Origin of the sequence: Aquiflexum sp. (genome assembly GCF_041749095.1) — a bacterium.
In the GTDB taxonomy this organism is placed as follows: domain Bacteria; phylum Bacteroidota; class Bacteroidia; order Cytophagales; family Cyclobacteriaceae; genus Aquiflexum.
The window spans coordinates 1-56,869 of sequence record NZ_JBGTCA010000036.1; the positions used below are offsets into that span (position 1 = coordinate 1).

At 39.0% G+C, this 56,869-nt stretch carries 46 protein-coding genes and 1 pseudogene; 25 read left to right on the forward strand and 22 right to left on the reverse strand.

Annotated elements, in window-relative coordinates; all coding sequences use genetic code 11:
• Together ACEW8O_RS02765 and ACEW8O_RS02770 are read left to right on the forward strand one after the other, a co-directional pair.
• The coding region (locus tag ACEW8O_RS02765; RefSeq protein WP_373493095.1) for a sulfatase-like hydrolase/transferase at positions 1-1,632 on the forward strand (1,632 nt) is incomplete at its 5' end.
• A 15-nt stretch (positions 1,633-1,647) separates the two neighbouring features.
• A complete protein-coding gene (locus ACEW8O_RS02770) occupies positions 1,648-4,752 on the forward strand; it encodes a glycoside hydrolase family 9 protein (RefSeq protein WP_373493096.1) in 3,105 nt (1,034 codons plus the stop codon).
• Between the two features lie 3 nt (positions 4,753-4,755).
• Here the strand turns inward: ACEW8O_RS02770 and ACEW8O_RS02775 are convergent, their stop codons facing one another.
• Positions 4,756-9,498, reverse strand: a complete 4,743-nt coding sequence (locus tag ACEW8O_RS02775) for an ATP-binding protein (RefSeq protein ID WP_373493097.1) — start codon at positions 9,496-9,498, stop codon at positions 4,756-4,758.
• 425 nt (positions 9,499-9,923) lie between these two features.
• Here ACEW8O_RS02775 and ACEW8O_RS02780 point away from each other — a divergent pair, with 425 nt between their 5' ends.
• From ACEW8O_RS02780 to ACEW8O_RS02815, 8 genes are all read left to right on the forward strand, one after another.
• Positions 9,924-10,898, forward strand: a complete 975-nt coding sequence (locus ACEW8O_RS02780) for a hypothetical protein (protein WP_373493098.1) — start codon at positions 9,924-9,926, stop codon at positions 10,896-10,898.
• A 75-nt stretch (positions 10,899-10,973) separates the two neighbouring features.
• The gene (locus tag ACEW8O_RS02785) at positions 10,974-11,099 is read left to right on the forward strand and encodes a hypothetical protein (RefSeq protein WP_373493099.1); all 126 of its coding nucleotides are present in this window, start codon (positions 10,974-10,976) and stop codon (positions 11,097-11,099) included.
• A gap of 11 nt (positions 11,100-11,110) precedes the next feature.
• Positions 11,111-11,479, forward strand: coding sequence for a carboxypeptidase-like regulatory domain-containing protein (locus ACEW8O_RS02790; protein WP_373493100.1), 369 nt, complete (start codon positions 11,111-11,113; stop codon positions 11,477-11,479).
• Positions 11,412-13,913 carry a SusC/RagA family TonB-linked outer membrane protein gene (locus ACEW8O_RS02795; protein ID WP_373493101.1) on the forward strand — a complete coding sequence of 834 codons (2,502 nt, stop codon included), beginning with the start codon at positions 11,412-11,414 and terminating at the stop codon, positions 13,911-13,913. Before ACEW8O_RS02790 ends, ACEW8O_RS02795 begins: the two co-directional genes overlap by 68 nt.
• 12 nt (positions 13,914-13,925) lie before the next feature.
• Positions 13,926-15,452, forward strand: a complete 1,527-nt coding sequence (locus ACEW8O_RS02800) for a RagB/SusD family nutrient uptake outer membrane protein (RefSeq protein WP_373493102.1) — start codon at positions 13,926-13,928, stop codon at positions 15,450-15,452.
• A gap of 217 nt (positions 15,453-15,669) precedes the next feature.
• Complete coding sequence (locus ACEW8O_RS02805; RefSeq protein ID WP_373493103.1) at positions 15,670-16,443, forward strand: MlaE family ABC transporter permease; 774 nt, start codon at positions 15,670-15,672, stop codon at positions 16,441-16,443.
• 7 nt (positions 16,444-16,450) lie between these two features.
• Complete coding sequence (locus ACEW8O_RS02810; protein WP_373493104.1) at positions 16,451-17,197, forward strand: ABC transporter ATP-binding protein; 747 nt, start codon at positions 16,451-16,453, stop codon at positions 17,195-17,197.
• Positions 17,198-17,199: 2 nt separating this feature from the next.
• Complete coding sequence (locus ACEW8O_RS02815; RefSeq protein WP_373493105.1) at positions 17,200-18,198, forward strand: MlaD family protein; 999 nt, start codon at positions 17,200-17,202, stop codon at positions 18,196-18,198.
• A 7-nt stretch (positions 18,199-18,205) separates the two neighbouring features.
• Here the strand turns inward: ACEW8O_RS02815 and ACEW8O_RS02820 are convergent, their stop codons facing one another.
• The 7 genes from ACEW8O_RS02820 to ACEW8O_RS02850 form a co-directional block, all read right to left on the reverse strand.
• The gene (locus tag ACEW8O_RS02820; RefSeq protein WP_373493106.1) at positions 18,206-18,868 is read right to left on the reverse strand and encodes an ROK family protein; all 663 of its coding nucleotides are present in this window, start codon (positions 18,866-18,868) and stop codon (positions 18,206-18,208) included.
• 135 nt (positions 18,869-19,003) lie between these two features.
• Positions 19,004-19,438 carry a hypothetical protein gene (locus tag ACEW8O_RS02825; protein ID WP_373493107.1) on the reverse strand — a complete coding sequence of 145 codons (435 nt, stop codon included), beginning with the start codon at positions 19,436-19,438 and terminating at the stop codon, positions 19,004-19,006.
• Between the two features lie 215 nt (positions 19,439-19,653).
• On the reverse strand, positions 19,654-20,169 hold the full coding sequence (locus tag ACEW8O_RS02830; RefSeq protein ID WP_373493108.1) for a DUF6557 family protein: 516 nt from the start codon (positions 20,167-20,169) through the stop codon (positions 19,654-19,656).
• A gap of 236 nt (positions 20,170-20,405) precedes the next feature.
• Positions 20,406-20,906, reverse strand: coding sequence for a hypothetical protein (locus ACEW8O_RS02835; RefSeq protein ID WP_373493109.1), 501 nt, complete (start codon positions 20,904-20,906; stop codon positions 20,406-20,408).
• Positions 20,907-20,941: 35 nt separating this feature from the next.
• Entirely contained in the window at positions 20,942-22,822 is a 1,881-nt protein-coding gene (locus ACEW8O_RS02840) for a CocE/NonD family hydrolase (RefSeq protein ID WP_373493110.1), read from the reverse strand.
• 134 nt (positions 22,823-22,956) lie between these two features.
• On the reverse strand, positions 22,957-23,568 hold the full coding sequence (locus tag ACEW8O_RS02845) for a hypothetical protein (RefSeq protein ID WP_373493111.1): 612 nt from the start codon (positions 23,566-23,568) through the stop codon (positions 22,957-22,959).
• Between the two features lie 67 nt (positions 23,569-23,635).
• Positions 23,636-24,193, reverse strand: a complete 558-nt coding sequence (locus ACEW8O_RS02850; RefSeq protein WP_373493112.1) for a hypothetical protein — start codon at positions 24,191-24,193, stop codon at positions 23,636-23,638.
• Between the two features lie 456 nt (positions 24,194-24,649).
• On the opposite strand from ACEW8O_RS02850, the gene ACEW8O_RS02855 reads away from it, so the two are divergent.
• Positions 24,650-25,267 carry a hypothetical protein gene (locus tag ACEW8O_RS02855; protein ID WP_373493113.1) on the forward strand — a complete coding sequence of 206 codons (618 nt, stop codon included), beginning with the start codon at positions 24,650-24,652 and terminating at the stop codon, positions 25,265-25,267.
• 15 nt (positions 25,268-25,282) lie between these two features.
• Here ACEW8O_RS02855 and ACEW8O_RS02860 read toward each other — a convergent pair whose 3' ends face one another.
• The 6 genes from ACEW8O_RS02860 to ACEW8O_RS02885 form a co-directional block, all read right to left on the reverse strand.
• Positions 25,283-26,089, reverse strand: coding sequence for an SDR family NAD(P)-dependent oxidoreductase (locus ACEW8O_RS02860; RefSeq protein WP_373493114.1), 807 nt, complete (start codon positions 26,087-26,089; stop codon positions 25,283-25,285).
• A gap of 5 nt (positions 26,090-26,094) precedes the next feature.
• Positions 26,095-27,075 (reverse strand): NAD-dependent epimerase/dehydratase family protein, encoded by a 981-nt coding sequence (locus ACEW8O_RS02865; protein WP_373493115.1) that lies wholly within the window; start codon positions 27,073-27,075, stop codon positions 26,095-26,097.
• A 230-nt stretch (positions 27,076-27,305) separates the two neighbouring features.
• On the reverse strand, positions 27,306-29,786 hold the full coding sequence (gene hrpB / locus ACEW8O_RS02870; protein WP_373493116.1) for an ATP-dependent helicase HrpB: 2,481 nt from the start codon (positions 29,784-29,786) through the stop codon (positions 27,306-27,308).
• 82 nt (positions 29,787-29,868) lie between these two features.
• Positions 29,869-30,384, reverse strand: a complete 516-nt coding sequence (locus ACEW8O_RS02875) for a DUF2911 domain-containing protein (protein WP_373493117.1) — start codon at positions 30,382-30,384, stop codon at positions 29,869-29,871.
• A 65-nt stretch (positions 30,385-30,449) separates the two neighbouring features.
• The gene (locus tag ACEW8O_RS02880) at positions 30,450-31,598 is read right to left on the reverse strand and encodes a Gfo/Idh/MocA family protein (protein WP_373493118.1); all 1,149 of its coding nucleotides are present in this window, start codon (positions 31,596-31,598) and stop codon (positions 30,450-30,452) included.
• Positions 31,599-31,801: 203 nt separating this feature from the next.
• On the reverse strand, positions 31,802-32,305 hold the full coding sequence (locus ACEW8O_RS02885) for a hypothetical protein (RefSeq protein ID WP_373493119.1): 504 nt from the start codon (positions 32,303-32,305) through the stop codon (positions 31,802-31,804).
• Positions 32,306-32,671: 366 nt separating this feature from the next.
• Between ACEW8O_RS02885 and ACEW8O_RS02890 the strand changes: the two genes are divergently transcribed.
• The 8 genes from ACEW8O_RS02890 to ACEW8O_RS02925 all read left to right on the forward strand — a co-directional run bounded on the left by ACEW8O_RS02890 (position 32,672) and on the right by ACEW8O_RS02925 (position 41,601).
• On the forward strand, positions 32,672-33,691 hold the full coding sequence (locus tag ACEW8O_RS02890; protein WP_373493120.1) for an alpha/beta hydrolase: 1,020 nt from the start codon (positions 32,672-32,674) through the stop codon (positions 33,689-33,691).
• Positions 33,692-33,703: 12 nt separating this feature from the next.
• Positions 33,704-34,591, forward strand: coding sequence for an acetoacetate decarboxylase family protein (locus tag ACEW8O_RS02895; RefSeq protein ID WP_373493121.1), 888 nt, complete (start codon positions 33,704-33,706; stop codon positions 34,589-34,591).
• 27 nt (positions 34,592-34,618) lie between these two features.
• The gene (locus ACEW8O_RS02900; RefSeq protein ID WP_373493122.1) at positions 34,619-35,113 is read left to right on the forward strand and encodes a hypothetical protein; all 495 of its coding nucleotides are present in this window, start codon (positions 34,619-34,621) and stop codon (positions 35,111-35,113) included.
• A gap of 172 nt (positions 35,114-35,285) precedes the next feature.
• Positions 35,286-35,663, forward strand: coding sequence for a patatin (locus ACEW8O_RS02905; protein ID WP_373493123.1), 378 nt, complete (start codon positions 35,286-35,288; stop codon positions 35,661-35,663).
• Positions 35,660-36,070, forward strand: coding sequence for a DUF4345 family protein (locus tag ACEW8O_RS02910; protein ID WP_373493124.1), 411 nt, complete (start codon positions 35,660-35,662; stop codon positions 36,068-36,070). Before ACEW8O_RS02905 ends, ACEW8O_RS02910 begins: the two co-directional genes overlap by 4 nt.
• Positions 36,067-37,494, forward strand: a complete 1,428-nt coding sequence (locus ACEW8O_RS02915; protein WP_373493125.1) for a patatin-like phospholipase family protein — start codon at positions 36,067-36,069, stop codon at positions 37,492-37,494. Before ACEW8O_RS02910 ends, ACEW8O_RS02915 begins: the two co-directional genes overlap by 4 nt.
• A complete protein-coding gene (locus tag ACEW8O_RS02920; RefSeq protein ID WP_373493126.1) occupies positions 37,484-39,250 on the forward strand; it encodes a metallophosphoesterase in 1,767 nt (588 codons plus the stop codon). The genes ACEW8O_RS02915 and ACEW8O_RS02920 overlap by 11 nt, the downstream gene beginning before the upstream one ends.
• Complete coding sequence (locus tag ACEW8O_RS02925; protein WP_373493127.1) at positions 39,247-41,601, forward strand: GMC family oxidoreductase N-terminal domain-containing protein; 2,355 nt, start codon at positions 39,247-39,249, stop codon at positions 41,599-41,601. Before ACEW8O_RS02920 ends, ACEW8O_RS02925 begins: the two co-directional genes overlap by 4 nt.
• Here ACEW8O_RS02925 and ACEW8O_RS02930 read toward each other — a convergent pair whose 3' ends face one another.
• Genes ACEW8O_RS02930 through ACEW8O_RS02945 form a run of 4 tightly spaced genes read right to left on the reverse strand, consistent with a single transcriptional unit; the run spans position 41,602 to position 46,977 of the window.
• A complete protein-coding gene (locus tag ACEW8O_RS02930; RefSeq protein WP_373493128.1) occupies positions 41,602-43,743 on the reverse strand; it encodes a DUF4230 domain-containing protein in 2,142 nt (713 codons plus the stop codon).
• Positions 43,740-44,381 (reverse strand): DUF4230 domain-containing protein, encoded by a 642-nt coding sequence (locus ACEW8O_RS02935; RefSeq protein ID WP_373493129.1) that lies wholly within the window; start codon positions 44,379-44,381, stop codon positions 43,740-43,742. The genes ACEW8O_RS02930 and ACEW8O_RS02935 overlap by 4 nt, the downstream gene beginning before the upstream one ends.
• Positions 44,381-46,144 (reverse strand): N-acetylmuramidase family protein, encoded by a 1,764-nt coding sequence (locus ACEW8O_RS02940; RefSeq protein ID WP_373493130.1) that lies wholly within the window; start codon positions 46,142-46,144, stop codon positions 44,381-44,383. The genes ACEW8O_RS02935 and ACEW8O_RS02940 overlap by 1 nt, the downstream gene beginning before the upstream one ends.
• On the reverse strand, positions 46,141-46,977 hold the full coding sequence (locus ACEW8O_RS02945; protein ID WP_373493131.1) for a DUF5675 family protein: 837 nt from the start codon (positions 46,975-46,977) through the stop codon (positions 46,141-46,143). Before ACEW8O_RS02945 ends, ACEW8O_RS02940 begins: the two co-directional genes overlap by 4 nt.
• A 313-nt stretch (positions 46,978-47,290) precedes the next feature.
• On the opposite strand from ACEW8O_RS02945, the gene ACEW8O_RS02950 reads away from it, so the two are divergent.
• Entirely contained in the window at positions 47,291-47,749 is a 459-nt protein-coding gene (locus ACEW8O_RS02950; RefSeq protein ID WP_373493132.1) for a (2Fe-2S)-binding protein, read from the forward strand.
• Between the two features lie 2 nt (positions 47,750-47,751).
• Positions 47,752-49,911, forward strand: coding sequence for a molybdopterin cofactor-binding domain-containing protein (locus tag ACEW8O_RS02955; protein ID WP_373493133.1), 2,160 nt, complete (start codon positions 47,752-47,754; stop codon positions 49,909-49,911).
• Between the two features lie 492 nt (positions 49,912-50,403).
• Here ACEW8O_RS02955 and ACEW8O_RS02960 read toward each other — a convergent pair whose 3' ends face one another.
• Together ACEW8O_RS02960 and ACEW8O_RS02965 are read right to left on the reverse strand one after the other, a co-directional pair.
• Positions 50,404-51,201: an alpha/beta fold hydrolase gene (locus ACEW8O_RS02960; protein ID WP_373493134.1), complete on the reverse strand. Its 798-nt coding sequence runs from the start codon at positions 51,199-51,201 to the stop codon at positions 50,404-50,406.
• A 60-nt stretch (positions 51,202-51,261) separates the two neighbouring features.
• Positions 51,262-51,618, reverse strand: a complete 357-nt coding sequence (locus ACEW8O_RS02965; protein WP_373493135.1) for a hypothetical protein — start codon at positions 51,616-51,618, stop codon at positions 51,262-51,264.
• 77 nt (positions 51,619-51,695) lie between these two features.
• Between ACEW8O_RS02965 and ACEW8O_RS02970 the strand changes: the two genes are divergently transcribed.
• Complete coding sequence (locus tag ACEW8O_RS02970; protein WP_373493136.1) at positions 51,696-52,841, forward strand: cysteine desulfurase family protein; 1,146 nt, start codon at positions 51,696-51,698, stop codon at positions 52,839-52,841.
• Here ACEW8O_RS02970 and ACEW8O_RS02975 read toward each other — a convergent pair.
• A complete protein-coding gene (locus ACEW8O_RS02975; protein ID WP_373493137.1) occupies positions 52,838-53,446 on the reverse strand; it encodes an NTP transferase domain-containing protein in 609 nt (202 codons plus the stop codon). The genes ACEW8O_RS02970 and ACEW8O_RS02975 overlap by 4 nt on opposite strands.
• The gene (locus ACEW8O_RS02980) at positions 53,421-54,551 is read right to left on the reverse strand and encodes an XdhC family protein (RefSeq protein ID WP_373493138.1); all 1,131 of its coding nucleotides are present in this window, start codon (positions 54,549-54,551) and stop codon (positions 53,421-53,423) included. The genes ACEW8O_RS02975 and ACEW8O_RS02980 overlap by 26 nt, the downstream gene beginning before the upstream one ends.
• Before the next feature lie 267 nt (positions 54,552-54,818).
• Between ACEW8O_RS02980 and ACEW8O_RS02985 the strand changes: the two genes are divergently transcribed.
• The 3 genes and pseudogenes from ACEW8O_RS02985 to ACEW8O_RS02995 form a co-directional block, all read left to right on the forward strand.
• Complete coding sequence (locus ACEW8O_RS02985) at positions 54,819-55,268, forward strand: cold-shock protein (protein WP_373493139.1); 450 nt, start codon at positions 54,819-54,821, stop codon at positions 55,266-55,268.
• Positions 55,269-55,354: 86 nt separating this feature from the next.
• On the forward strand, positions 55,355-55,840 hold the full coding sequence (locus ACEW8O_RS02990; RefSeq protein WP_373493140.1) for a hypothetical protein: 486 nt from the start codon (positions 55,355-55,357) through the stop codon (positions 55,838-55,840).
• Positions 55,841-56,008: 168 nt separating this feature from the next.
• Positions 56,009-56,869: pseudogene (locus ACEW8O_RS02995) on the forward strand (hypothetical protein); the annotation flags it as partial.

A 56,869-nucleotide genomic window follows, 5' to 3' on the forward strand; every position in this document is an offset into this window, starting at 1 on the left:
CTATATGCCACATCTACCGGAACACAACATTTGAGATCGGAAACTCCCTATCCTAAGGAACTTAAAACCCTACCTACACTTTTTTCAGAGGCAGGTTATTTTACGAGTCTTTATGGAAAAACCGATTATAATTTTGATCCCAAAGGACTTTGGGAGTATTGGTCAACCGATAAGGCACCTTGGAGAAAAATTCAAGATGGCCGACCATTTTTGAGCGTATTTACCTTGAAGAGCACTCATGAGGGGAAAGGTAATTCCAAAGAAAAGTATGAGGAGGAAATGCAATTGTTTCCCCATTCTGCCAGACACGAAAGCCGATCAGTCCCTGTACCACCATATCATCCAAACAATGAGGAATTCAAAGATCTATGGACAAGGTATTATGACCTGATTACTGCCTTTGATTATGAGGTAGGGGAGATACTTCAAAACCTCGAAGATGATGGGCTATTGGATAATACCATCGTTTTCATTTTTTCTGATCATGGCTTTGGTATGCCCAGGTACAAAAGATGGCTCTATGAAACAGGTATAAAAGTCCCTTTGATTATCCACATACCTGATAAGTACAGAAGCCTCAGGCCAATGGAAGCAGGTGAAAAAACCAAAGACTTGGTCAGCTTTGTGGATTTTGTGCCCACTGCGCTTTCTTTAGCGGATATTCAGGTTCCTGATTATATGGAAGGGTTTCCATTTTTGGGCAAACAGCGAAAAAGTCAACCTCGAAAGGACATCTATGCTTTCAGAAGCAGGGCTGACAACGTGTATGAAATGTCAAGGGCTGTAAGGGATGACAGGTTTATTTATATCAGACACTTTATGCCTCATTTACCCTATATCCAATCTTCTGTGATTTTCTCTGATGAAAAGGAAAGTTATAGAAACCTTTTAGAATTAAATCAGGCCGGTAAACTTCCCCATGAAAGTTTGAAAATGTTCAGTTCCAAACCTATTGAAGAACTCTATGACCTCAAAAGTGATCCTTATGAACTGAATAATCTGGCTGGCAAGGATGAATATCAAGGGCAATTGGAATGGATGAGGAAAAGATTACAGGACTATGTCATGGAAACCAAAGATTTGGGTTTTCTTTATGAAAGTGAAATGGTGAGGCGGGCAGATGGAAAATCCCCTTATTTTCTGAGAAATGAATTTGAAAAGTTTGATTTAAAAAGACTTTATAGTGCAGCAAATATGGTGGGCAAAGCCGCTCCAAATGAGATCAACGCCTTACTCGAAGACTCCGATTCAGGGGTAATTTTTTGGGGTCTGATGGCAATCAGGCAATTACCTCTTACAGACCAAAAGAATTTCATTCCGCAATTGAATTTACTGCTGAAATCAGCATCAGTAACTGTTCAGATTGTGGCCGCAGAGCATCTATACCTATTAACCCAAAATGATTCATATCTCAACTTAATGGTTGAAAATCTGAATCATCCAATCGATGAAGTAAAACTTCAGGCAGCTAGAGCCTTGGAACTTTCCAATCCAAATAATCCTGAAATATTGGCTGAAATATCCAAAGTTCTGGTAAGGTATAAATCGCCTAGCGGTGCCTCCCATCCTTATACGGATTATAATTTTGCTTCCTTTATTTCCTGGTCATTGGAAAGTATTTTGGAGAATTAAAAAGAGGGATTATTGATGAAAAATTACTTAACAACTTTCAATTACAAAATATCATTTCTTGGGCTCTTGTTTTCCATGCTTTCCGGTAATCTTTTGGCTTCAGATTGGGTGCGGTTATCCGTGTTGAATGACCGGATTTTGGTTTTGCAATTTGATGATGGTTATATTGAGCATAGCGGATATAGGCAGGGTCAAAATACTTCTGTTACATATAACTTCCCTTTGGATATTGCCAAAGCATCACTTTTGGAATCTTACAAAATTTTCAGCCCTGATGACCCGGAATTTGCAGAGGGAATATCACCCATTAAAATCAGCAGAAAGACCAAGGGAAAGGATTTTTCCAATGACTGCAACTGGGTGAACAGTATTTGCGACAATGACTACATCAATGAACATTTTATTTATCTCCATTTACCTTCCCAACTCAAACAGGGATTTACCTACACTATCGAATTGGACCAATTGGCAGACAATTACAATAAGGATTCCTTTGTTTTCGATTTTACCAAAATCCGGTCAGAGGCTGTACATGCCAATCAGATTGGCTTCAAGCCCACAGCTCCCGTAAAATATGCTTACCTGTCTCATTGGATGGGTGATGGGGGACCACTTGATTTGGATTCTTATTCAGGAGCAGACTTTTATTTGATTGACCAACAGTCAGGAGAAAGGGTTTTTCAGGGAAATATTCAAAAACGACTGGATCTGGACAATGCCGGTTATATAGACCTCCAAAGAACTCCCCAACAGGGTTTTCTTTCCATGTCGGATGTATGGGAATGTGATTTTTCTGACTTTAAAGTTTCAGGTGAGTATGTACTTGCTGTCGAGGGTATAGGAAGCAGTTTCCCTTTCAGATTGGATGAGGATATTTACAGAGAGCCCTTTTACCATGCCATCAGACAACTGTATCATCAAAGAAGCGGAATACCGCTTGAAAGGGCACATACAGATTGGACAAGACCAAGAAATCTGCATCCGGATGATAGACAGGTGAGATTCCAATATACTACTTCACGATGGATGGACTGGTTGAGCACTTCTCCCGAAAACGGTAGAAAAGAAGATGTCTATGCAAAGGTACTTCCCAATTATAAGCTGGAAACCTGGGGCTGGTATATGGATGCAGGTGACTGGGACGGGTATTACAATCATTTGAAAATCCCCAGGTTTTTGATGACCGCTTTCGAACTGGCGCAGGAAAACTTTTCCGATGGGGAATTGAATATTCCCGAAAGCGGAAATGGCATCCCCGATATTCTGGATGAAGCAAGATTTTTAATTGATTACCTGGATAGGACCCGAGGTCCAAATGGGGGGATAGCAGGAGCAAGGATTCATCCTGATTTTGAAACCAAGACAGTTAACAACATTCCTTCGTGGGAAGATGTGAGGGTATGGACAATTTCCGGGGAAGACCATGTGACCACATTTACTTTTTCCGGTCTCGTCGCACAGTTGGCATTTTGCTATGGACTGTTTGGTATGGAAGAGATGAGCAGTGAAATGTTGGAAAAGGCACTGGATGCCTATGGTTGGGCAGCGGAAAATTTTGACCCTGCCACTGACAATCACCACAATGCAAGAATGTATGCGGCAGCGTGGCTATATAAACTCACGGGTGAAAAAGCCTATCAGGATACTTATATTGCAGATTTCAATACGCCATCAACCTTAAGGTATGCAGATGATAATAGGGATTTTGCAATTTGGGCTTATTTGACAAATACCAATGAAGATATTGATCCTTCAGCCAGGCAAAGCAGTTTAAATTTTGCCGCACAAAGAACAATTAATGAATATGTTTTGACTGCCGAAAACCGAAGTTTCCGGGTTGGGTTTGGCCCTAACTTCAGGACTTTTCTTGGTCAGGCAACCACCCCTTTGGTATTTCCGGCTTTGGTACTTTACTATATCACAGGAGAGGAAAGATATTACAGAGCGGCATTGACAAGTGCAGACTATGTCCTTGGCGGCAATCCTTTGGATATGACATGGATGGTTGGTTTTGGCCATCAGTCGCCGCAGCAGATTTTGCATTTGGATACGTGGCTTCATCCCGATGGGAGACAGGAGTTTATTCCCGGAACTATCCCTTATGGTCCCACCTCTTATGGTGACGGGTGGCCACCAAATAACGGGCCATGGAGCAGTGATTTTGCATGGGATAGAATTTATCCCAACAGGACTCAATGGCCATTGCATGAAGGCTTTTTCAACAACCGCTATGATGTGCCGACCAATGAATATACAGTTCATCAGACTTCTGCACCTGCTGCCGCTGTTTTTGCGCTGCTTTCCGGCAAGTCAACAGGTGATTTCCGGCCAAATCAGGCTCCGATAGTAAGTTTGAAATTACCTGAAAATATGGAAGGCGGTGGTTCAGCGCTCCTGGAAGTTGATGCCCTGGATCCTGATGGATACGTCATCAGGGTAGAATACTTTTACGGGAAACAAAAAATCGGGCAATCCACAGAGGTTCCATTTTCATTTTTGTGGGAAAATATACCTGAAATTGAAAATGAAATCATAGCAATAGCAATTGATAATCAAGGTAAAAGATTCGGGACCGGGCATTTTCCAAATGTACGGCTTGAAGGATTTATTCTAAGTGATGACTATGTGGAAATTGATTATGATGGGGTCAAAAGGGTCAATGTTTTGGAATATATTCCGGAAAATGCAATGATCAAAAGATTGGTTTGGGAATCTGAAAACAGGGAAATAGCCACCGTTGATCAGGAAGGTTTGATCAGGGCACAAGATGAGGGGATGACAAGGATTAGGGTCAGGTCACTGGAAAACCCTGAATTGAACGCCATCATTGAAGTAAAAGTGAATTCATTGATTTTGGGTAATAATGAAAGTAAAGAAGGGCCGGTGGTTTACTTTCCCAACCCTGTGAAGGATGGGAAATTGAATCTCCGGCTACCTCTTTTTTCCAAAACCATCGATTATGAAATCGTCGATGTCAAAGGAAGATCATTGATGAAAGGAAAGATCAATCCCAATGAACGTCAACCTCAAATTGATCTGAGTTCCTTTTTGCAGGGTATTTATATTCTAGTGTTGCAGACCGAATTTCGTGTCCAACATTTAAAAGTGCTGGTAAACTGATTTTTAGATTTTACTGGCCTCAATTTTAGATTTCAAAAATTCCTTTGGACTTTTCCCAAAGTGATTTCTAAAACATTTGCTGAAATATTTGGGATCGTTGAACCCTACAGCATAAGCAAGTTGAGAGGTATTGTAATGATTCTCCAGAAGGACTTTTGCAGAATAATTCAGACGGCTGGTTTTAATAAATACCCCCAAGGATTCTCCGGTAGCATTTTTGATTTTTTCATACAATAAGGTCCGGCTGACCCCAAGTCTTTGGGCAAAAAAATCAATATTGAGATCCTGATTGGTGATGTTTTCCTCCAGGATTTTCACCACGGACCGGACAAATTCTTTATGATTATCGCTGACTTCCAGCTTGTCTATATCTCCGATCAGATTATTTTCATATTTGGTTTTGACCGAATCCAGTGTTTTTACGAGGTTTTTGATACGGAGTTCTAACACGCCAATGTTTACCGGTTTGGAAAGATATTCATCAGCACCATACTCCAATCCTTTATATTGGTCATTTTTGCTGCTTTTTGCCGTCAAAAGAATGACAGGGATGTGTCCCGTTCCAGGATTTTCTTTGATCCGTCTGCAAAGTTCAAAACCATTCATTTTGGGCATCATCACATCTGACACTATCAGATCAGGTTTTTCGGTTTCCAAAATGTCAATGGCTACTTTACCATCTGTTGCGGGGATGATTTCAAAGTTGTTGGACAGTGTATTTTCAAAAAACTGCAAAAGTTCCTCATTATCCTCCACAATCATTATTTTTCGTTTTACCTCACTTGATTGAAGTTCAGGAATGGGCTTATCTACGATTGATTCCTTATCAGCCAGATTAAGTTCAGCGTCGGGATTATTGATAAAACCATCCACAACTTCATTGTATTTGTAGGCATTTTTTTCAAGTGGTATCGTGACGGTAAAAGTTGTTCCAATGCCTTCTTCACTTTCCACTTCCAGATGTCCATGGTGCAGTTCCACTAGTTTTTTTACCAGAGAAAGGCCTATGCCTGTTCCGATTATATTTTGGGTATAGTTGTTCTGAATCCTGTAGTACTGTTGGAAGATATTGTCGATTTCCGAAGAAGAGATTCCTATGCCTGTGTCCTTTATCGATATTTGGATGGCCTGCTTTTGTTTGAGATCCCGGATTAATTTGATATCGACTTCCACATCTTTTCCGGGGTCTGTGTATTTGAAAGCGTTGTTCAATAAGTTATAGGCAATTTTTTCTATTTTATCTTTATCAAAATATCCCGTAAAGCTCTTGAGTTCAGAATTCACCCTCAGGCTGATGTATTTTTTTTCGGCCACAAAATAAAACGAATCTATAATGGAATGAAGCGTTTCACAGATATCACCTTCGGATACTTCCAATCTCAATACTCCATCTTCCAATTTGGAGAGGTCCATGATTTGAGTCACCAGCCTTAACAGCCTTGTACCGTTCTGATGGATGATATTCACGTATTTCCTTTCCTTAAAAGTCAGATTTTTACCTTTTTGTATTTCCTCAATGGGACCAAGAATCAACGAAAGTGGTGTTCTGAATTCATGGGAGATATTGGTATAAAACCGGGTTTTTATCCTGTCCAATTCAGAAAGTTGTTCTGATTGCTGTTGTATTTTTTTGTACTTGTTGGAATTGTCCAGCGCAATGGAAATATAGACAGCGATATTCTTGAGCAGATTCACATTCTTCTGCTCAAAGGCATTTTTCTTTTTGCTTTTGACCACCAGTATGCCGATTACTTTATTGGAAGGTGACTGAAGTGGAATATAGATAGCGCTGTTTATATGGTCTTTTTTATATTGGTCATCATGTTTGTCCAAATACATCTTGATATCCTCCTTGATATTATTTGAAAAGACAGATTGGTTTTTCCTGTATGAATAAATGGAGAGTCTTTTTTTATCGTCCAGGTCAATGGATTGCTTGTCTATTTTACCATTAATTATTTCCCAATAATCCATGGAGTTATTGCTTTTATTTACTTCTCCGATGGCGAGATGGCTGGCATCAATCACTTCATTAAGCAGTTCATATATCTTTTGATAAATATCCTTAAGATTAATGGAAGCTGTAATCTTTTTCCCCATTTCACTGAACAGGACAGTATTGCTGTTCTGTATTTTCAGTTCTTCGGATTGGCTGAGCAGTTTTTCATTTTGAAGGGTGATCTCTTGTTGTTTTTCCTGAATTACCTGAGTCCTCTGTCTTACCTGATCTTCCAATTTTCTTCTTTGCCTCTTTAGCTGATTGACTCTGACAAAATAGATTCCTAAAATAAGGCTGACCAATACAAACAATGCAAGCACTTTGAACCAAATGGTATTCCAGATTGGCGGGGTGACAAATATCCTTAAAGAAGCTTCATTTCTGCTCCAAATGCCGTTGTTATTTGAGGCCTTTACTTTGAAGGTCAGCCATTTCCCTTCCGGAAGATTTGAATAGGAGACAAATCGCCTGTTCTGTACAAAGTTCCAGTCATTATCCACCCCCTCAATCATGTAGGCATATTGGTTTTCTTCCGGATATAGGAAGTTCAAAGCTGCAAATTCAATCGAGAGTAGATTTTGATCGTATCTCAGCATGATTTCATCCTGATAGGAGGGGGATTTGATTAAATAGTTCTCATCTATATTTTTTCCCTCTTCCATTTCCAGATAAGCCGGCTTTGTTTTAGAATCCTTATTCAATACACTGAAATTCACGATTTTGACAGGAGGTAAATGATCATTGAGAGTAATTTGGCTTGGCTCTATGATGTTGAATCCATTGTTGCCACCTGCATAGATCTGCCCGTTTTTACTTTTGAGAATGGCATATTGATTGAATCCATTAGCCTGAACACCATCATTTTCATAAAAATTGGTCAACTCATTGGTTTTGATGTTCAGGTACATGATTCCATTATTGGTTGTAACCCAAAGACCCGATTGATTATCCAATTCAATTCCCCTTATCTCTTTGTCCATCAAATCGGTTTTGGATATAATTTCCCTTGTAGTCTGGGTGATAGGATCAAAAGCAGAGATATTGTTGTTTACTATGATAAATTCAGAACCTGTGTAAATGGTGTACTTGAAACTTGGATTGGAAAAACCATATTTGAAGGCATACAGTGTAGAATCCTTCACCAGGCCACTGTGTCCCCCTGTTTGAAAAATTGCTGGATCAAGATGTCCGAATTTTATCTGGGAATTGCTTGAAAATATCCAAAGATCACCGTTTTTATCAAAAATCAATTTTTGTACCGTATTGGTTTTCAGACCTTTTTCATAATGATGGGAGCTGTTGAAATGCAGGAACTTTTGGTCTTTGAAACGGTAATAACTGAGACCATTATTACCTGCAATCCAAAGATTGCCCAAACTGTCCTCGGCCATATCGAAAAGCACACTGCTGATCAATGTTTCGGACAGATTCCCTTCCCTGGTCTTGTAATTTTTGCTTTTATTTATTTGGGGGTCATGGACAGTAAAACCTTCTCTTGTACTTATTGCGGCGATTTTTCCATTCTGGAGTTTCAGCATTTTATGTGAAATCCCGGGAATGGTATTTGACATTTCGGTTGATTCCCCGGTTTTGGGGTTGAAAGAGAAAATCCCGCTGGACTTGGAAATCCAAATCTCATTTTCATTTAATTCCAAAAAGCCATGGATTTCCCTGTCTTTTGGATTTTTACTCTCGTTTGCCACTAAGGTGAATTTGTCCGCACCATAATTGTAATAGTTTAATCCTCCTGCCAATACCCAAATGCCCTTATGATTATCCTCAAAAATAAATTCAACATTTCTACTGATCAGACTGTGTCTTTTTTGACCATTGTCCTTAATGATTTGATATTCTTTGGATGCCTTGTTCAATAGTATCAACCCTTCTTCTGATCCGATCCAAAGCTCTGATTCAGATTTGGGAAAGATGGTCAGCAATCTTTTATAACCCTTTGAAAGACTACTTGGATTGAATTGGATCTGCTCTGATTTTTTTGTCAGTATATCAAAAATGATCAGACCATCTCCTATACTTGCAATCCAGAGCTTATTGTCCTCAATGTAAATGTCCTTGACCCATTGATTACTGCCCCCTTTACCCAAAACATTTTCAAAATGTTCAAATGTATTTGAATCAGGGTCAAACTTATGTAGACCACCTCCCCAGGTGCCAACCCAAAGGTTTCCTGTTTGATCTGATACAATTTTTTCGATTTTACTGTAATTGTAGATTTCCCTGCTTCCGGGTGTGTCAAAAGGGAAGTTTTCTGCTTTGCCTGTACTCGGATCGAATTTGGTCAACCCGAACCAGGTTCCAAGCCAAATATTACCCTGATTGTCCTTAAAAATTTCATTGATCTGATCATTGGAAATACTATTGGGATCGTCTATTATGTGTACAAACTTTTCCAGTTGGTTTTTTGAAGGGCTGTATTTAATTAAGCCCTGATTTTCTGTTCCGATCCATAAGAATTCCCCATCAGACAATAAGCTAAGTATTCTGTAATTTTCCGAATCAAATATGGTTTCATTGAAATTGACAAAATTATACCCGTCAAACCTTACAATTCCTCTTGTTCCGCCTATCCAAAGAAATCCTTCTTTGTCCTGTACCATGGTAATGGAACCGGGAAGCAAGCCTTTATTATTGTTGTAATGGACAAAATTGACAGTTCCCTGCTGCCCAAATCCCCAGATAGAAATCAGTAAGAAAATGGATATAAAAGCAACTGAAGTTTTCCTAATCATCTTCTTTTTATTATAACAGTAATATACTCAGCTTTGATTTTCTGATCAATATTGACCCTTTTTAATTTTTTGGATCAGTCCTGGCAATCATTCCCATTTCGATTTACAAATCTACAGAGGAGCTAAAGGAGAAAATTAGGCATAAAAAGAGGAATTTTGATCTGAATTTTTTCCGACTTGTCGTCAATATGTCTATTCCATTCCCAATCACGCCGAAAAAATACCTACCTGAGCATCCACTTTATTATTAGAAAGACCAGGTTTTCGTAATCGGGTGATAAAATGGATGGAAGTGATGGTTTTTTGGACTTGTTAAAATTCCTCCTTATCAGATAAAATCTACCTCTACTTTTTTTCTTCATGTGCCAAATTGCCAAGGTCAATTTATCATAAAACTGATTGCAAAACCTTAAATACATCATGTTATGAAATCAACCAGAAAACTATTATCTCTCTTTATTTTGCTATTGATCGGTTCGTTCCTGTTTACAGCCTGTGGTGACGGTGAAGATGAAGTGCCCACATGCACCACGCCAAATTTAAACAGCATTTTTATTGGCTCCGGCAGTCAGTTTGTAGAAATGGAATCTACAGGAACAAATACCTGGGAATTTTCAGTCACAAACTTTGAGTTGGATGCTTTTTCTTTTGTTTTCGCCAATAATGCCAGCGGTAGCAATGCCACTTTCGGTTCAGCACCTGGTACTGCGACTGCCCCCAATTCAGGAACAGCAGTTCAAAAAGTAGTGGACGGAACAGTGACCTGTGGAGAGAACGCTCCCATCAACCTTACAGGTCTCCAAGGTCAGAATATCACCATCACTTTCAATTCATCCACTCTGGCTTACAATGTCGAAACGGTGGCTTTTGATCCCTGTACAGATTTTAGTAGAGAAGAATTTTTTATCAGATGGAGAAATTCTTCCAATGCTGCTGATTTTACCTGGGCACAGATGGACGCAGTGGACGGTGAAGATGGAGTTTTTACCATCTCTCAGCCAGCAGCCAATTTTTATCTGGAAAACGCCAGTTCGCCAAACTTTGGTGTCCAATTACTGGAATTCAGCAACCAGCCTGATTACGGAGGATTGAACAACGGTGAGCTCTTTGCTTTATACAGAAATCAATTTGATGGAAGTAATTCCGGACCTGGTTTCTGGAATTTTCCCCATCCTGTAAATGGTGTGACTTCGCAAACTGCAAGGTACATATCAGTCAGTACCCGAAATGCACAAGGGGAAGAAACTGTCATCTGTCCGAGGCCGGCAGATATAGATTCCAATAGAGGATTTAGATTGAGATTTACGAATGCAGATGGTGAACTTATCGTACAACCCTCAAATACCCTAAGGTATGTCATAGACACCTTTTCGGCTGAAGTGGCGGTATTTATCGAATAATGCTTAATCATCAATAGAATTGGCTGTCCCGGCTTTTTTGGGACAGCCATTTCTTTTAATCCAAAAATGTACAGTATGTTGAAAAACCTGGTAATCTTTGTTTTTCTTTTGGCCACTCACCTAAGCTATGGTCAGGATTTTATTAAGGGAAAAGTCCTTGATGAAAATGCCCTAGCGCTTCCTTTGCCAGTGTTCTTTTGAAAGGTACTTCCATGGGAACAATCACCGATGAGGAAGGCAATTTTTCGATTGAAGCAAAACCGGGGGATACACTTACTATTTCTTTTATAGGCTATGTCTCAAAATCTGTTGAGATCATTGATCAAAGTCCGCTTACAGTACGGCTCGACTTTGAGGCTTCCAATCTTGATGAGGTTGTGGTAATGGGGTATGGCACTACCAAAAAGAAAGACCTGACAGGTTCAGTGACTGTGATGGATACCGAGGAGCTTAAAAAGTTTCCTGTTTCCAATATCGGTATGGCCATGCAGGGAAGACTCGTGTGTTCAGATCGTGAATTCCAGTCAACCCGGCACCAATCCACAGATTCTGGTCAGGGGCTTTGGGACTATTTTTGGTGATCCCAATCCTTTGGTGGTCATTGATGGACTTCAGACAGGTGTAGGCACGCTTTCCAATATCGATCCCAGCAGTATTGAAACCTTACAGGTACTCAAAGATGCCTCAGCAGCTGCCATTTATGGATCAAGGGCGGCTAATGGCGTTATTATTATAACAACTAAAAAAGGTAAGGAGGAAAGCTTTCAGGTCAATTATAATTCTGAGTTTGGGATTCAGACAGTGGCCAACAGGTTTAACCTGATGAATACAGCGGAATATGCTGAATATACCTCATTGCTATACAGAAATTCTTCCACGGGATTGGTTCCCCGAAATCCACCTTCATGGACCAGTAACCCCGATGTTTTGGCCATCAACACAGATTGGCAGGATGTGATTTTTCAAAGTGCGCTGATGCAAAATCACAACATCAACTTTTCGGGAGGTGGAAAAAACAATACCTATTATTTTGGATTGGGATATTTAAATCAGGAAGGTGTCATTGCCGATTCGGGATTTGAGCGGTACAATATGCAGGTCAATACACAGTTCAAGAAGTCCAGATTTACTTTTGGGGAAACCCTGAATATTTTTGCCAGATTCAAACCCGAAACAGACCTTGCGAATACACCGGCCAACTTATACGGTGCTGCACCACAGATAAGTCAGTTTGATGCCAATAATCCCAATGGTCTGGGAGCACCATTTCCTGAGATTACCGGGGGAAACAACATAGCAAACCCGCTCGCTTATCAATTCAGATCTATTCAGACCAATGCATTTGGTCTACTTGGAAACCTATACGGTGAAGTGGACTTGGGAAAGGGATTTAGTTTCCGGACTGATCTGAATGCCAATTTTACCAATACTAATTTTGAAAGGTACAGAGAGCCGGTATTTCAGTCCCAAGCTGCCATCAGCCGGACTGACTATGAAATTTTACTCAGGAATTCCTCGTCCTTTGGTCTTAACACTGAATCCTTGATCAGGTACAATCAGAATTTTGATAAGCATACTGTTTCTGCCATAGCAGGCTACACCGTACTCGTAAACATCAATAGAAGTGTTACCGTGTCAGCAAATAATGTGGAACCCGGCACAAAAGTCCCCCAAACAGGTCTCAATCCCCAAGCAAGCGCTGGGTACTTTGAGGACAGGTTGGTGTCCCAATTGGCCAGGGTCAATTATTCCTATGACTCAAAATACCTTTTGACCGCAAGTATAAGAAGAGACGGTTCTTCCAATTTCGGACAAAACAACCGTCATGGGGTATTTCCATCTTTTTCCCTTGGTTGGCAAATGAAAGAAGAAGACTTTATGAAAAACATCCAATGGGTGGACAATCTCAAAGTACGGGGAGGATATGGTGAATTGGGCAGGACTTTGGGCAGTTTTTTGGCCACATTAAACAGTGAAATTAGGTATCCTTGGGAAACCGGAATCATAGATGGGGTAGGGCCCCTGACCATTCCAAATGAAAACCTGAAATGGGAAACTGTAAAGCAGGCAAATATTGGAATCGATGCTGCATTTTTCAATAACATGTTGGTTGCCACATTGGATGTATATAACAGAAGATCAGAGGATATGATTATCAGGTCACCTCTGCCACAGTACACAGGAATTGTGCAACAGCCTTGGATCAACTTTGGCAGTATGGTCAACAGGGGGGTTGAGGTGGAATTGGCCTATAATAAAGTAGTGTCCAAGGATTTTGATTACAGGGTTAAGTTCAATATCACCTTCAATAAAAACGAACTGCTATCCCTCAACAGTGCTCAGGATACACTTTTGGAAGCGGGAACTTTGACAACTATAGGGCAGCCCGTTGCAGTTCACTATGGATGGGTTACAGATGGGATCAATCCCCAAAACGGAGCAATGAGATTCAAGGATTTGAATGACGATGGAATAGTGGATGGCAGGGACAGGATGGTGTTGGGAAGCCCACATCCCGATGCCTTTTTTGGGATCACATACGATGCCGTGTACCTCAATTTTGACATGTCGCTTTTCTTTCAGGGTGTAATGGGCAATCAGATCATGAATGAATCATTTCAACTGTTGGGTTCTACCCATAGGGACAGAAACAGGCTAAGTTCAGTATTACAAGATGCTTACAGGCCGGATTCGAATCCGGATGGACCCTCGCCGATTATCTCCTTAAGGGATGCCAATAACAACGATAGAATATCGGAGCGGTATATCGAAAACGGAGACTATATCAGGTTAAGAAATATTCAGGTGGGGTATTCACTTCCCGCAAGTTTGTTGGGGAAAAACTTTTCAAAAGTCCGTGGATATGTGAGTGTGGTCAATGCATTTGTCATTACCGGATACTCAGGGTTGGATCCTGACCTGAACAACAATGGGTCGGTGTTTTTGCTGGGAAGAGATTCATTCAGGTATCCTCCGGTCAGAAGTTTCAATGCAGGAGTTCAGGTGTCATTTTAATAATGTAAGAATATGAAAAACAGGATATTCTTTTCAATAATGCTAATCAGTTTATTGGCAGCAGCTTTGTTCAGTTGTTCGGATGAGTTTCTGAATGTCAGGCCAATAGATGCCATTACTTCGGATAATTTTTATCAAAATGAATCCCAAATGAACAGGGCATTGAACGCGGCATACTCACCGATCGGAAACAGAGGGATGTTTGGTTGGTGGCTCGGATTGATCAGAAATGTAAGAGGAGATAATACCGAGACTGTTGAGGCCAATGTCATTGCCCACAATAACTTTACTGTAAATGATACCGATATCAGGTTGTTCAATAGAAACAACGGTGATGGATTGTGGAACAGTATTTTTGTTGGAATATTAAGGTGCAATCTGATTATCGTCAATTTGCCAGATGCCAACATTCCGGAATCGGCAGTAAAAAACAGAATTTTGGGTCAGGCGCTTTTTCTGCGCGCACTTTACAATTTTTATTTGGTAGATTATTGGAATCAGGGGCCTTTGATTTTGGAAGACAACTATAATCTGACAGACATTCCATTGTCAAACAGGGAACAGATTTATCAGGCCATTGAAAATGATCTCAAAAAAATCATAGAAGGGAATATGCTTCCATGGGAATATAATGGATCTCCGGGATTTGAACGAGGCAGGGCTTCAATGGGAAGTGTTCATTCACTTTTGGGCAAAGTGTATTTATTTCAGGATAACTTCACAGAAGCTCAGGAACATTTAGAAACGGTAATCAATAGCGGTGTTTATAATCTTTTGCCTTTGGATGATGTTTGGACCATAAGGGGAGACAATGGACCCGAAAGTGTTTTTGAGGTACAGTTCAACAATGCCAATGCAGGTCCCAATGCATTCTTTGATGATGGTGTCAATGCGGCTGAGATCACACTAAGAAATCAAACGATAGCCCCAAACCAATACAATGGCTGGGAAAATGCCTTCCCATCACAAAGCTTGGTAAATGAATTCGAGCAGGGTGATCTCAGGAGAACCCATTCAATTGTAATCCCTGGAGAACTTTTCCCAAATCAGTCAGAACCGTTTTTGGGATTGGCGAGGAATAGGGGAGCATTTGCCATTAAAAAAGGGATGAACAGTGGATTTTCCGCCGGAACCCCAAATGGAACGGGAGAGGAGAATTTTCCGATTATCCGTTATGCTGATATTTTGCTGATGGCTGCCGAAGCTATCTTAAGAGGTGGTGGTGATCAAAATGTGGCTTCGGACTATATCGATAGGGTTCGGGTAAGGGCTTTTGGGCTAGAGTCTATACAGGAATTAAGATCTTCAGGACTAGGTATACAACAATATGCTTCGGGTAGGGGGATCAGTCTATTCGAGGCCATCAAACATGAAAGAAGGGTCGAATTGTGTTTTGAAGGGCACCGTTATTCAGACTTGACAAGGTGGGGAGACCTATCAACGAATGCTATTCTGATTGACAGAGGTTGGGCTCCTGATAAAACCTATTATCCACTGTCAAGAGAGGATATTGATCTGTCCTCGCTTTTTGGGAATTAGCCATAATACCTGATTATAGGAAAGGGTTACTGAAAAAAACAAGAACCCGACACTTCCTTTTTCACCACTTCCCCTGTACTTTGTACATTATACATGGTTCATGGTACAGTAGCACTACTTTTTACCAAAAAATGACAAACATCATAAAATCACTTGATTATGATTATTATTTTTTAAGTTAGAAAGGCCCAATTTTGATGTACCAAACAATAATCAAGTGAGATATCTAAAATTTCCGGACAACGAATTTTTCAAAGAGGCAGGAGAGTTGTCCCGCTTTACTGCACGCTTTTTTAGGGAATTATCCAAGCCCAAACAGGAATATGAAGAATTTATCCATCAATGTTTTTGGATTGGATATAAGACATTGATGCTTGTAGGTGTCACTGCATTCATCATGGGACTGGTAATGACCATCCAATCCAGGCCAACATTGGTGGAGTTTGGGGCAGAGTCACTTCTGCCTTCCATGGTTTCGATTTCTTTGATCAGGGAGATCTCTCCAGTCATTACTGCCCTGATATGTGCAGGAAAAATCGGGTCCGGATTAGGGGCGGAATTGGGTTCTATGAAAGTCACCGAACAAATCGATGCCATGGAAGTATCAGGGACAAATCCCTTCAAATATCTGGTAGTTTCAAGGGTGATGGCTGCTACATTGATGGTGCCCATATTATCCAGTCTAGCAAATGCCATTTCTTTATATGGAGCTTATTTAGGGGTCAATATCAGAGGACATGTGAGTTGGCATCTGTATTGGTTTCAGGTATTTGATGCATTGTCATTCGGAGATATCATTCCCTCTTTGATCAAGACTTTCTTCTTTGGATTTGCAATAGGTATAGTGGGATGTTACAAGGGATTTAGTTCCCAAAAAGGTACAGAAGGAGTTGGCAGATCGGCAACCACGGCTGTTATAGTGGCTTCATTGATGGTGTTTATCCTTGACCTTATCGCGGTTCAGGTGACGGATATTTTGGGATTGACTTAGATAAAAGATGGAAATATTGTCCAAACACCCGGTAATTGAAGTGAAAAATGTCAATAAATCATTTGGGGACAATCATGTGCTCAAAGATTTTAGCATGTCAGTTTATTCCGGAGAAAATCTGGTGATCCTTGGAAAATCCGGATCGGGAAAATCTGTCCTGATCAAATGCATTATCAGTTTGATTCAGGCAGATAAAGGAAAAATATTGGTTTTGGACAGCCCTATTCAAGATTTGGAACAGGACGAACTCGATCATTTAAGGGCGGACATTGGATTTCTATTTCAGAGTAATGCCCTTTATGATTCGATGATGGTTCGTGAAAATCTCGAGTTTCCACTTCGTATCCATTGGACTAAAGAAGAGCGTGCCTTAGGTGCGGAAGATGCGGTAAAGGAGGCTTTGGAAGATGTCGGTCTATTACATACAATAAACATGATGCCCTCAGAACTGTCAGGTGGTATGAAAAAAAGGGTTGCGCTGGCAAGATCGTTGATTTTAAGACCAAAAGTCATCCTTTATGACGAACCGACAACCGGTTTGGATCCGATTACTTCGAGAGAAATCAGTGAGTTAATGGTGAGTGTGCAGAAGAAATATAATGCCACTTCGGTGATCATTTCACATGATCTTAATTGCATCAGAATCGCTTCAACTCGTGTCATTATGCTGATAAATGGCACTTGTTACGCCGAGGGCACCTATGAAGAGCTTAGTAAATCGACAGACCCTAACATCAAAAAGTTTTTTGAATAATTATGAAAAAGAAAAGAACAATAGAGAATTCAAAACTTGGAGGTCTAGTGATCGCAGGAATATTGTTTCTGGTATTTACCCTGTATATGATTGGAAAGAATCAGAATATGTTTGGAGCATCCATCACCATTACGGCAGAAGTGGAAAATGTCAGTGGACTCGTACCTGGGAACAATGTACGTTTTAAGGGTTTGAATGTAGGCACTGTTAAGTCTGTTGAAATGGCCAATGACTCTTCAATACATGTCGTAATGTATATTCAAAAAAATATGGTTCCATTCATCAAGAAAAATGCACTTACTGCTATTGGCACAGATGGATTGATGGGTAGCAAACTCATTCAGATCATACCACAAGCTGGATTTGCCGAAAATGTTGAAGAAGGAGATGTGATTTATTCCACGACTCCCGTAAGCACAGATGCGATGATGGAAAGACTTGGTTCAAGCAGCGAATATTTTGAAAAAACAACTGAGAATCTTTATGAAATCACCTCAAAGTTGAATAAAAGCGAAAGTCTGTGGGTATTGCTTTCGGACTCATTGTTGACCGGAGATATCAAGGGTGCAGTTGGTGAATTGAAGCTTGCAGCAAGAAGAGCCTCAGAAATGGCCACGGCGGGAAATCAGTTGATGGTCAATTTGAAAGATGGAGAGGGTTTGGTGCAAAAACTTTTTACGGATTCGGTAATGGCTGATGATTTCACGATGTCTCTTGAAAAAATAAAAGAATCAAGCAATCAGGCCACCAAGATCATCGGAGATGTTGAAACCCTGATCGGAAATCTGAAAGCAGGTGAGGGCACGGCGGGATTGATTCTTAAGGACAGTATTTTTAGAGAAGCACTCATGAACAGTATGTTGAACCTGGAAATGAGTACTGAGAGGTTTAATGAGAATATGGAAGCTATGAGGAGCAATTTTTTGTTCAGAAGACACTTCAGAAGACAGGAAAGACAAAACCAGAAACAAATGGAAGAGGCGGAAAAAGGGGATAAATGAACTGTTTTTATCCTAAGTGATAACTTTTATCCCATAATCTGAACCCACCCAAATACGCATTGTTGTTGGTACCTAACCTGCAGCCTTCAGGAATCTCTGTCAGTAATTTCGATTTTCCGCCACCCAATACGATATCGTCCGGTAAAAATGCATTCTTAAATCTTCCCACCACTGAAAGTACATGCAGTTGCCATTTCTCTGGGCCCAACCTTTCCAGTCCCCTCAGGCCCAGATAATCTTCAAAAGTTCCTTTGCGATAAGACAAGTGGGCAAGCTCCATGGGAACTACGGTGCCCTCAGCTACTAGTGCTGAACCCAAGCCTGTACCCAATCCCAAAAACAACATGGTATCTCCCTGATAAGAACCCAAGGCCTGCATGGCAGCGTCATTGATCAATTTGACGGGTTTACCAAAAGCCTTTTCAAAATCAAAACCCGACCAGCCATCTCCCAGGTTTTTTGGTTCAACAACAACTTTGTATTTTTTGATGACTCCCGGAAAACCAATTGAAATCACTTCATATTCCCAATCTTTCGTGGCCTCAATTGCTAAAGAAACCATCATTTCCGGAGTCATATAGTTGCCTGATGGGATTTTTCTTCTTTCTGCGTCGTTATTAACTTTTACTTTGATGTTGGTGCCTCCGATGTCTATGGTAAGTATTTTCAAGATTTCTGTTGGTTTGAGTATTCGGTATTGATATTATTGACCATGCAAAAAAACGAAATTTAATTGAGGTTGGATAGAAAAATTATCAAAAGATGGCAGAAGGGATATTTTTGGAACGATTGAATCATTGGAAGATCACTCCAGTAGACGAAAGGGTTCTAGGACCAAAAGGTCTGAGTATGGATGGAGGGGAGGATGAAAAATTATTGAGGAGAGAGCGAAAAGTTGATTTTGCAGGAGAGGACCTTGATATCCCCGGCCGTGGGTTGGATAATGCGCAGGAGCGAAGAGGACCCTGTAACCAACCGATATAATTACATCTAGATTGTAAAAATTGGTTGGTTTGGTAGAAAAATCGGAAATCCCGATTTTTCTCATGGAGGATTCCTGCACCAGTTCACCTTCTATATAGATATTCTGGATATGCTCATTGATGGTTGACTTTCCTTTTTGGAAAAGCTCGGCCATTTGTTCGATGGTTAGCCATACCGTTTCATTTTCCAAACGGGTTTGGATTTTGGTTTTGCCATCTTCTGTTTGATATATAAGCATATGAGAATTACTTTCCATTATGCTCCCTTTTTGTATAATTCCTGTCCCAATTCCTTAACTGCTTCCAAGTATTTGGCTTTGCTGCCAAATTGCTTGATGATTTCCAACGGGGAACCGTAATCCGTCAAGGGTTTCACTTTTTATCAGAGAGATTATCTTTTTCAGATTTGCTGTAGACGTAAGCTTAAATGTTTATCATATATGATTTTATACATAAGATATCAATCTAATTTTCAATCATCTTTATCAAGATCTTTTAAAAAATCTTCCAATGAAATTGTTTTTTGACTGATTTCTTCAGGTGATAAACTTTTAATTTCTTCAACCATATTTTTGATTTTTGAAAACTCTTCTTGAATTTCTTTTTCGTCAAAGGCAATAAATGTCATTTCATACAAACAATGTGAAATAATCTCCAACTCATTAAACTCTTTCAGTGTCAACTCACTGATTTTCATACCAATCCATTTATCCCAAGATGTGAACTCCAAAGCAACTGAGTTTGTATTTTCGTCTTTTAACTCATGGTCAATTCCATAAACATTCCCAAGGCCTAGCTCTTGGGTTTCTTCATCTATTTCTTGTTCAATTACGATTTCGATGGCTGATTTTTGGGGCGCCATTTCTTGAAGCAAGGAAAACACTTTCCTGTATTCATCAATGCTTTCTGCTTGGTCAGGATATAAATCCAATAGAGTAAGTTCAATACTCAACCAATTATTTGTCTTGATTATTTCTCCCAATTTCATTGTATTATGAATATATGTCAAAAATTTTTAATGATCTAATAATGGGGCAAATTAAGAAAATGCCCAATTTATTAGACACACCTCGCTCATGCCTTCCGGTGATATTTTCGGTACAGCTAACGACCTACAGCCCATAAGAAGCAAGTTGTTTAGGTTAGGTTTAACCCCCCATTTATTTAAAAATCCTTGAAATAAAAAAACCACATTTTAGCATTATTTGGCAAAAAAGTATTCTTTCATTTATAAGAAATCAACTTCCTAGTCCCTTTGGCATACAGAATTCCAAACCCCATGCTTATCAGGGAACTTACAAACATAAAAACCATTTTTTCCCTCAATTCATTTAAATATGGATCGTCAATAAGCATGACAAGGGGTATTCCAAGCAAACCTCTCAGCAAAAATATGGACGATATGATGATCAGAATAGGCTCCATTAAAGGAAGCTTTGCAACCTCGCCTGCACCGGAGAAGGCATATAGTGCCCAGATTCCTAAAATCAATGCTATCATTAATGTGATCATAACAGGCAATGCCAAGCCCGCCTCGGCCTGCTGGGCCATTCCTTCTCCTGCACCGAAGAACCTGTACCATTCAGGTCCTCCAATCACAATTCCAATATGAATAATTGCTATCAGGGCAGTCAATATTCCTGCCCAATAAAGTTGCCTGTTGTTCATATAAGATGAAATATGCTTAGTCATGCCATGACTTTGGGTAAGCTTAGGATTAGTCATGCCATGACTCGAAGTCATGGCATGACTTCAACCAACTACTTTTTAACAATCGGCAAACTAACACTACTCGGATACCTTCTCGAATGATGGATAGAATTGGTTGCTACTACTCCTTCCGATTCGTCATAATTGTTGCCTCCTGTATTCAGATTTCTATCAAATCGGGGGAAGTTGGAGGAGGATATTTCAATCCTGATTTTATGGCCTTTTTCGAAGTAATTGGAGGTTGACATGGGCGTCATGTTGACTTCATAGACTTTTCCGCTTTCCATAAATACCTCTTTTTCATACCCTTCCCTATACCTTACCCTTTGGATGGTTTCATCCAAGTTGTAGGCTGTACCGTTAGGATATACATCAATCAACTTGATGGTAAGGTCGGTGTCCTTGACATCAGAGGATAGATACAGCATGGCCTCAATAAATCCACTTACCTCAACCCCTTCTGTCAATGTCTCTGTAGTATATACAAGGATATCCTCTCTCAGTTCCATCTCCTGTTGGTCAAATGCACCTCCCTGAACAGCATTGCCTGTACAGCAAACATTGCCACCATAAGAAGTCACAGGATCCATAGGGTCGTATTGGAAAGTATCGGGATTATCCCTGTTTGGTCTTGTAGTGCCCAGTTTACCATCACCCAATCTGGAATTGGCATTGCCCTTACTGTCCAGGAAGTAAGTGACCATTTGGGCTTCCTTTGGTGGCCATGTATCTGAATATTGCCATTTATTGGCACCCATGGTAAAATAAGTGACCTTTGGCATTTCCTCTGTCACATTGTTGGCTTCACCCTTGAGCCAATAGTCAAACCAAGCATAGGTCATGTCATTATAAGGCAATCTTGCATCCCCCATGCTTCGTTCACCAACGATGGTATTTTCCGTAGCCCGGGTAAATGAACAGTGTAGGGTAGGGGCGATGACCAAAAACTGATTGTCCCTGATTTTGGGATCTTTGGCATTAGCTCTGATATGATTGTACATAGCCAAATTGGGACTGGAAGCCACATCATACCAAGACACAAACCAAAAAGCAGGTTTCTCAAAATCCATATCATCATGGAAAAGTCCTCCTTCATACCATTTTGGATCATTTGGCTTGCGGGTAATCATTTCCTCATAGATTCCCTTTGGGCCATCAACATTCCGGATAATATCCTGAACCGGTAAATGGCTCAGGGCCTCCTTCCAATCTACTCTTGGATATCTTGGGGCCATATCATAAAATTTCTGTAATCTCAATAAATCTTCCTGTACAATTCCTTCAGGAAGTTTTGGAGCCATGGGATCATGTTGGGTCCCATAAAGCCATGCCGTAAACAGCATCTGTCCGGCACCGCCCCTGTAGAAATTACCCTGTTCATAATAATTACCGATTCTTCCGACCCCTGCGCCATATCCCTGCGGAATCAAAGCTATATGAGCCGGGTGGTTTAGGGCGGCTACGGCCATTTGCCATTCAGCGGTTGATGAACAGCCGATTGTCCCGATTTTACCATTGCTCCAAGGACGGTCGGCCATCCATGAAAATGCATCATAGCCGTCAGTCAATGGTGTGCCCAAAATATCCCATTCTCCTTCTGAAAAGAACCTTCCCCGCTCGTTTTGCACGACATAGGCATAACCTTTTTGGACGGCTTCCAATGCGCTTTGCATGGTCCTGGTCACCAATTCTCCATCACGATAGGAATTAAAGTTGTATGGCGTCCTTGAAAATATAACGGGAACGGGACCGTCAATTTTTGGTCTATAGATATCAGTGGCCAATCTGACCCCATCTCTCATGGGTATCATGACCTTTTGATCGACAATGGCTATTTCCTTGAGTTGTTCAAGAATATTCTTTTCCTGTGCCAAACTATGGCCTGAAATAATCAGGAAAAATAGAAATCCAATGGTTTTTAAAGCTTTCATGAAGGGTAAAATTTATTGAACCCTAGTTTAGTTATTATTCTTCAAAAAAGCTTAAAATTTTTATTCAGATGGGTAAAAAGTGTTATCTGTAACCTAGCTTATTCAATTTTTTATTTAAACAAAAAGTGTCAATTCTATTTAGAATTGAAGTTGAAGGTGTTCTTGAGTTTTTGACCAATAGGTTCCCTTTTTTGTCTTTTTTTGGCCCTGGCCTTTTTCCTGCGTTTCCTATCCTGCTCTTTACTTTTGACCAAAACCATTCTTGCTGAAATCCCCACCTGCCCTCTGACAAATTCCTCTCTACCTGACAGATTAAAGTTCGGTTTATAATCCAAAGAAATGACCGTATTGGCAACTGTGAGCTCTATGCCGGCGATAAAATCGACTCCTGATGTGGAATTTCCATAAGTATGGAGAATTTGCTTGGTCTCTTTATCTTTTACAAAACTTTCTTCCCAACCTGTGGACACTCCTGCACCATAGTAGTAATTGAATCTTTTGGAAATAATCGGCCTGTGGACCTCAACCAACAAATGGGCTGTGCTATTTTTATTAAAATCAGATTGTAATATCCCTTCAAGTGTAATGTGCTTAAACACCCTTTGCTGAGCAGAAAGTCCAAAAGTTCTACTGAAGTCATTGTTTCCCATTCTGATACCTACAGCAGATCCGTAACGTTGAGCCTCAACTTTGTAGGACAGAGAAATAAGAAAAAGCAGGAAAATTAGGGTGTATTTTTTTTTCATTGTAGAATTGAAAACAAATGAAAGTCTTTTCTACCAAAAATTGTTCCAAAATGAGTTTTTTCAAAGATTACCAATCCTCTTCTAGGTTTTCATTATCAACGACTTCATTGGACGAGAGGATAGTTGCAAATATATCCTGACTTATGTAAGGGACAAAAACAGCATTGGAAAACAACTGTTCATTGACTTCTAACAAATTCTCATGGGTAGCAGTGGCAATGTGTTTGGGAATCTTGTAAAGTCTATTGTCTTTCTTTTCAAAAGGCGTTTTGGATTTGCTTTCAAATAAAAATGGCAACAATATTTTGGAGCTGTTGATGGCAATCAAATCAATCCTGGATTCTTCAAAATAGGTTATAAGCCTCGAATTGATTTTTTCAAAAAAGTCCAAAGTCTCCTGAAGGCGAACCCTGGAACCTGCCCTGGATTTTCCTTTAGTTTTGAGGTATTTGACCTGACTTTTGCCTTGTTTCTTTCTTACCATATAGGCCCGGAAAACTTTGTGGTCCACCAATTCTGTGTTTTCAAAGAATGCCACAGAAGCAATTCCTGATTTGATCAATAAAATAATGTGATTGATGAATTCCAATTTTATCAAGCTATTTTCATCTGGTAAATAATTCAAATCTATTGATAATCTTATGATCAAAATCTTGTTATGATTTGAATCATAGAAGGTTATTGTCTTTTTTTTATGGTCATAACTGGTGATAAATTGATTTTTTCCACAGAAAATCATAAGATATTTCAATTGATCAAAATTTAATTTTCTCCAACCCATAAATAAATTTTACTTATTTGATTAAAATGGCTTAATTTTTGTAATTTACATACAGAAAAATACCAATAAGGAATTCTCCTCTATATTTAATATAATTTTAAATTTTATCCTATCAAAAAAATTCAAAGAGAAAACGTAAATAATACTTATTAAGTCAACATAATAAGTATGCAATTTCTGAATAACAATTGGTTTAGTTAGTACTGTTAATCAGATAATAAAAAAAAATAATATTTATTGAAAGGTTGAAAATAATTATAAAAAATGTTCGTAATATCAAAACATAAATTGGAATAGTGCATGAAAATCAAGGAAATGATATTGCTCCATCAAAATTTTTTAACTGATTTTGGCTTCAATTTAGAACCCAAAAAACTACTATATTCCAAATCATTCATTCAAGGAAAGCAGATAATATTTTTTCACCATACCCATTTCAATGATTCAACTTATTTTGAATATCATTTAGGAGTAAGGTTTGATCAGGTAGAATCCATCATTCATAAATTTCTTCCTACATTGGGAGATTACAAAGATCGAAGTATAACATTGGTAAATACCATGGATAGCATTGATACCAACATGCCAAGAAGGTACTTTCTGGAGAATGATCTTGAAGCCAATCCTGTCATCCAAAAGGTGGAAGACTTTATGGTCAAATCAGGTTTCCCTTGGATGGACAATTTTTCCAATGGGAAAAAACTTGAAAAATTCTTTAATGAAGACCCGGATAAAAACATTTTGACTCAAAATTTCACTTACAGATCTTCCAGAGGTATTACTTTGGCCAAATTGTACAATCCATCAACTTACAAGGAAGTGCGAGATACTTACCTTGCCAAGATGGAAGAGATGCAGGTAACACCTTTTACAGTGGCTTGCTTTCTTAATTTGTTGGATTATTTGGATAATCTTTAATCTTTATTAAAAAGTTTATTGGCTGATTGCCTGCTGTGATTTCATTAGCTTATTGTTATTATATTTTATCAACCAGTTTTTGAATTGGTTAGGAATGAGTTTTGAGAAGATAAAATAAATATTTACGATTTTTCCAGGAATAATCACATCTTTTCCCTTGAGTGTTTTTTCTATGGTATAAGCCGCCACCTCTTCAGGGTACAAAACCGAAATTAACTGAAGTAGATTACACCTGTTGTTGATCATGGACATTTTTATATTGGTATTGATGCCACCTGGACAAAGAACTGTTACCTGTATGTTTTTTTCCTTCAATTCAATGGAGAGACTTTTGGAAAAATAAAATATAAATGATTTTGTGGCTCCATAAACCTGCTTGTATGGCCCTTCAAAATGGATTATCAAACTGCTAACATTAAGGATATAAGATTGGGGGTGATTTGACAAAATATTTACCATTCCGTGGGTTATCAGTGTCAAAGCCTTGATATTCAACTGTATCATCCTGTTGAATACAGAAAAATCCTCATTTCCAAATTGGTAATTTCCACCCACCCCGGCGTTATTGATCAGAAAGGAAATCGGATATTCTTTTAACTTCACATATTCTATCAGGTAATGACAACTTTCATCATCTGTGAGATCTATTTCCATATAATCGACAAAAACATCAAAATTCTGATCGAGGAATATTTTCAATTCCGGGAGTCCTGTAGATGGCAGAGCTACCAATAATATGTCCATGCCTTTATTGGCACACTCAAAAGCCAAGGATTTCCCAAGTCCTTCACTCGCCCCGGTAATCAATGCAAAATGTTTCATAATGATTATTTTTTCATCAAAAATTGAATAGTAGTTTGTATGGCTTCTTCAAATGGTGTAATCCTATATCCTAAGTTATCGATTGCTTTTCCAGAGCTAAATGCTGCATTCTGATTGATTCTCTTTACAAAATCAGGAGTGATTTTAGGGCTCCTACCAAAATTATTGCCCATATATAATTCCAGCCAAGACCAGTATTTTAAAGGCCAAATAGGGAATTTCAACATGATACCTCGCTGTGGGGTAAGGTCCTGAATCGTTTGGAAAAGCTCTCCAAGGGATTTGTTTTCCCCACCTAAGATATATTTCTGTCCAATTTGACCTTTCTCCATCGCTTTGTTATGTCCTTCAACTATGTCATCAATAAAACCGTAATTCCCCATTGCATGGTGAGTCGTAGGCATAATGGCAACCCTTTTTTTGAGATATCCTGCAATTAAGCGGTTGATTCCCGAGCTGGGAGAGTCTATGCCAGGGCCAAAAATACGTGATGGATTCACTATCAAACCTGGAAACCCAGCCAAAACTTCTTTGAGTAGTTCCTGCTCTGCCAGATACTTGGATATTTCATAATCATTGTTGAAACTCGCCCATCTTGGTGTGTTTTCATCATTAGGGCTTTTAAGAGAGGGTCCGATTGTCCCGGTACTACTTGTCAAAATAAATTTTTGGACCTTAGCTTCTTTAGAAGCCCGAATTAGATTTTTGGTACCATCCACATTGACTGTATAGAAATCTTCCCGATTTTTTGTCCATACTCTTGCCAAAGCTGCCATGTGAAAAACATAACAACAATCTCCCAAAGCTTCTTTGATGCTTTCCAATTCAAGAATATCTCCATAGAAAATCTGGATATTGGGATGTTTTAGGTGTACTGCAGCCTTTTTATTTCGGATCAAAACATGAACATGTTCGCCGGATTCTGCCAGCCTCCATGCCAGTCTTTGTCCCAAATAGCCCGATGCACCCGTAATAAATGTTTTCATGAAATGTCAAATTGGATTGAAAAGTCTCAAAGTCTCATCTAATTTATATTATTCTCTTATTAACCAAAAATCAATGTAACATGATTTAAACCTTTTTTGAATGAAATTAACCTTATTTATGGGTAAAAAGAAAGATTTTTGCGGGATGTACTTAAATATTCTAAGCTAATTTTAAAAATAGTATTATTCGATAAAATTCTTTCCTTGATTTGTATTAATCACAAAAGGAATCATACCTTCCTTTTCACTCCTTTTACAGCCTCGGCTTTTAATGGATCTTCCGGCCAAAAGTGTTTTGGATATCTTCTTTTCAGATCTTTTTTTACTTCATAATAAGTATTGTTCCAAAAACTTCTCAAATCGGAAGTGACCTGAACAGGTTTGTAACCTGGAGATAACAATTGTAATAATAGAGGAGTTCGATTATTGTTGATTTTTGGAGTTTCGAGCCAACCAAAAACTTCCTGAAGTCTAACTGCCAATATGGGAACCTCTCCATCAGTTCGGTATTCCAATTGAACCATACTACCACTTGGCACTGGTATTTTTTGAGGAGCAAGCTCATTGACTTTCTCTTGCTGTTCAAAATCCAAAAAATGAAAGAGTATTTCCTTTAGGCCGAGTTTCCATAAATCTTCTTCTCTCTTGACTTCATCGAGGTAAGGGGATAGCCAAAGCCCCACTTTATTGATCAAGAATTCCTTACTGAAATCCGGCCAATTTTCTTCTGGATTCCAGGCTTTCAATGAAATTATTCTATTCATCAGCTGTATTACTTCTTGATTGAAATTCAGTAAACCTGCATCTTCATTTACGGCAGACAGGATGGCTTCTTTTTTTTCCACCAAAGAGACATCCTTTAAAGGAACGGACTTGAGGACGATGGAGCCTATACAGATGTTTTTCACTGCCTTTAATTCCCCATCTTTTTTGTCCCATTTCACAACTTTTCTTTCTTTGATCATCGGGAGGAGGTCTTTGGGGTCCAAAGGAGATGCCATGAAAATTTTACCCATTCCATCTCTGGCATCAACATGCGAAATAGCAATCCATGATTCGTTTGCAAGGTCATCCCTGTGGCCCATCATGGCTATTTTTCCATTGGCCAATTGAAACTGGGCATTGTTCCCTGGTCTAGCACTTGCTATTCGCTCAGGATAGGCATAAGCTATTAAAAGGCCGGTTTCAAAAGAATCCACAGTAGTATTTTCTTCATTTACATTCAGCATCTTGCGGTATTGTTTGCCGACTTTTTCTATTTTATTAAATCCCTTGAAAAAGAGATTCTCCTTCCTTGCCCTTCTTAATCCTTCAATCCTCAAATTGATGTCAACACCTGACTCAGGATCCATTGGGTCTCTTTCTTCCAATAATGCAGCGATATCGGTAGCCAAAGCAGATTTTCCCAATTCTTCAGCGATGATCAGCATGTGTGCAATCCTTGGATGGGCAGGAATCTGATGTACTTTTTTTCCGTGAGCTGTAATCTTCCCCGCTTCCAATACATTGATTTCCTCTAACAATTCAGTTGCTTGGGCAACAGTCCCCTGCGGGGGAGGGGTGAGCCAGGTAAGTTCTTGAATATTTTCGATACCCCATTTTGCCATATCCAAAACCAAAAATGCCAAATCAGCTTCCAGAATTTCAGGAGTTCGGTACTCCTGCAATTGGGAATGGGTAAAGGAAGACCACATTCGGTAACAGTGTCCTGGTCCCAATCTCCCAGCTCTTCCAGCACGCTGATCTGCAGAATCTTTAGAGATCCGGATAGTCTCCAATCTTGACAAGCCCGATCGGGGATTGAATTTGGAAGTCCTTCCAAATCCCGAATCCACTACTACAGAGACCCCTTCTATGGTAAGGCTTGTTTCGGCGATGGAGGTAGCCAAGACAACCTTTCTTTTTCCTTTTTTATTGGGGAAAATAGCCTGATGCTGGGCTTGGGGATTGAGTTGCCCGTATAGTGGATGGATAGCAAATTCGGGTAAATTTTTTCTTAAAATAGCTTCTGTTCTTTTTATTTCCCCCTGACCGGGAAGGAAGACCAAAATATCCCCGGAATTTTCTTTAGAAGCATTGATGACAGTATTCGATACCATTTCGTGCATTAGGGATGGATCAAAATCACCTGAATAATGAAATTCAACAGGAAACATTTTCCCATCACTTCTCAAGGCCGGGGCTTTTAATAGGGCTTGCAGTTGGGGCATATCCAAGGTTGCTGACATTACCAAAATCCGAAGGTCAGGTCTTAGAATCTGCTGAACTTCCCTGCAAAGTGCCATAGCCACATCCGCATGTATATTCCTTTCATGGAATTCATCAAAAATCACCAATCCCACATCCTCGAGGGCATTGTCATTGAGGAGCATCCTTGTAAGAATTCCTTCCGTCAGAACTTCCAGTTTGGTAAGTTCGGAAACCTGGCTTTCAAACCTGATTCTATACCCGATAGTTTCTCCGGTTTTTTCACCCAAAAGATCGGCCATTCGCCAGGCAATGGTTTTTGCAGCCAATCTTCTTGGCTCGAGCATCAAGATTTTTTTACCCTGCAAATACGGCTCATTTAGTAATGTGAGCGGCAAAAGTGTGCTTTTTCCCGCCCCGGGCGGAGCATTTACAATGAGTGTATTGGAAGTGTTCAGTTTTTCCTTGACATCACTGATAATGTCAAGAATGGGGAGTTTGATGGAGAATGGATTGAAATTCAAGTGCCGGTAAGTTAAAATAAAAAACCACTGATTCTTTTTACATTTATAAGAATCAGTGGTCAGATGTTATTCAGTTAATAAGTTATTCGATTTTCGCAAAACCTTTATAGTATTCCCACCTCATTTCAATCCGGTCATTTTTCACCTCATAGACCAGCCTTTCCTCCATTTTGTCACCAAAGTTGGATGGAACGTTGACCCTGAGCGCATCCTGACTTTCGTCATAGGAATAAGCACCCCATTGTTTGGAAACTTTATTGAAAATCAAAGTGGACTCACCTTCATTTGGAATGATGAAAAGGGAATATTTACCGGCGGGTAAGGTTTTACCCTGTACTTTGATGTCCTTTGAAGTTTCAAAAGTGGTTGCATCATTAGCACCTGCTCTCCAAACCTGACCAACAGGTACCAAATCACCCCAAATAACCCGGCCCTTTACAGCAGGGCTGCTGTAGTTGATGGTGATTTTGGCACCGCTGATGGTACCTTCGGCAGTTCTGGCAGGACTTGGTTTTTCATCCTGGGCAATAGCCAAAGCAGCTATCAAAGCAAAGGTCATTGTCATGATACTGAACTTTGCAAAAATTGATTTTTTCATGGTTTATTGATTTTTTGTTTGATTTGATAAACTCAAAATAAAAGGATTGGTTGTCAAATAAAATGTTAAATCTTCACCCAGGCCTGTTTTCTGTGACTTTCGATGATCCTTTCACAGATAAGCAATTCTCTCAATCCATCTTCAAATGTAGGAAATGATGGTTTTTCAGGTTGTTTACCTTCTCTGACCGCAGCATACACTTCTTTGAACATCTGTTTGGAAGTATCAGGAAAACCCTCGTTGTGGCCTCCTGGAAAACTGATCAAACGAGCAGCTTCTAAAGAAAAAAGAGAGGGATCTTTCATCAGATGTTGATTGGCCGTTTCTCTTTTTCCGACCCACATTTCATTTGGCCTTTCAGAACACCATTCAAAATTTGCCTTAGACCCTGCGATTTCAATATTCAGCCGGTTTTTCCTACCGGCATTGACTTGACTTACTGTTACCGAACCTTTATTGCCATTGTCAAAACGCAACATCACTGTAGCATGATCTTCGGTATTGATGGGCACTTCGGCATAATCAGATTCCTGAAGCATTTTACCTGAGTAGGTTTCAATTGCTTTTAGAGGCTTCAACCTTGTTTTGTGAACGGTTGAAAAATCTGCCATTACCTCAGTTACTTTTAATCCTGTGACATATTCGGTCAAATCCAACAAATGGGAACCGATATCAGCAATTGCTCTGGAATCGCCGGATTTATCAGGTTCCAATCTCCAATTATAATCTGTTTTCAGAAAAAGCCAATCCTGAAGGTATGAACCCATGATACTGTATATCTCTCCCAATTCTCCTGATTCCCGCATGGTTTTCATTTGTCGTACCATTGGATAATAGCGAAGGTTGAAGTGAACAGCATTTACCAGTCCTTTTTCTTTGGCCAAAGTGACGAGTTCTTCCGCCTCTTCAATTTTTGTTGCCAGTGGTTTTTCGCAAACTACATGTTTCCCGGCCAACAAGACTGCTTTAGATTGCGAAAAGTGTAGAAAATTTGGAGTACAGATATGCACGATATCAATTTCTGATTTCTGAAGCATTTCCTCAAAAGTGTAGGCATTAGGGATACCCAAAAGGTCGGCCTTTTCTCTGGCCAAATCGATATTTACTTCACATAGGGCGGTGACCTCAATATTTGGAAGTCTTCTTAATGCTTCAAGATGTGCAGGTCCTATAAAGCCGGTTCCTACTATGGCTGCATTGATTTTTTGGTTCATTGGTTTTTTGGATTGAAATGTTGATTAAATATAATTGCAAGATTCGGAATATAAAAAATACCACAATCAAAAACGACTATTGTAACTAATAAAAAGAAAAAAGGCCACTGTATTGCTACAGTAGGCCCTTCCACCAATTATGATTAAAAAATTGGTTTCTTTAAAGACTCATTAAAGTCTTAAAATATATTATTTAAACTATCTTAAAATACTAGGATTAAAAAAGCGATTAAACCGGAAAACACACCTAAAATTTTTAAACTTACAGCCATATAGCTCTTGAGCTCATGTGTTTTGGCAATTTTTTCGCTTTCAAATAATACTTCTCCGGTTGGAGTTCTGTGATAGAATTCATAGATGTCAGTTTCAAACTGTGTCTTGTGAGAAAGTACAAGAAAAAAAGCAGAAAGACAGATGCAGATCATCAAAATGTGATTTTTGCCAAGTCCAATAGTTTGTAATGAACTGGATATACCATCAAAAGGAATCGGAAGGAAATGCGCTAAGGCATATTCATTTTTTTCTGAGGGTATAATTACCTCGTTAACACTGGCATTCCTTTTCTTAAAAACTCCTATTTCGGATCCATTAACGAATGAATATTTGGCTGGAAATGGGGCCAATGTTTGGGCAGTTAAATTTTGAATCTGAAATAGTACAAATACAACTAATGCTAAAGCGAATATCCTTTTGATTAAATTTTTCATGCTTTTATTGATCTTAGGGGTGACTAAATTCAATGTATTTGGGTGAATAACTGATTGAAAATAAGGCATAAATAATATTAATTCAAAATTTTTTATAAAAAAAAACTTATACTACAAAATATAATGTATGAAACATTTTTTACTGCCTGCAAAATTCATTTCTAATAATGTCCTTAGGTGGATATCAATGAATATATGACTATAACATTTAGGTAATATATAATATTTGATAATACATTTCTTCCATTATATAATATACAATTTCGCAAGACTACGGGTAATCAGTCAGTTCATCATATAAAAAATAACTGCATTTAATGTATTAACAATTTTTTATATTAAATTATAGCTGATTTCTGAAATTATATGATCGATAAATTTGAAATTATAGATTTTAAAGCGAAGGATGGGTTTCCTCTAAATCTTTGGCATTACAAACCCGAAACACCTCCTACCAAAGGACCTGTATTATTGGTACATGGTGCCGGGGTTCGGGCTAATATTTTTAATGCACCCACAGAGAAAAATATTATCCAAGTCCTGGCAGAAGATGGTTATGATGTCTGGCTGGAAAACTGGAGAGCCAGCATTGATCTGGAACCCAATGAATGGGACTTGGATATTGTTGCCAGAAATGACCATCCTGCTGCAGTTCAAAAGATCGTAGAAGTGACCGGATATAATGAATTCAAAGCCATCATCCATTGTCAGGGCAGTACCAGTTTTATGATTTCTGTTCAATTGGGATTGGTTCCTGAAGTAAAGACCATTATCAGCAATGCTGTTTCTTTTCATCCGGTTGTTCCAAAGTTTTCGATTTTTAAGTTAAAGTTTTTGGTTCCCATTGTCAATGCAATGTTTGACTACCTCAATCCTCAATGGGGTTTGGAAGCGCCCAATTTCAAAACCAAAATGCTCAGAAAACTGGTTAAGGTTACCCATCCTGAAAAAGATACTATGGTAGGTAAGTTTGTGAGTTTTACCTATGGTTCAGGATTTCCTGCCCTTTGGCTGCTCAAAAACCTTAATAAGGAAACCATGGAGTGGATCCAACATGAATTTGCAGATGTTCCTTTATCCTTTTTCAGACATATTAGGACCTGTATCAGTAAAGGTGTCTTGGTTCCAAAAAATAGTAGCAATGGCCAATCATATGCTCCTGATGATTTTAAACCCAATGCAAGAATTGTACTGTTCAGTGGGGTAAAAAACCTATGTTTTCTACCGGATAGTCAAAAAAATACTTTCGAGTACCTAGAGAGGCTGGACCCTGGCGTCCACCGGTTGTATCTATTGGAAGAGTATAGCCATTTGGATGTGTTTTTTGGCAAAAATTCCCATATAGATGTATTTCCCCTAATGGTTGATGAATTAAACAAGCCCTAAGATGAACAAATTATGCCTCCTAAAAGGATCAAACAATACGAGGGAAGATATGCCCTTGTAGATGGGATACCCTACCAAATGCCTGTGAGTGCCCGTAATTCCCCTGCGATAATGGCCGGCTTCACCTGTAACTGGGAAAAAGCCAACGCTTTGTTGCCAGGAAATGAAATCCATGCCATGAAGTTGCCAAATGGAAAAGCGGCCCTATTGATTACAGTAATCGACTATGTAGATACAAGTATCGGTAAATACATAGAATACAGTATTGCTATAGGTTGTACAAAAGGCCCAAAACCAGCTCCTCGTATCCTCAACTCCATGATGCTCAAAAAGTATGGCACAGGACAATATATACTTGACTTGCCCGTAAGCTCGGAAGTATCGGTAAAAGGGGGCAAAGGGATTTGGGGTATGCCCAAGCATATCGCAAACCTGGATTTCAAGATTACTGATAATTCTGTTAGCAGCCAATATGAAAAAGATGGCCGGTTTGTTTTTAGAATTGAAATTGACAGACCAAAAAGTCCTTCCATCAGATTGAAGGTCGGTGCAACCAATTATTGCAGGTTCAGAAACATGCTGATGGCTTCTTATATCTATTTTGACACCAAAGCAGGCATAAATCTATTCGGCAAGGCAAAAGCTAACCTTTATATAGGTGATCATCCCAATGTTTCTTTCCTAAGAGAAATTGAAATCAATCCAGATCCATTTTTCACAGTATTTATGCCCAAAACAATGGGAATCCTGGATGACCATTTTGAAAGTTGGTTTATGACCTATGATGAACCTCCAAAGGAAATGCCTGAAGGTCTGGAAAGTATCATAGACCTTGGGCATGGAGAAGAATGGCTACCCAACCCCTCCATAACTGATTACGAAAAATACAAAATCAGATAAACCCTACATCTTAAACCCACCTCCTCTATGAATCCTCTAAAACAAACAATTGTAGATCTTAGTAATGCCTATATTTTCTTCTGTGCATCCATCTATCTTGGGATGTTTTGGTCGCTGCATTTTTTCTGGTTTCCTAATTATCCTTCTACGCTAAACCTGGATAATTACTATGATGCGATCATTCCACAAACAACACTGGCCACCAAATTCTTCTTTATCACCATTCCAATCATGGCAGTTTGTCTGGTCATTATGTTGATCAGTGAATGGAAAACCTCCCTCATGTGGGTCCCAATTGCCTGGATTCCCGGATTATTGGCACCGGTTATCATTCAACAGGCTTATATTGAAAGAATAAACAACCATTTTATTGATGGCGTTAGCGACGAAGCCACACTTCAGGAATTACTGAATGAATGGATGTATCTCAATGATCTGAGGTGGATCATCCTGACCATCATGTGGGGAATAACCATGTATTTTTTTATAGCAAAGGCGAAAAAAAACAGAATACCAAATTAGATCAGTTGACGATATTTGGCTAAAGAACAATTCTCAAACTTAATAGATATTTATTGAAATTATCTGAAAAGTGAATGGGTATTTGAATAGTAAACACAAATAGAAATGAGGTTGATTTTAAGAACCTGTTTGTATTTAAATACTCGACCTTTTTGGCCCTAAAAACAGTCCTATGAAAAAGAATCTAACACTCATCGTTATAGCCATATCTGTCATTACGATCATTTCAGGGCTATCACAGGTATTTATGCCAAGTATGGTACTCAAGCTGATCGGTGCAGAAGTTTCGCCGATTTCCGGCCATTTATTTGGCATAGTGGGGATGTTTATGGCATTGTTTGGCAGTTTGATGTTGCATACTGTTTACAGCGTGCATACGAGTACTGTTGCTGTTTTCTGGTGTGCCATGCAGAAACTGGGAGCATTTGTGGCTGTAGGTATTGGTGTTCTTAGCGGTTTGTTTTCATGGATAGCTTCAGGTGTGGCAATTTTTGATCTTTTCTCAGGCTTGTTATTTCTCTATTATATCAAAACACTTAACCCAAAATGAAAATATCCAGTTATTTTTTCTTTTATACCTATATCGGACTCGTAGTCCTTGCAGGGTTTTGGGGAGCATTTATCTATCCCTCTTTGGATTTTGAATTAATGTTTGGCTTGAATTTAAGTCAACTCCAAGATTTTGAAAGGATCAATCTACTTTCACAGTATAGATTTTTAAGGGCTTTGGAATTGGGATTTGGACTTTTTGCCCTGATATTCGTGAGAGAAGTTTTTTCTGATTTCAAATTCAACAGGCTTTTCCTGACCATAATGGGGCTTGGCATTCTGGCAAGAATGTTTTCTTGGATTTTTGATGGCAAACCAAGTTACCTGACCATGTTTTTTATGTTTTATGAGTTGATTGGCTGGATTGTCATTTTCACATTTTCCATTGCTAAAATTAAAAGGCAATGAAAATCAACGAGCCCAAATCGCAGAAAAACAGGTCATTAATTTTGGCAGGAGGGGGGCTAAGGGTTGCCTATCAGGCAGGTGTATTGTTGGCTTTGGAAGAAGAGGGGATAGAATTTAAGCATATTGACGGGACTTCGGGAGGAATATTTAATGCCGCCATGCTGGCAAGTGGTTTGGAGCCAAAGGAAATTGCCAAAAGATGGAGATCACTGAAATTGACCGACTTCATTTCTGGTAAAAAAGCAAAGAGTTACCTCAGACCTTTTAGAATGAAGGGATTTTCAGATGCGGATAATATCAGGAAAAAGGTTTTTCCCCATCTGGGAATTAACCTAGATAAGATCAATCAAAATAAAACTTTCAAAGCAACATTCAATGTCTGTAATTTTTCCACCAAATCAATAGAAGCCATTCCCAATGAATCCGTGAAAGAAGACCATTTAATAGCAGGGGTTTCTCTTCCCATTTTTATGCCTGCTATCCAAATAGATGGATCATGGTATACAGATGCAGTTTGGATCAAAGATGCCAACCTGATGGAGGGGGTTCAACAGGGTGCAGATGAGTTTTGGTTGGTTTGGGCAATAGGCAACAGTCCAAGCTATCTTCAAGGTGCATTTCATCAATACGTTCACATGATCGAGATAAGTGCCAGTGGGGGACTTTTGGAGGAGTACAAACAAATTGAACTGATCCATAGAAATGCTACCCTCGAACATGCGAATGATATACCTATTTCCCCTAAGCTATTTGTTTTCAAATCCCAAATTGCATTACCCTTGGATCCGGATTTTTTTCTGAATAAAATCAATGCCAGGGAATTGATCAATATGGGTTACGCCCAGGCAAAGGAATATCTTTCAAATATGCCTTTGGAAGGGGAAACGATGGATGCTAAAGCGACCGCAAATTTAGAACCTAAATACATCTATAGTTTCAGGGCAGTCTTTGAAGGGGTCGTTGAATGGAATTCAAAAAAACAGCCTATCAAATTTGCTGTGTTTTTCAGGTATGCTGATTTTCAGGATAATAGAAGTATTGAATCCTATTCAAGTCTCATATTCAATAATGAAACTGAAGATATCCCCACCTTCAATAGTCAGATTTCCAATTCAAAGTCGGAAGAAGGGAATTTAATGAAGGTAGAATCACAGATTTTGATCGGTTCCAAACTTCATAAAATTGAATTCTCAACCCTCCTTACCAATCCATGGGAAATACTCTTAGGTTTAAGTTTTAAGCGGATATCCTTCCGATTGTACGATGAAAATGATAACTTAAAGGTCGATGTCCCTCTTCATCAATCCATTATTGACCGATTTAAATCTATTTATTACAGTACGTTCACCACAGTGCTGTCAAAAAAGGGCGGTATCAAGAAGTATCTTTCAATCATTAAAAACTTTATAGCTTATGAAATTTGAGAAAAAACCGATGGTAAACTGGTATGATCCAAAGCAATTGGCTTCTACCGGAATGAAAACCGTGGTATCTTCTGTTTTTGGAAACTTTGCGGATAGACGGGAAATGCAGGCTGCCCTTGACCCTGATATGGGCTATTTTGATTATTCTGAAAGAGAGGATATTTGGATTGATTTTATGTCGGACTTGGGAGATGGTTTTAATCCTACCTACACGATGGCTCATCTACTTGCCAAGGATAAACTTGAGGTAAAGGGGAAAGAAATCAAAAGAGGAAAAATATTGGTTATGGGCGGTGATGAAATCTATCCTACTCCCGAAATGCATGAATATAGAAACAGATTGCAGGGGCCATATCATGCAGCATTTCCTGTAAACAAAAATGACCCTGATCCACCTCATTTATTTGCCATACCCGGTAACCATGATTGGTACGATGGATTGACGAATTTTATCAAAGTTTTTCTTCAAAAAAGATCGTTGGGTAATTGGAGAACGCAACAATCGAGAAGTTACTTTGCATTGAAGTTGCCTCATAACTACTGGTTATTGGGGATTGACATTCAATTAAATTCGGATATTGATATTCCCCAGATCAATTATTTTAGGGAGATTGCAAGGAATGATATAAAATCAAATGACAAAATCATTTTGGCAACTGCTGAACCATCCTGGGTCTACAAATCTTTCAGTCAAAAAAGTTCTGCGCATGACCGTTTCAAGTTTTTTATTGACAAGATCATTTTCGGTAAAACCCATCCCGAAGATCCGGAATGCTTTTATCGCGGAAAAAATGAAAGCATTCAGGTAACCACCATTCTGACAGGGGATTTACACCATTACTCGCATTATGTGGAAGAAGGAGTCCTCAACAAAAAATGCCATCTGATAACTGCCGGTGGGGGTGGGGCGTTTATGCATACCACGCATACCCTCAAAAAGCAAATCAATGCTTCGGAAGGATATAATGCGACTTTGATGGAACCTACTTTTCCTTCCAAAAGTGAATCAATCATGTTAGGTTATAAGAATTTACTTTTCCCTTTTTATAATGTCAGCATGCTGTTATTTTTTGGGATTTTCCATCTTTTCACTGCTTGGCTACTTCAGGTGGGTACCAAATTCGACAATGCGACATTTATGGAAAGGGCAAGTGCCATCTCATTATTTGATGGTGGATTTGGTGAGTATATTGCCCTGATCGGAAGTACTTTAAGCCATTTACCTTCAGTATTGGCCTTGAATCTTTTATTGTTCGGTGGTCTATTGATATTTACAGATACCAAATCAGGTAAAGGCAATTGGAATTACATCGCAGGTGCTTTACACGGGCTTTTCCATGTGGCTAACTTGTATCTTCTTATTTGGTTTTTTTCGAGGTATAACTTATTTATCAGAGGGATGGAGATAGACAGCTTACAACAAATCTTATGGTTTTCAGGTGAGATGATTATAGTAGGTGGAATTTTGAGCGGTGTTCTTTTTGGACTTTATCTTCTTATCAGCGGCAATTTTCTGAACAACCACATCACAGAAGCTTCTTCCTCATTCTTGGGAGAGGATTACAAAAATTTCATCAGGCTGCATCTTGATGACAAAGCCTTGACAATTTATCCAATTGGGGTTAAAAAAGTGGTTAAAAATTGGAAGGATGTTAACAAAGGAACTGACAAAGACCCTCAATATAAAGGAGATGAAATTAAATATGACCTTATTGAAGAAAATCCTATCACCATATCTCACAAGAATAGACCATGAAAAAACTATCCAAATCTTTAGCAGAACTTAAAGGCCATTATGATTTTATTGTCATTGGCTCAGGATATGGTGGTAGCATAGCCGCCTCGAGAATGTCACGTCTTGGCAAATCTGTTTGTCTTTTTGAAAAAGGAAAAGAGTTTTTACCCGGTCAATTTCCCAGAACCCTGAAAGAAGCCGCTTTGGAAATGAATATGAAAAGGGGTAGAAATTCTGATTCCAGAAACGGTTTGTATGAATTCAATTTTGGTAATGGAATCAATGTTTTTAAAGGTTGTGGCCTTGGCGGAACATCACTCGTAAATGCCAATGTTTCCATCAAACCTGAACCTCGGGTGATGGAACAAAAAGAATGGCCAACAGCTATTAAGGAAGATCTGGGATCGTTCGAGGAAGGATTACAAAGAGCATGGGAAATGCTGCAGCCCAATCCTTATCCCGAAAATGAGAACGGGTATCCTGTTTTGAAAAAAACCGAGGCCATGCGGATCTCGGCAAATCGGATGGCTGAAGAATTCAGACTTCTTGATATCAATGTGACCTTTGAAAACAGGGCAGACAATCATGTCGGAATCAATCAGCCCAAATGTACCAATTGCGGGGATTGTGTCACAGGATGTAATGTAGGTGCCAAAAACACGACAGCCATGAACTACCTTCCTGATGCTTATAATCATGGAGCGGATATTTTTACCGAGATCAATGTCAGGCATGTTGAGAAAACCAATGGAACTTGGAAAGTCTTTTTCTGCCCATTGAAAACCGGAAGGGAAGTTTTTGACGCACCTGAAATGTTTGTTTATGCAGATAACGTGATTTTGAGTGCCGGATCTTTGGGATCAACAGAAATCCTTTTCCGTTCGGCACAGAAGGGCTTGAAAGTCTCCCCAATGTTGGGAAAAAGATTTACTGGCAATGGAGATGCCTTGGGATTTGGCTACAATAATGATGTGCAGATCAATGGCATTGGGCTTGGAAAACGGGGAAATAACCACATTTCGGAGGTTGGGCCTTGTATCACTTCCGTGATAGACATGAGAAATGGACCCGTCCTTGAAAATGGAATGACATTGGAAGAAGGTACAGTTCCGGGACCAATTAGGGGAATTATGCCCGGTACTTTACTTACATTTTCGAGATTGTTCGGTCTGAACAGGGACAGGATTTTTTCCGATAGTTTTTTCAAAAGAAAATGGAGGGAAATTATCAGTATGGTCAGGGGCCCTTTTTATGGTGCCATCCATCATACTCAGATATATTTGGTGATGACACATGATGATGGGAATGGGGAAATGGTTTTTGAGAATGACCAACTTAAAGTCAACTGGGAAGGGGTAGGCAAACAGGAAATATTCAAGAAAGTAGAAGATAAATTATTGAGTGCCACTAGGGCCTTGGGAGGAACAAAAGTGCCCAATCCAACCTGGAACAAAAGGATGGATTATGATTTGGTAACCGTTCACCCTCTTGGGGGCTGTTGCATGGCTGACCATGCCGGGCTTGGAGTTACTGATCACAAAGGTCAGGTTTTTTCCGGTTCAACAGGCACAGCTCTACATGACGGTTTGTATGTAATGGACGGTGCCGTAATCCCAAGACCTGTCGGTACCAATCCTTTATTAACAATCAGTGCGCTGGCCGAAAGAAGCTGCAAGGTGATTGCAGAAGAATTGGCTATTGATTTGGATTATGGATTTAATATCAATCCGGAAAAAGATTCAAGTCCCAATATTAAACCCGGCATTCAGTTCACCGAAACTATGAAAGGCTTTTTTTCAAAGGAGGAAACCGAAGATTATCACCAAGGATTTGAAATGGGTAAAAATTCCAATTCACCCTTTGAGTTTACCCTCACCATTAGGTCCGAAGATGTCGAGACATTTGTAGGGGTTTCAACCCATGAAGCCGGAATGTACGGTACCATGTTGGCTCCAGCACTTTCATCGGAACCACTTGCAGCAATTCGTGGCACCTTCAACCTTTTTATTGAGAACAGTCAGGATCCTGAAAGAAAAAAAATGCTGTATAACGCAATTTTGCTCAGCAAGGAGGGGAAAATGTATTATTTCAGAGGATTCAAAGATGTTTATAATAATAAAGGTTTTGATGTATGGAAAGATACCACCACTTTGTTCATTACTGTTTATGAAGGAGAATCTGACAGTGGAAAGGTTTTAGGCAAAGGAAAACTGATCATCCATCCTGCTGATTTTGCCAAACAACTGACTACCATGAAGGCATTGAATACATCAAATAAAATTCAATCACTAAAGGCTATCATGACTTTTGGGAAATTCTTTGGAGGAAATGTATTCGAAACCTATTTTAGAAGGCTTGGAAAAAGAGAATAATTAAGGTCTTCGGACGGATTCACGGAAGGAGGTCTGCCATGTAGGTTCAGACCTCCTTTGATCAAACCTATTTTTGGCCCAACTATTGGCCCGTTTTAATGCTCCCTGAGCATGGTAATCAGTTCTTGAATTTATCAAAAGTTCTATAAAAGTAGCCATTTCCTGATCCTGTCTCGGATTTGATAATGTAGGTGAATCTTGAATCAAATTTGTGAATTTTCTTAAATCTGCTATCAAAATATATTTGTTACCAAAATTCAATGCTCCATTCTCCCTCAGCTTTGCTCTGATATTTGGTTCTATCCAATCGTTAAATTCTTCAGGAATTAAATGAATCACAAGTTCCTGATCAACCTGGTAAAGATGCCAAAACTTAATATCTGATGGGTTTGGCTCATTCAGTTTTACATCCCTAATTTCCTTGTTATTGATAAAATTCATGATGATTTTACTGTTATATTGATATGGATACAAAAGGCTGAATAAAGTTTCTCTGGCATCTATTGGATTTTGAACCTGGTTCAAAACCAATTCCAATTCATTGATCTTTTTACTGTTCAATACTTTATGAGTTGCCAAATAAGCAGAATCTACCTCACTGATATTTTTTGTAACACTTTCCAATTCCCCAATTACCAGATTCTTACTCATCAAAAAAGAGATGGCAGCATTGAAATCAGAAATATATTCACCGGGGTTGTCATACCAGAAATATATCGGATAGGGGATAGGCTTGTTGAAATAATCTATCCTATCCATAAGTTCCCAATCAAGCCGAAGTGAGTCCAAAAGTCCGATTTCATCTTCATCCAGAATGCCATCTGCGGCTATTGCCAAAATTTGTTTTGAAAAATATCCATAATTCAGATCCATACCCATCATGGAAATATTCCTTAGATTTTTGATGACAAAAGCGATATTATTTTCCTTTAGAAACAAAGACTGCCTTAACCTAGGATCAACTTTAGCTGAATCCATCAATGATTTTATCAGATCAAATTCCTGCTGCAGCAATGAATCCAGGAGAACAACATCAAACCGGCTTACAGCCTGTTCCTTTTCTATTCTGTTGGCAATTTGGATGATCCGGTCATTGTGAAAAACAACTTTTTTTATTTCCTTTCCTGTAATCAGTGTAAACAGACTTTTCAATGTTTCAGCTGCCTGTTCTTCTGCTTTTTGGAGAATATCAGCCCTATGGGCAAATGCGAGGAGTTTTTCCACACAATATTCTTTGACGAGTTTGGCATCTTTGAAATCTACCCTACCATTATCATCCAAAATCTCAAATCCCGGAATGCCTTTTTCTGGAATAAACCATGGATTGATATCTGCATTTAGGATTTGAGGGGTGAGTCCCATGATATGGATTTCTCCACTGTTTTCATGAATAAAGAGAGAAGATTCTTTTAGTTCAGAAAAGTCAAAACCGGCTTTTACCCAACCCCGGCCCACCATGGCCAATTTTTTCCGGGTTTCACTTCTACTCAGTTCAGCGGTTTTGTTTTGATAATAAAACTGCTTGAAATCTTCCACATCAAGGGTTTCGTTTGGACTTGGCAGCTCATCATAAATCATAAACAAGGCTTCCTCTCTATGTCGGGGATTTGGTTCCCACCTGATATTTCTTGGTTTCCGGCTTTTGATTCGATAGATGTATTCCAGCATGTCATCATAGAGGGGATCAGCTACGATATCATCCATAAAACCATGGTAATTAAGTTTGTCGGTGATATTCCTACTATTGACATCATATCGGATAATTCTCCTCCACCTACTGACAGGTGTCATTTTTTTATATTCCTCATCTTTGTCAGAGTTGGGTAATTCCTGGAAAGATTTCAAGTTGCCTAAAGCGGATTTGATGTCTTTGAATAAAATGATGGCATTGTTACCGATGTTTTCATCTTCAATGAGATTTAATCTTGCCTCATCAATGGATGCAATGACTTCCCCATAATACTCAGCGGTCACCAATTGGCCGATCTGATTGACTTCTGACACCATATTGGAAGTATCCTTTAATTTAACTTTCCCTCCAAAAATCCCCATCGGATTCCACAGGAAAATAAGTACCACTATAGCCAATACAATGACTACATCCAGTAAAAATTTCCCGTTTCTTAGGAGCCATCCTATCATTGTTCCACCAGGTTTTCAGGGTTTGCCAATAATCTTACCTTGGAAATGACCAAGTCGTCATTTTCAAAGTTGATGTAGATTTCTTCATATCCCAATGAACCCAAAAGCACATTGAACATCTGCCGGGTATGGTTTTGGGTGGTTTTGACTATTCCCATGTATTGGAGATTATCTCTAATATCAAGTTCCGCAAGTCGGAAAAATTCTTCCTGATCTCTGATATTTATTTTATTGAGAAAAATCCGGGGATTGGAAATCAAAGAGTCCTCTACAAAACTGGCCGGTGGATATGAAAAATTGATCACTTCAATGGGAGGAAGCCTTAAGTGGATTTTGTCACCATCAATCCTGATATCGCTTTCCCGGATTTTACTTAGATCGATTCCCGTTTTGACTTTTGCTTGGGAATAAGCCATGAAGCTTGCTTCATTTATTTTAAAGAAGGCAAGTTTTTTGGTTTTTGTGCCAAAAACTATTTTGTCAATCACAAATTCGGTCGTGGCCAAATCAGAAGCGTTTTGGATTTTGCCTACGACAAGTGCCCTGTCATTCTTTTTGCAGGAGGAAACTAAAACTGCTACAGTTAGCAGTAAAAGAGGGTAAACCAGAAAAGATGTAAACGGGCTTTTGGTCTTCATCATTGATGCATTTTTCTGTATTTTTCGTATGCTGCCTGCAACCTTATGTCATACTTGTTTGCTTTGTAACCACTGCCATTATAGCTATGGGCAAAGTTTGCCCATTTATAATTTCCATTGCTGTTTTCATTTTCTGAAATAAAATCAATCAATGGCGTACCCTTCGATTTTTTGGTCATTATAAATGCCATAAAATCAAGAAAGTGGTATTTTTCATGTTCGTGCTGCTTAGCTTCAAAATCAATCCATGATTTATATTGATCTTCTTCTTCACCGATTCTGGATTTTATATTATGGTCAAGGTTTTCTCCCAGGATCTGGAACAATCCCCAAGAGGCAGAATAGACAGCCAATTTTGGATCAATTTTTTTAGCCCTTTCCAGTCTGTCATATTCTCCGGTTCCGCCTTTGTAGAATTCCCTGGTCCATGACTTATAGAGTATATCCTTGTTGGATTTTTGAAGATTTTCCAATTCTTCATCTGACATGCCTTTATGTTTCAGAAGTCTCCAGAACAGATGGCCTTCAAAAAGTATTTTGGCATTACCGTTTTTGAGATGACCCCGGCCGGAAGATTCAACCTCAATTACTGCCTTGATAACCGGTAGGGAAAGTATCAGATCTTTTTTCTCAGCCAGATTTTCGAGCGATTCCATAAGCTGATCATCGTTAATAATTTTACCGTTGACATTGTCCTTGATCTGTACAAATCCAAATGTATTTATAGATTCATCCGGTTCAGGAACAGTTTTGGTCAGGCTTTTTTTAAGATCTGTAATTGGGGATGGGCCAGGTTCTTCTTTCTGTTTCGATGGGCTAAATTCTTTATCTTCTTCCTGATTAGATAAGCCAAATGCTCTATCTTCTTCATAGAATGCCCTATCATCTTCATCTACCGAATCATCGAAGCCGAATGTAGTAGGAGGAATACCATCAGAGCTTGTAGTAGTAGAAGTAGTCCTGTTGATAGATGGGTCTTGATTATTAAACGGTTGGTTTGGGTTTCTCCACCTCTCTCTGAAATACTTGAGCGACCTGTCTCCAAAATAGAAAGCAATCATCATTAAAAATGCTGTCTCAAAAAATTCGAATTGTTGGATTCGTAATTGCATCAATTCAGGATTGATTTCTTCGGTTCCCATACTTGCCACCAAAAGTGAAATTCCCCCGAAAAGCAATGTAAAGGCAATCATCCCCCGTACTGTGCCGGGAGGAAGACCAAAGGTCTGACTCCGATATGGATTGTATTTGGGTTCACGGATCTGTAAATCCGGATTTTCATGTTCCAGATAGCGACCCTGTCTTTTGGCCTCTGCTATTTCTGCCCATTCCCCATCAGTAATACCGAAATTGATATTGTAATGGTAAACTGACCAAACAAAATAAATCATAAAAACAGCCAGCCAGGTTACCAACATCAATAAGCCGACAATAGCAAAAATATTCTTTTGTTCAAAGTACATCAATACACTGTATGTGATTGATACGGTTACCAATAAAATGGCAAAAATTATAGTCCCTTTAAAAAAGATATCATGATATTTATTGACATAGTAGGAGTTTTTGACATCCTTTTCCTTGAAATAGCCGATTACTACCCAATAAATTAACCCCAAGGCGATGAGTGATGGGATTGTCCATGCCAGCACATTTTTATCTTCGATAAAAAAATGCATGAGAAAATAACCTAGGACAATGGCTAAAATCACTGCTGCAGCGATTTTTATTAACATTTGGTAAAAGTTGTTGTTCAATTCTTTCATAATGATGTCAGTTTACTTCGATCAAACCAGTCTTCATTGAGTATTTGTATATTGACCTCATCGTTGGAATCGAGGAGGGCGGTGACAATTTTATAAAATCTAGTATATGCTGCTATAGAATCCCTAATTGATTTGCGGCTTGGGCCGGCCGTAACTCCATCAGCAATTAACAGGCAACCATCCGTATGTTCATGGTGATTTCCTACGTGGATATAGATACCTTCAAATCCGGGGACATTTTTAAGATGAAGGTGTCTGGTAAACCAGGGCCGGTATTTTTCCAGATAGTCTCTTGTTATCCTTGAGTGTGCCGGATCAACAGGACTGTAACCAATGGAATATATGCCTGCGGGTATTCTTGTTTGCCCCCTTATTTTTTCATCTTGGTGGGTGTCTTCAAGGGTGTAAGCAAAAAATTTGTTTCTAAAAAAAATAAGTCCCAATGTCGTTTCTCCGTCATCAATATACCTTAAAACTGTAAGTGTACATTTACCTAATTGGGTGCCTTCTTCTGTTTTTGACTCTTTCAGTTTTATTTCAAGGTTCTTGATTTGCTGTTGTAAGGATGAAATTTCTGTGGTCTTTTGCGCTATGATTTCCGATTCATTGATTTTATCTACAGGTTGTGGGGGAGAAACATCAGTATTTGATTCTTTTGAACCCGTAAAAGCACCGGCAATTTTCTTGAAACCATTTTCCACCAATACTAATATGTATCCTATAAATCCTATTATATACAACCAAATTTTGCCAAAAAGATCAGGATTGGTCAGCAAAACCAAAACAATGATGGCTACCAGAGCAATAATTAAAAGCGCAGCAAATTTTTTCATGTTGCTTTTTTCAAAGATAGAATCGAGGTATTAATTGAAAGAGGCAAAAAACAAACTAATGAAAGCTAAAATTTAAAAATTAACCGGTTAATAATCAAATAAATGAGAAGTTTACTTTAAGGAAATTTTAAAACCGAAATAGTAAAAGCTTGGTTACTATTCTAAATTTCACTAATGAATAAATAAATCCCTATTCCCCATTCAAGGTAACAATTTTGTGGTTTATCAAATTACTTTGGAAATAGTATTGTAATTGACTTGAAAGGAAGTTCATATTCATTAAATTTAAGAATTCACCATTACAAAAAGACAAATGGCAAATTTCAAACTTCGGATTAACGGCAAAGAACATCAAGTTGATGTTGAAGAAGATACCCCTTTACTTTGGGTTTTAAGGGATCATCTTGGTCTTGTGGGAACTAAATATTCCTGTGGGATCGCACAATGTGGTGCCTGTATGGTCCATATCAATGATGAGGCTGTTCCATCATGCACCTTACCAATATCCAGTATTGGATCAGATAAAATAACGACAATCGAAGGTCTTTCCAAAGATGGAGATCACCCTGTACAAAAAGCATGGACTGATGTGGATGTGGCACAGTGTGGCTTTTGTCAACCAGGTCAGATCATGACCGCTGCAGCTTTCCTCAAAAAAAATCCAAGTCCCTCTATGGAAGAAATAGAAAATGTGATGAACAGGAATCTATGCAGATGTGGTACTTACCACAAAGTAAGAGAAGCAGTAGCAACGGCAGCAAAACTTAAATAATCATGGCAAATCTAACAAAAACAAATAGGAGAGACTTTCTGAAAATAGCCGGAACCACAGCAGGAGGTTTATTTATCGGTTTCAATTGGGCAAGCTGTGATTCCCCGAAAGTTCAGGTACTTACCGATGAGGAAGTGCTTTCTCAGGTTCATGACTTCAATGCCTACCTATCCATATCGCCGACCGGAGATGTTGTGATTTATTCTCCCAATCCTGAATTGGGCCAAAATATCATCACCTCATTCCCAATGGTGGTTGCAGAAGAACTGGACGCCGATTGGAGCAAAGTGAGGGTATTTCAAGCAGCATTGGATAATGATAAATATGAGAGACAAGTTACAGGAGGATCAGGGGCCATGCCCCACTCATGGGAAAGGTTAAGAAAAGCCGGTGCCACAGCAAGGCATCTATTAGTAGCTGCAGCAGCTGCAAAGCTTGAAGTTCCGGCATCTGAGTTGACTACTGAAAATGGAGAAATATTTCACAAAGGGACCAAAAAATTCTCTTATGGAGAAATGGTTGAAGATGCATCAAAACTAACAGCTCCTGATGAAGTGATTTTAAAAGATCCTAAGGATTTTAAAATTATAGGAACTCCTGTCAAAAACGTCAAAGGCAAAGAAATCTATACAGGCCAACCGCTATTTGGATTGGATGTTTACAGAGAGGGTATGGTCAACGCCATGATATCCAGGCCTCCTTTTGGCATGAAAATCAAATCAGTGGATGATTCGGCAGCACTGGCAGTTGCGGGCGTTTCAGATGTGATCGTATTCAAAAATAACGTGGCTGTGATTGGTGAATCCACTTGGCCATTGATGAAAGCTAAAAGTAAACTTAGAATTGAGTATGAACCTGATGGGACTGTAGAAAGCAGCTTCGATCATGATCGCATATTCAAAGAACTGCTAGACAGTAAAGATGCAAAAGTCATGCGCAAGGATGGTGATGTGGAAACGGCCTTTAAAAATGCTGCCCAGGTAATTACAAGCGAGTATCAATGCCCGTTTTTGTCACATTCTCCCATGGAGCCGATGAATTTCTTTGCACATGTAAAAGGAGATAGAGCAGAATTGATTGGGCCTACCCAAACTCCTGACAGGGCAAGAATGGAAACCGCAAAATTGCTGGACATTCCTACTGAGAATATTACAGTGGAACTGACCAGACTTGGTGGTGGATTTGGTAGAAGACTGGCGGCTGATTTTGTGGTTGAGGCAGTTGAACTCTCTAAAATACTGGATAAACCTGTCAAAGTAACCTGGAGCAGAGAAGATGATATCACAGGCGGTGCCTATAGACCGGCAGTCAGATACAGGTTCCAGGCTGCCCTTGATGATCAGGGAAATATGATAGGGTATAAACTCAGAGGTGTCGGGATCAATGCTGGAAATTCTACAAGGGAAAATAATTTCCCTTCAGGTTCGGTTGAAAATCTCCTGATAGAAAATGTGGAACATAAATCCACCATTACCACTAATGCCTGGAGGGCGCCAATAACCAATTTCCTGGCCTATGCTGAGCAATCATTTTTGGATGAAGTGGCTTTGGCGGGCAAAAAAGACCCTGTCAAGTTAAGGTTGGATCTCTTGGATAGGGCTAAAAATGACCCTGTAGGTGAAATCCATTATGACATAGATAGAATGCGCGGGGTTATCCAAACTGCCGCAGACAAATCAAATTGGGGTAAAAATAAAGATGTTATGCAGGGATTCAGTGTGTATTTCTCACATAGGTCTTATGTTGCCCAAGTCGCAAATATAGAAATGGAAAATGGTCAGCCGGTTTTGAAAAAAATCACTGCTGTAACTGATTGTGGAACCGTGGTTCATCCAACGGGTGCAAACCAACAAGTAAGAGGAGGTGTAGTAGATGGAATGGGTCATGCCATGTTCACCAATATGACTTTCGAAAATGGACTGCCCAAGCAGAGGAACTTCGATACCTACAGGTTGATCAGAATGAAAGAGGTACCAGAAGTGGATGTTCATTTTGTGGACAGTGGCTTTTCACCTACCGGACTGGGTGAACCAGCACTGCCACCAACAGGAGGTGCTATTGCCAATGCTATATTTGCAGCCACCGGCCGCAGGATCAGAACGCAGCCGTTTATAGAACAAAAAGAGTTCTCAGACATCAAATTACAGATCAAGAGAACCTAGATTTTAAGGCCTTCCCGGTGGTTATGATGCTGGGAAGGTTTTTTTTATTTTGATATGAGATGTGAGACCTGAGATTTGAGATGAAATATTAGAACCAAGATGTATTGATAGGATCGTTTTTTTTTCAAATAATAGATTTCTTAATGTTTCTGAGGTAGTTAAAGTGGCACCTTAAAGGTGTTTATAGATATTATGTTGCCCAGATGTATTTTTAAAAAAACTTTTAGCTCCAAAATATTTATCAATTCAACTATTTACAATTTCTCCTATATAAAAACAATCAACCCGTTTTGCTTAAGTTTGTTTTCGTCTCATATCTCATATCGGGTTGCGTGTATTTGCAGTAGCGAATTAAAACACTTTCCTGTCCGTTTAGCACAAAGTTTTTAGGTGTACAGACTTTCGAACTACCACTTTACCCGCTATTGTTACATATATGCTAATATGTAGCGTTTTCATTTTATTATCAAGACAGCATTTCCAAATCAAAGCTTACCAATCATTACCCATTAGGAAGTCTGTTGAGATCTTAATAAACAAATCTTTATTTTTATCTTGATGGGACCCATGCCCAGTATTTGGCACAATCCACAAATAAGCGTTTGGCATATTCGATTTTGCCTTTACAACACACTCCAGTGGCGTAGCATCATCATTGTCGCCTACCACAATAAGTGTTCGGGTTTTAATACTTTTTAATTCTGATTCATTTACCTCAATGGAGTAGTTTGGAAACTGTTCAAGAATATTTCTTATCCGCTCTTCATTTACTTGCTGTTCACGCATCCAGGTCAGATTGTCAATATTTGCATATGATAGATATTCAATGAATTCCGGGAAATCCTGAGCATTCCAGCTTCCGCATGAACCATTAATAACCATTGACCCAATAATTTCCGGTTTTATCAATGCAAGTTGAAAAAGGATTTCTCCACCATAACTATGACCAATTGCATTTATGTTATCAAGTTCCAAATATTCTATCAGGTCTTTTAGGTTTTGTGCCGCTGACTTTATGGAAACTGCTCCGGTAAAAGGACTTGACTTACCATGACCCATTAAATCAACCAGAAAAATTTCAAATTCCTTACTATAACCAGAAATAAAAGGAATCCATGATTTTGATGATTGAGTGAACCCATGTAAAAGAAATAACGGTTTATTGCCATTGCCATAAACTTCATAATAAGTTTGTAAACCGTTTAATTCTACCGTGACGGAACGCTTGGGGTTTTGCGAAAAGGCTTTCATAGTCATAGCTAATATTATTAGGATAAAAAACCATTTCATGATTTGTAGTTTTTTTATTATGGTTTTGGATGTCTAAACGCCAAATAACTCATATATTTTCTAGATTTCATCCATCTCCCTTTCCGGCCAATAGGGGCCTGTCAGAACAAGTTGCTTTGAATCTTGGTCAATTTCAAATTGGATTTTCATCTTTTCTCTGTTCTGCTCATTGATATTGAGGCATGCATTGAAATGGATCAATTCAAAATCCACGATAAAATCACCACGATAATTCTCTAAAAAGTTGATAGGACCATTTAATTGTACCTTTTCTGTTAATGCACCTTCTTTTTTATAATAATAAGAAAGAAAAATTCCCATTTCCTTTTGGTTTTCAAGAAGGAATTCCTGAATTAGGCGTTCATGATTATTATCCTGAAGTGAAGTTGAAATATCGAATTTCCAAGTTTCCTGCATATTCAAAATTACTTAATTCAACCGTAATTCACGAACATCTTGCTTGAATAAGCCAAAGGTTTTACATTGGGAATTACATGAAATACCCCATATACTTAGATTACAATGCAACGACTCCCTGTGCTAAGGAAGTGATTGAAGCCATGATACCCTGGTTTGGAGATCATTTTGGCAATGCTGCAAGCAAAAGTCATCCCTATGGTTGGGTCGCCGAAGATGCCGTGGAGACAGCCAGGGAGCATGTTGCTAACCTGATAGGTGCCAAAACAAAGGAAATTGTTTTTACTTCAGGTGCCACTGAATCCATTAACCTGGCATTGAAAGGTATTTTCGAATTTTATCAGGGACAAAAACAACATTACATCACCTGCCAAACAGAGCATAAAGCTGTCTTGGATACTTTCAAATATTTGGAATCTATAGGAGCAGAGGTCACTTATCTTCCTGTCAACCAATTTGGAGAAGTTGATTTAGATGAGTTAAAATCAGAAATCCGCCCCCATACCAAAATGTTGGCATTTATGTGGGCCAATAATGAGACGGGGCTAATTCATCCCATTGCAGAATTGATACAAATAACCGAAGTGCAGGACTTAATACTTTTTACCGATGCGGTTCAAGCAGTGGGAAAGATTCCGATTTCTACAAAAGGGATACATTTAATGGCAATTTCTGCCCACAAAATGTATGGCCCAAAGGGGGTTGGCGCCCTTTATATCCGTCATAATCACCATTTACCCAAACCATTGGCATTGATCGAAGGGGGAGGGCATGAAAAGGGATTTAGAAGCGGGACATTGAATGTTCCTGGCATTGTAGGATTTGGAAAGGCTGCACAATTAAGGTCCAAAGAGCTGATTGAGAATGCAGAAAGATTAGGGTACCTCAGAGATGCGCTGGAAAAGAGGTTGTTAAAAATAGAAGGCACGGCTTTGAACGGAAGTCAAACCAATAGACTTTCACACGTCAGCAATATTGCATTTTCAGGGGTAGAGGGGGAGGAGCTGCTCAGAAGGGTCAATAAAGAAATTGCAGTAAGCTCGGGTTCGGCATGTACCAGTATTTTGCCTAAACCTTCCCATGTTTTGGCAGCTATGGGACTTGATTCCGATTTGGGAAGGGCTTCAATCAGATTCAGCTTGGGAAAGGATACCACTGAAACGGATATAGCGTTTACAACAGACTATGTTGAAAAAGTGGTGAAAGAACTGAAAGGCCATTAATTCCCTTTGATCAATCTCTCATAATCCTCTACTGTATCAATATCGATGGCTGCATCCGGAAAATCAACTATGTCCATTTCATCCTGATGATTATAAATTACCTTTTTAGCACCTTCGGCACCTTTAAGGGAATATAATTCAGAAAAGTATTTTTTTGAAAAAAGAGCAGGAACACCAAAAATATCATTGTAGTGACAGGCAATTATACCTTTTCCGGTTTCAGCTTGTTTTTTGATCAAATTGTTTAGGAGTCCAGAATCTACAAAAGGTTGATCACAAAGCATTAAGATTACCTGATCCGGACTGTGTTTTTTTTCCAGATATTCCAATCCCTTTTTCATCCCGGATGCCATGCCTTTTTCCCAATCATGATTGATAACCATATCAATTTTTGTATGCTGAACTTCTTTGCTGATCAATTCGAAACTGGCACCAAGGACTAAAACATTTGCAGAAGAATTACTTTCTAATGCCATATCAACAGCCCTTCTGACCAAAGTTTTTCCTTTATAGGTTAATAATTGCTTTGGCTGACCAAGTCGGGAGGAGCTTCCTGCTGCTAATATGATGATTCCGGTTTTAGAAGGACTCATTCTCTTCTTCATGTATAGGTCCAGATTTGTCTCTTAGGAAAATCGGTTTCTTTAAATTCAACACTGCCTTGATTTCAGCAAGAACAGATAAGGCAATTTCCTCAGATCCTTCTGCTCCAAGATTCAGCCCTGTAGGTGCAAATATGTTATCCATAGAAATCTTTATACCTTTCTCCGCTAATCTGGAAACAAGTTTTTCGGTCTTTTTCTTTGGACCCAAAATTCCTATATAAGGTAAGTTGAGTGGAATCAGGTGATGTAATACCTCCAGTTCATATTCGAAGTTATGTGTCATCAGTAAAGCTACCGAATTGGAATCAGGATGGAGATGCTGAACCACTTCAGAAGGATTTCCGGTGATAATTGTCGAAGCATCAGGAAATCTTTCTTTTGTCGCATGGTTCTTTCTTCCATCTATCAATTGAATCTGCCAACCTAAGATAGCTGCCATTTTTGCCAAGGGAATCGTATCATTTCCTGCTCCGAAAAGAAAAAGTTGAACAGGTGGTCTGATACTTTCATAGAATACAAAAACATCATCATGTTCAGGATAATTTTTAATTATATTTGGCTGTTTATCAATTGAATAATTAATATCATCATGAATTTGATTTAATAATTTTTCATCTATCTTTTCCGGAGAACCATGGATTGTTTCTGCTTTCTTTAGGATTTTTGTCCCAACTTGTTCGGAACGGGAGTTTTTCAAGGAAAACACAGTGACCAATGTACTCGATTGTCTGTCCATCAAAGCTGTTTTTAACAATTCGACCGGATTACCCATATCATCCAAGTCTATGGGTTCGATCAAAACCTGAATGATACCATTGCAGCCCAGACCCACACCAAATTTCTGATCATCTTCATCGGTAGTGTCGTAGGTGACCACCATGGACTGTTGCTGAAAAATAACCGCTTGTGCCTTTCTCAATGCATCTCCTTCCAGACATCCTCCGCTAATGGCACCTGTAAGTTCACCGTCTCCAGTAACCAACATTCTGGCCCCCGGTCTTCTATAAGCCGAACCATCTACTTTTACCACTGTTGCCAAGGCTGTACTCTGATTTCCGGTTTTACTTTTTTCGTATGCTTGGATGATTTGTTGGAGTTCCTTCATGGATATAATGACAATCAGATTTTTGAACTAAGCTAAAAAAATCTGATCAAAATTTACAACTATTATCCATTTCAGGCTTATGTTTTTATATGGATATACCCTTTTGCGGGATAAATCAAATACTTTTAACATAAATTAGGGAATGCACAGAAATTCATGGTATTTTTGTAATTCTTCAATTACATTTTTGGAAGTTGAACCAAAATGTATGAGATTAGAAGTATAGATTTTTTGGATAAAATAATGTTTAATTAGATAAATTACTGAATGTCAAAATCAAGAGAAACCTTCAACAAAAAGGAAAAAGAAAAATTAAGGCTTAAAAAGAAAAAGGAAAAGGAAGAAAAGAAAGAGGCACGTAAATCCAATGAAACTGCCGACTATGAAGATATGATCGCCTATGTTGATGAGGATGGTAATATCACTTCAACCCCACCTGACCCTACCAAAAAGAAAAAGATTGACGTTGAAAGTATTCAGATCGGTACTTCAAAACAAGTGGAAGGTGAAGATGAAGGTCTTCCAAAAACAGGTAAAGTGACATTTTTTAACGACTCTAAAGGTTATGGATTTATAAAGGACGATCAAACCCAGGAAAGTCTATTTGTTCACTTCAAGGCCTGTATTGACCCCATTAAAGAAAACGACAAGGTAACTTACGAAACCGAAAAAACACCTAAAGGCTTAAGCGCTATTGAAGTGAAATTGGTGCAGTAGCCCTTTGTCAGCATATCAGAAACCCATTTTTATTTAGGATTTTAGGTAAAGGTTTGACCTTTTCCTAAAATTTTATTGAATAGACTATGAAAATTGCAAGCCTTGCCGAAATCAAAAAAGAACTGTCTTACCTCAACGAGAAGGAGCTAAAAGACCTGATTCTTGACCTCAGCAAATTCAGTACAGACAATAAAGCCTATTTATTTTTTAAATTGTTTGAAAGGGAAAATCCCAGGTTATATGTTGAAATGGTGAAGGAAGAAATAGAGTTTGAGTTTGTAAAAGCAAATACAAAACATTACCATTTCGCAAAAAAATCGGCACAGGCTGTTCGAAGGAAGTTGAATAAACTCCTCAAACTTACCAAAGACAAAACTGCACAAATTGAACTGATTTTATTTTTTTGTGAGAAGTTGAGACTTTATGGTTATTTGACATTTCACCATCCTGTCATCGAAAACCTCTACGCAATGCAGATAAGAAAAATTGAAAGAATGATATCCGGAGTGCATGAAGACCTTCAATATGATTACCAATATCAACTTGAGGAGTTGAAAAGCGCCTTGGATTAAATCAAAATAAGCCTTGATGTAGTTAAGATGTATTTTTTAAAAAGCCTTGATGTAATTATGATGTAGGCGTGAAATATCCATTCATTTTTCTAACTGCTACTTTTAGTGGTTCGCAAATAGTTACAAATCAACTTTATAACAATTTCCCAATAGAATCATTAAGTGCCTATGAAAAATTTTACATTCATTTTCTTTTTCATCCTGGTGGCTGTTTTTAATCTAAAAGCGCAGTCACAGATGAACCTTCCCGTTACCTTTGATGAACCCAATGTCAATTATGGCATTGTTGGTTTTGGAGGTGCCGATGACTCAGCTATCGTAGATGACCCGACTGATTCCAATAACAAGGTTGCCAGGGTTACCAAAAATGCAGCAGCAGAAACCTGGGCCGGTGCTACTGTAACCGCAGTGACGAATGGCGTGCAGATAGGTTTTTCCAGCAAGATTCCTTTTACTGCCTCACAAACCAAAATGTCTGTCAGAGTATGGTCACCTGATACAGGAATAAAAGTTCGGTTAAAAGTCGAAGACCATCTTGACCCTACCAAATCCGTAGAAACAGAAGCGACAGCTACAGTAGCTGGTGAGTGGCAAACACTCTCCTTTGATTTTTCCAATCAGGCACCTGGCACTGAAGCTTTGAACCTTTCCCATAACTTTAACAAAGCATCCATCTTCTTCAATTTTGGAGTGACAGGTGCACAGGCTGGAGAAAAGACTTATTATTTTGATGATATGGTCTTCCTTGCAGAAAATGATGGAGGAAATGGTGGAACTTCAGTAATTATTTTCCCGATTACTTTCGAAGAAGATATTGCTTGGAGTGAAGCGATCACCAATTTTGATGGTGGTGAACTTACCGTAATTGACAATCCGGATACAAATGGTAATACAAGTGCCAAAGTGGCGAGGATGGTAAAAAATGCCGGCCAGCCATGGGGAGGTTCATTTATCATGATGGATGAAAACATTGACCTTTCCAAGAGTACAGAATTTACAGTTTCAGTATGGGCACCACGTGCCAATACC

Bases quoted from the DNA above. Each gene is read 5' to 3' on its own strand.
- ACEW8O_RS02770 (WP_373493096.1), top strand. From the start codon at position 1,648: ATGAAAAATTACTTAACAACTTTCAATTACAAAATATCATTTCTTGGG.
- ACEW8O_RS02775 (WP_373493097.1), bottom strand. From the start codon at position 9,498: ATGATTAGGAAAACTTCAGTTGCTTTTATATCCATTTTCTTACTGATT.
- ACEW8O_RS02780 (WP_373493098.1), top strand. From the start codon at position 9,924: ATGAAATCAACCAGAAAACTATTATCTCTCTTTATTTTGCTATTGATC.
- ACEW8O_RS02785 (WP_373493099.1), top strand. From the start codon at position 10,974: ATGTTGAAAAACCTGGTAATCTTTGTTTTTCTTTTGGCCACTCACCTA.
- ACEW8O_RS02790 (WP_373493100.1), top strand. From the start codon at position 11,111: ATGGGAACAATCACCGATGAGGAAGGCAATTTTTCGATTGAAGCAAAA.
- ACEW8O_RS02800 (WP_373493102.1), top strand. From the start codon at position 13,926: ATGAAAAACAGGATATTCTTTTCAATAATGCTAATCAGTTTATTGGCA.
- ACEW8O_RS02810 (WP_373493104.1), top strand. From the start codon at position 16,451: ATGGAAATATTGTCCAAACACCCGGTAATTGAAGTGAAAAATGTCAAT.
- ACEW8O_RS02815 (WP_373493105.1), top strand. From the start codon at position 17,200: ATGAAAAAGAAAAGAACAATAGAGAATTCAAAACTTGGAGGTCTAGTG.
- ACEW8O_RS02825 (WP_373493107.1), bottom strand. From the start codon at position 19,438: ATGGAAAGTAATTCTCATATGCTTATATATCAAACAGAAGATGGCAAA.
- ACEW8O_RS02830 (WP_373493108.1), bottom strand. From the start codon at position 20,169: ATGAAATTGGGAGAAATAATCAAGACAAATAATTGGTTGAGTATTGAA.
- ACEW8O_RS02835 (WP_373493109.1), bottom strand. From the start codon at position 20,906: ATGACTAATCCTAAGCTTACCCAAAGTCATGGCATGACTAAGCATATT.
- ACEW8O_RS02840 (WP_373493110.1), bottom strand. From the start codon at position 22,822: ATGAAAGCTTTAAAAACCATTGGATTTCTATTTTTCCTGATTATTTCA.
- ACEW8O_RS02845 (WP_373493111.1), bottom strand. From the start codon at position 23,568: ATGAAAAAAAAATACACCCTAATTTTCCTGCTTTTTCTTATTTCTCTG.
- ACEW8O_RS02855 (WP_373493113.1), top strand. From the start codon at position 24,650: ATGAAAATCAAGGAAATGATATTGCTCCATCAAAATTTTTTAACTGAT.
- ACEW8O_RS02860 (WP_373493114.1), bottom strand. From the start codon at position 26,089: ATGAAACATTTTGCATTGATTACCGGGGCGAGTGAAGGACTTGGGAAA.
- ACEW8O_RS02865 (WP_373493115.1), bottom strand. From the start codon at position 27,075: ATGAAAACATTTATTACGGGTGCATCGGGCTATTTGGGACAAAGACTG.
- ACEW8O_RS02875 (WP_373493117.1), bottom strand. From the start codon at position 30,384: ATGAAAAAATCAATTTTTGCAAAGTTCAGTATCATGACAATGACCTTT.
- ACEW8O_RS02880 (WP_373493118.1), bottom strand. From the start codon at position 31,598: ATGAACCAAAAAATCAATGCAGCCATAGTAGGAACCGGCTTTATAGGA.
- ACEW8O_RS02885 (WP_373493119.1), bottom strand. From the start codon at position 32,305: ATGAAAAATTTAATCAAAAGGATATTCGCTTTAGCATTAGTTGTATTT.
- ACEW8O_RS02890 (WP_373493120.1), top strand. From the start codon at position 32,672: ATGATCGATAAATTTGAAATTATAGATTTTAAAGCGAAGGATGGGTTT.
- ACEW8O_RS02895 (WP_373493121.1), top strand. From the start codon at position 33,704: ATGCCTCCTAAAAGGATCAAACAATACGAGGGAAGATATGCCCTTGTA.
- ACEW8O_RS02900 (WP_373493122.1), top strand. From the start codon at position 34,619: ATGAATCCTCTAAAACAAACAATTGTAGATCTTAGTAATGCCTATATT.
- ACEW8O_RS02905 (WP_373493123.1), top strand. From the start codon at position 35,286: ATGAAAAAGAATCTAACACTCATCGTTATAGCCATATCTGTCATTACG.
- ACEW8O_RS02910 (WP_373493124.1), top strand. From the start codon at position 35,660: ATGAAAATATCCAGTTATTTTTTCTTTTATACCTATATCGGACTCGTA.
- ACEW8O_RS02915 (WP_373493125.1), top strand. From the start codon at position 36,067: ATGAAAATCAACGAGCCCAAATCGCAGAAAAACAGGTCATTAATTTTG.
- ACEW8O_RS02920 (WP_373493126.1), top strand. From the start codon at position 37,484: ATGAAATTTGAGAAAAAACCGATGGTAAACTGGTATGATCCAAAGCAA.
- ACEW8O_RS02925 (WP_373493127.1), top strand. From the start codon at position 39,247: ATGAAAAAACTATCCAAATCTTTAGCAGAACTTAAAGGCCATTATGAT.
- ACEW8O_RS02930 (WP_373493128.1), bottom strand. From the start codon at position 43,743: ATGATAGGATGGCTCCTAAGAAACGGGAAATTTTTACTGGATGTAGTC.
- ACEW8O_RS02935 (WP_373493129.1), bottom strand. From the start codon at position 44,381: ATGAAGACCAAAAGCCCGTTTACATCTTTTCTGGTTTACCCTCTTTTA.
- ACEW8O_RS02940 (WP_373493130.1), bottom strand. From the start codon at position 46,144: ATGAAAGAATTGAACAACAACTTTTACCAAATGTTAATAAAAATCGCT.
- ACEW8O_RS02945 (WP_373493131.1), bottom strand. From the start codon at position 46,977: ATGAAAAAATTTGCTGCGCTTTTAATTATTGCTCTGGTAGCCATCATT.
- ACEW8O_RS02950 (WP_373493132.1), top strand. From the start codon at position 47,291: ATGGCAAATTTCAAACTTCGGATTAACGGCAAAGAACATCAAGTTGAT.
- ACEW8O_RS02955 (WP_373493133.1), top strand. From the start codon at position 47,752: ATGGCAAATCTAACAAAAACAAATAGGAGAGACTTTCTGAAAATAGCC.
- ACEW8O_RS02960 (WP_373493134.1), bottom strand. From the start codon at position 51,201: ATGAAATGGTTTTTTATCCTAATAATATTAGCTATGACTATGAAAGCC.
- ACEW8O_RS02965 (WP_373493135.1), bottom strand. From the start codon at position 51,618: ATGCAGGAAACTTGGAAATTCGATATTTCAACTTCACTTCAGGATAAT.
- ACEW8O_RS02970 (WP_373493136.1), top strand. From the start codon at position 51,696: ATGAAATACCCCATATACTTAGATTACAATGCAACGACTCCCTGTGCT.
- ACEW8O_RS02975 (WP_373493137.1), bottom strand. From the start codon at position 53,446: ATGAAGAAGAGAATGAGTCCTTCTAAAACCGGAATCATCATATTAGCA.
- ACEW8O_RS02980 (WP_373493138.1), bottom strand. From the start codon at position 54,551: ATGAAGGAACTCCAACAAATCATCCAAGCATACGAAAAAAGTAAAACC.
- ACEW8O_RS02985 (WP_373493139.1), top strand. From the start codon at position 54,819: ATGTCAAAATCAAGAGAAACCTTCAACAAAAAGGAAAAAGAAAAATTA.
- ACEW8O_RS02990 (WP_373493140.1), top strand. From the start codon at position 55,355: ATGAAAATTGCAAGCCTTGCCGAAATCAAAAAAGAACTGTCTTACCTC.